59 protein-coding genes and 1 rRNA gene (1 of these 60 running past the window's edge) are annotated in these 57,671 nt (G+C 49.0%); 45 read left to right on the top strand and 15 right to left on the bottom strand.

Features of this window, described 5'->3' with window-relative positions; genetic code table 11:
• The 18 genes from H1S01_RS22045 to H1S01_RS14115 form a co-directional block, all read left to right on the top strand.
• A protein-coding gene (locus tag H1S01_RS22045; RefSeq protein ID WP_188041089.1) for an EAL domain-containing protein crosses the window boundary here: on the top strand, positions 1 to 12 show its final stretch. The gene continues 2,457 nt to the left of window position 1, outside the view; only the last 12 of its 2,469 coding nucleotides appear in the window; the start codon falls outside the window, past its left edge; its stop codon occupies positions 10 to 12.
• A 198-nt stretch (positions 13 to 210) separates the two neighbouring features.
• Complete coding sequence (locus tag H1S01_RS14195) at positions 211 to 1,587, top strand: putative DNA modification/repair radical SAM protein (protein ID WP_188041088.1); 1,377 nt, start codon at positions 211 to 213, stop codon at positions 1,585 to 1,587.
• A gap of 280 nt (positions 1,588 to 1,867) precedes the next feature.
• Positions 1,868 to 3,232, top strand: a complete 1,365-nt coding sequence (locus H1S01_RS14190; protein ID WP_188041087.1) for a deoxyribodipyrimidine photo-lyase — start codon at positions 1,868 to 1,870, stop codon at positions 3,230 to 3,232.
• Between the two features lie 165 nt (positions 3,233 to 3,397).
• Positions 3,398 to 3,850, top strand: coding sequence for an RrF2 family transcriptional regulator (locus H1S01_RS14185; protein WP_188041086.1), 453 nt, complete (start codon positions 3,398 to 3,400; stop codon positions 3,848 to 3,850).
• A gap of 85 nt (positions 3,851 to 3,935) precedes the next feature.
• Positions 3,936 to 5,123 carry a cysteine desulfurase NifS gene (gene nifS / locus H1S01_RS14180; protein WP_188041085.1) on the top strand — a complete coding sequence of 396 codons (1,188 nt, stop codon included), beginning with the start codon at positions 3,936 to 3,938 and terminating at the stop codon, positions 5,121 to 5,123.
• A complete protein-coding gene (nifU, locus tag H1S01_RS14175) occupies positions 5,105 to 5,485 on the top strand; it encodes a Fe-S cluster assembly scaffold protein NifU (RefSeq protein WP_188041084.1) in 381 nt (126 codons plus the stop codon). The genes nifS and nifU overlap by 19 nt, the downstream gene beginning before the upstream one ends.
• Positions 5,486 to 5,733: 248 nt before the next feature.
• Positions 5,734 to 6,864 (top strand): tRNA 2-thiouridine(34) synthase MnmA, encoded by a 1,131-nt coding sequence (gene mnmA / locus H1S01_RS14170; RefSeq protein ID WP_188041083.1) that lies wholly within the window; start codon positions 5,734 to 5,736, stop codon positions 6,862 to 6,864.
• A gap of 61 nt (positions 6,865 to 6,925) precedes the next feature.
• Positions 6,926 to 7,414 carry a PRC-barrel domain-containing protein gene (locus tag H1S01_RS14165; RefSeq protein WP_188041082.1) on the top strand — a complete coding sequence of 163 codons (489 nt, stop codon included), beginning with the start codon at positions 6,926 to 6,928 and terminating at the stop codon, positions 7,412 to 7,414.
• A 20-nt stretch (positions 7,415 to 7,434) separates the two neighbouring features.
• A complete protein-coding gene (locus H1S01_RS14160) occupies positions 7,435 to 7,617 on the top strand; it encodes a hypothetical protein (protein WP_188041081.1) in 183 nt (60 codons plus the stop codon).
• Between the two features lie 56 nt (positions 7,618 to 7,673).
• Positions 7,674 to 8,696 (top strand): AI-2E family transporter, encoded by a 1,023-nt coding sequence (locus H1S01_RS14155; RefSeq protein WP_188041080.1) that lies wholly within the window; start codon positions 7,674 to 7,676, stop codon positions 8,694 to 8,696.
• Between the two features lie 199 nt (positions 8,697 to 8,895).
• Entirely contained in the window at positions 8,896 to 11,547 is a 2,652-nt protein-coding gene (gene alaS, locus H1S01_RS14150) for an alanine--tRNA ligase (RefSeq protein WP_188041079.1), read from the top strand.
• Between the two features lie 403 nt (positions 11,548 to 11,950).
• Positions 11,951 to 12,223 (top strand): IreB family regulatory phosphoprotein, encoded by a 273-nt coding sequence (locus tag H1S01_RS14145; protein WP_155476829.1) that lies wholly within the window; start codon positions 11,951 to 11,953, stop codon positions 12,221 to 12,223.
• Complete coding sequence (locus H1S01_RS14140) at positions 12,214 to 13,158, top strand: aldo/keto reductase (protein WP_188041078.1); 945 nt, start codon at positions 12,214 to 12,216, stop codon at positions 13,156 to 13,158. Before H1S01_RS14145 ends, H1S01_RS14140 begins: the two co-directional genes overlap by 10 nt.
• A gap of 3 nt (positions 13,159 to 13,161) precedes the next feature.
• Positions 13,162 to 13,581, top strand: coding sequence for a Holliday junction resolvase RuvX (gene ruvX, locus H1S01_RS14135; protein WP_207732343.1), 420 nt, complete (start codon positions 13,162 to 13,164; stop codon positions 13,579 to 13,581).
• Between the two features lie 179 nt (positions 13,582 to 13,760).
• Entirely contained in the window at positions 13,761 to 14,033 is a 273-nt protein-coding gene (locus tag H1S01_RS14130; protein ID WP_170291932.1) for a DUF1292 domain-containing protein, read from the top strand.
• 143 nt (positions 14,034 to 14,176) lie between these two features.
• Positions 14,177 to 15,199 carry an endolytic transglycosylase MltG gene (gene mltG / locus H1S01_RS14125; protein WP_188041077.1) on the top strand — a complete coding sequence of 341 codons (1,023 nt, stop codon included), beginning with the start codon at positions 14,177 to 14,179 and terminating at the stop codon, positions 15,197 to 15,199.
• A 37-nt stretch (positions 15,200 to 15,236) separates the two neighbouring features.
• Positions 15,237 to 16,613, top strand: a complete 1,377-nt coding sequence (locus H1S01_RS14120) for a U32 family peptidase C-terminal domain-containing protein (RefSeq protein ID WP_279287013.1) — start codon at positions 15,237 to 15,239, stop codon at positions 16,611 to 16,613.
• A 45-nt stretch (positions 16,614 to 16,658) separates the two neighbouring features.
• Positions 16,659 to 16,865 carry a hypothetical protein gene (locus H1S01_RS14115; RefSeq protein ID WP_188041075.1) on the top strand — a complete coding sequence of 69 codons (207 nt, stop codon included), beginning with the start codon at positions 16,659 to 16,661 and terminating at the stop codon, positions 16,863 to 16,865.
• 67 nt (positions 16,866 to 16,932) lie between these two features.
• On the opposite strand, the gene H1S01_RS14110 is transcribed toward H1S01_RS14115, so the two are convergent.
• Complete coding sequence (locus H1S01_RS14110; RefSeq protein WP_155476834.1) at positions 16,933 to 17,079, bottom strand: hypothetical protein; 147 nt, start codon at positions 17,077 to 17,079, stop codon at positions 16,933 to 16,935.
• A 193-nt stretch (positions 17,080 to 17,272) separates the two neighbouring features.
• Here H1S01_RS14110 and H1S01_RS14105 point away from each other — a divergent pair, with 193 nt between their 5' ends.
• On the top strand, positions 17,273 to 17,521 hold the full coding sequence (locus tag H1S01_RS14105; RefSeq protein ID WP_188041074.1) for an AbrB/MazE/SpoVT family DNA-binding domain-containing protein: 249 nt from the start codon (positions 17,273 to 17,275) through the stop codon (positions 17,519 to 17,521).
• A 126-nt stretch (positions 17,522 to 17,647) separates the two neighbouring features.
• Here H1S01_RS14105 and H1S01_RS14100 read toward each other — a convergent pair whose 3' ends face one another.
• A complete protein-coding gene (locus H1S01_RS14100) occupies positions 17,648 to 18,181 on the bottom strand; it encodes a phosphatase PAP2 family protein (protein ID WP_188041073.1) in 534 nt (177 codons plus the stop codon).
• 271 nt (positions 18,182 to 18,452) lie between these two features.
• Between H1S01_RS14100 and lexA the strand changes: the two genes are divergently transcribed.
• Positions 18,453 to 19,085, top strand: coding sequence for a transcriptional repressor LexA (lexA, locus tag H1S01_RS14095; RefSeq protein ID WP_243237338.1), 633 nt, complete (start codon positions 18,453 to 18,455; stop codon positions 19,083 to 19,085).
• A gap of 36 nt (positions 19,086 to 19,121) precedes the next feature.
• Here lexA and H1S01_RS14090 read toward each other — a convergent pair whose 3' ends face one another.
• Positions 19,122 to 19,322 (bottom strand): hypothetical protein, encoded by a 201-nt coding sequence (locus tag H1S01_RS14090; RefSeq protein WP_188041072.1) that lies wholly within the window; start codon positions 19,320 to 19,322, stop codon positions 19,122 to 19,124.
• A 103-nt stretch (positions 19,323 to 19,425) separates the two neighbouring features.
• Here H1S01_RS14090 and H1S01_RS14085 point away from each other — a divergent pair, with 103 nt between their 5' ends.
• The 5 genes from H1S01_RS14085 (at position 19,426) to H1S01_RS14065 (ending at position 23,400) form a co-directional block, all read left to right on the top strand.
• The gene (locus tag H1S01_RS14085; protein ID WP_188041071.1) at positions 19,426 to 20,229 is read left to right on the top strand and encodes a M48 family metallopeptidase; all 804 of its coding nucleotides are present in this window, start codon (positions 19,426 to 19,428) and stop codon (positions 20,227 to 20,229) included.
• Between the two features lie 30 nt (positions 20,230 to 20,259).
• Entirely contained in the window at positions 20,260 to 20,883 is a 624-nt protein-coding gene (locus H1S01_RS14080) for an RNA polymerase sigma factor (protein ID WP_188041070.1), read from the top strand.
• Positions 20,876 to 21,079, top strand: coding sequence for a hypothetical protein (locus tag H1S01_RS14075; RefSeq protein ID WP_155476841.1), 204 nt, complete (start codon positions 20,876 to 20,878; stop codon positions 21,077 to 21,079). The genes H1S01_RS14080 and H1S01_RS14075 overlap by 8 nt, the downstream gene beginning before the upstream one ends.
• 36 nt (positions 21,080 to 21,115) lie before the next feature.
• Positions 21,116 to 22,144, top strand: coding sequence for a DUF4367 domain-containing protein (locus H1S01_RS14070; protein WP_188041069.1), 1,029 nt, complete (start codon positions 21,116 to 21,118; stop codon positions 22,142 to 22,144).
• A gap of 95 nt (positions 22,145 to 22,239) precedes the next feature.
• Complete coding sequence (locus H1S01_RS14065; RefSeq protein WP_188041068.1) at positions 22,240 to 23,400, top strand: FprA family A-type flavoprotein; 1,161 nt, start codon at positions 22,240 to 22,242, stop codon at positions 23,398 to 23,400.
• Between the two features lie 64 nt (positions 23,401 to 23,464).
• On the opposite strand, the gene H1S01_RS14060 is transcribed toward H1S01_RS14065, so the two are convergent.
• Positions 23,465 to 24,532 (bottom strand): HD-GYP domain-containing protein, encoded by a 1,068-nt coding sequence (locus H1S01_RS14060; protein ID WP_188041067.1) that lies wholly within the window; start codon positions 24,530 to 24,532, stop codon positions 23,465 to 23,467.
• A 152-nt stretch (positions 24,533 to 24,684) separates the two neighbouring features.
• Positions 24,685 to 26,337, bottom strand: a complete 1,653-nt coding sequence (locus tag H1S01_RS14055) for an MDR family MFS transporter (RefSeq protein WP_243237337.1) — start codon at positions 26,335 to 26,337, stop codon at positions 24,685 to 24,687.
• A gap of 208 nt (positions 26,338 to 26,545) precedes the next feature.
• Between H1S01_RS14055 and H1S01_RS14050 the strand changes: the two genes are divergently transcribed.
• The 9 genes from H1S01_RS14050 to H1S01_RS14010 all read left to right on the top strand — a co-directional run bounded on the left by H1S01_RS14050 (position 26,546) and on the right by H1S01_RS14010 (position 36,242).
• Positions 26,546 to 27,325, top strand: coding sequence for an ATP-binding cassette domain-containing protein (locus tag H1S01_RS14050; protein ID WP_188041066.1), 780 nt, complete (start codon positions 26,546 to 26,548; stop codon positions 27,323 to 27,325).
• A gap of 16 nt (positions 27,326 to 27,341) precedes the next feature.
• Entirely contained in the window at positions 27,342 to 28,052 is a 711-nt protein-coding gene (locus H1S01_RS14045) for a GTP-binding protein (protein ID WP_188041065.1), read from the top strand.
• A 1-nt stretch (position 28,053) separates the two neighbouring features.
• Positions 28,054 to 28,701, top strand: a complete 648-nt coding sequence (locus H1S01_RS14040; protein ID WP_188041064.1) for a (Fe-S)-binding protein — start codon at positions 28,054 to 28,056, stop codon at positions 28,699 to 28,701.
• Between the two features lie 192 nt (positions 28,702 to 28,893).
• The gene (locus H1S01_RS14035) at positions 28,894 to 29,970 is read left to right on the top strand and encodes an S-layer homology domain-containing protein (protein ID WP_188041063.1); all 1,077 of its coding nucleotides are present in this window, start codon (positions 28,894 to 28,896) and stop codon (positions 29,968 to 29,970) included.
• A gap of 145 nt (positions 29,971 to 30,115) precedes the next feature.
• The gene (locus H1S01_RS14030; RefSeq protein WP_188041062.1) at positions 30,116 to 31,159 is read left to right on the top strand and encodes a cation diffusion facilitator family transporter; all 1,044 of its coding nucleotides are present in this window, start codon (positions 30,116 to 30,118) and stop codon (positions 31,157 to 31,159) included.
• Positions 31,160 to 31,181: 22 nt separating this feature from the next.
• Positions 31,182 to 32,813: a putative manganese-dependent inorganic diphosphatase gene (locus H1S01_RS14025; RefSeq protein ID WP_188041061.1), complete on the top strand. Its 1,632-nt coding sequence runs from the start codon at positions 31,182 to 31,184 to the stop codon at positions 32,811 to 32,813.
• A gap of 170 nt (positions 32,814 to 32,983) precedes the next feature.
• Positions 32,984 to 34,792, top strand: coding sequence for an oligoendopeptidase F (pepF, locus tag H1S01_RS14020; protein WP_188041060.1), 1,809 nt, complete (start codon positions 32,984 to 32,986; stop codon positions 34,790 to 34,792).
• A gap of 200 nt (positions 34,793 to 34,992) precedes the next feature.
• A complete protein-coding gene (locus H1S01_RS14015) occupies positions 34,993 to 35,697 on the top strand; it encodes a nitrite reductase (protein ID WP_188041059.1) in 705 nt (234 codons plus the stop codon).
• Between the two features lie 95 nt (positions 35,698 to 35,792).
• Entirely contained in the window at positions 35,793 to 36,242 is a 450-nt protein-coding gene (locus tag H1S01_RS14010) for a hypothetical protein (RefSeq protein WP_188041058.1), read from the top strand.
• Between the two features lie 98 nt (positions 36,243 to 36,340).
• On the opposite strand, the gene H1S01_RS14005 is transcribed toward H1S01_RS14010, so the two are convergent.
• The 3 genes from H1S01_RS14005 to H1S01_RS13995 are packed head-to-tail and all read right to left on the bottom strand — an operon-like array spanning position 36,341 to position 41,259.
• Entirely contained in the window at positions 36,341 to 39,436 is a 3,096-nt protein-coding gene (locus tag H1S01_RS14005) for an efflux RND transporter permease subunit (RefSeq protein ID WP_188041057.1), read from the bottom strand.
• On the bottom strand, positions 39,433 to 40,701 hold the full coding sequence (locus H1S01_RS14000) for an efflux RND transporter periplasmic adaptor subunit (RefSeq protein ID WP_188041056.1): 1,269 nt from the start codon (positions 40,699 to 40,701) through the stop codon (positions 39,433 to 39,435). The genes H1S01_RS14005 and H1S01_RS14000 overlap by 4 nt, the downstream gene beginning before the upstream one ends.
• Positions 40,702 to 40,719: 18 nt before the next feature.
• Positions 40,720 to 41,259 carry a PadR family transcriptional regulator gene (locus H1S01_RS13995; protein WP_188041055.1) on the bottom strand — a complete coding sequence of 180 codons (540 nt, stop codon included), beginning with the start codon at positions 41,257 to 41,259 and terminating at the stop codon, positions 40,720 to 40,722.
• A 339-nt stretch (positions 41,260 to 41,598) separates the two neighbouring features.
• Between H1S01_RS13995 and H1S01_RS13990 the strand changes: the two genes are divergently transcribed.
• Together H1S01_RS13990 and H1S01_RS13985 are read left to right on the top strand one after the other, a co-directional pair.
• A complete protein-coding gene (locus H1S01_RS13990) occupies positions 41,599 to 42,645 on the top strand; it encodes a PocR ligand-binding domain-containing protein (protein WP_188041054.1) in 1,047 nt (348 codons plus the stop codon).
• Positions 42,646 to 42,679: 34 nt separating this feature from the next.
• Positions 42,680 to 43,135 (top strand): chemotaxis protein CheW, encoded by a 456-nt coding sequence (locus H1S01_RS13985; protein WP_188041053.1) that lies wholly within the window; start codon positions 42,680 to 42,682, stop codon positions 43,133 to 43,135.
• Between the two features lie 132 nt (positions 43,136 to 43,267).
• On the opposite strand, the gene H1S01_RS13980 is transcribed toward H1S01_RS13985, so the two are convergent.
• The 5 genes from H1S01_RS13980 to H1S01_RS13960 all read right to left on the bottom strand — a co-directional run bounded on the left by H1S01_RS13980 (position 43,268) and on the right by H1S01_RS13960 (position 48,102).
• On the bottom strand, positions 43,268 to 43,552 hold the full coding sequence (locus H1S01_RS13980; RefSeq protein ID WP_188041052.1) for a ferredoxin family protein: 285 nt from the start codon (positions 43,550 to 43,552) through the stop codon (positions 43,268 to 43,270).
• Between the two features lie 81 nt (positions 43,553 to 43,633).
• Positions 43,634 to 44,995 carry an FAD-dependent oxidoreductase gene (locus H1S01_RS13975; protein WP_188041051.1) on the bottom strand — a complete coding sequence of 454 codons (1,362 nt, stop codon included), beginning with the start codon at positions 44,993 to 44,995 and terminating at the stop codon, positions 43,634 to 43,636.
• A gap of 19 nt (positions 44,996 to 45,014) precedes the next feature.
• Positions 45,015 to 46,346, bottom strand: coding sequence for an electron transfer flavoprotein subunit alpha/FixB family protein (locus tag H1S01_RS13970; protein WP_207732341.1), 1,332 nt, complete (start codon positions 46,344 to 46,346; stop codon positions 45,015 to 45,017).
• A gap of 66 nt (positions 46,347 to 46,412) precedes the next feature.
• Entirely contained in the window at positions 46,413 to 47,231 is an 819-nt protein-coding gene (locus H1S01_RS13965) for an electron transfer flavoprotein subunit beta/FixA family protein (protein ID WP_188041050.1), read from the bottom strand.
• 139 nt (positions 47,232 to 47,370) lie between these two features.
• Positions 47,371 to 48,102: a SagB/ThcOx family dehydrogenase gene (locus H1S01_RS13960; RefSeq protein WP_188041049.1), complete on the bottom strand. Its 732-nt coding sequence runs from the start codon at positions 48,100 to 48,102 to the stop codon at positions 47,371 to 47,373.
• Between the two features lie 280 nt (positions 48,103 to 48,382).
• Here H1S01_RS13960 and H1S01_RS13955 point away from each other — a divergent pair, with 280 nt between their 5' ends.
• Together H1S01_RS13955 and H1S01_RS13950 are read left to right on the top strand one after the other, a co-directional pair.
• Positions 48,383 to 48,604, top strand: a complete 222-nt coding sequence (locus H1S01_RS13955; protein ID WP_188041048.1) for a 4Fe-4S binding protein — start codon at positions 48,383 to 48,385, stop codon at positions 48,602 to 48,604.
• Positions 48,605 to 48,697: 93 nt separating this feature from the next.
• The gene (locus tag H1S01_RS13950) at positions 48,698 to 49,219 is read left to right on the top strand and encodes a DUF2867 domain-containing protein (protein WP_188041047.1); all 522 of its coding nucleotides are present in this window, start codon (positions 48,698 to 48,700) and stop codon (positions 49,217 to 49,219) included.
• A gap of 60 nt (positions 49,220 to 49,279) precedes the next feature.
• Here the strand turns inward: H1S01_RS13950 and H1S01_RS13945 are convergent, their stop codons facing one another.
• On the bottom strand, positions 49,280 to 49,474 hold the full coding sequence (locus tag H1S01_RS13945) for a hypothetical protein (RefSeq protein WP_188041046.1): 195 nt from the start codon (positions 49,472 to 49,474) through the stop codon (positions 49,280 to 49,282).
• 236 nt (positions 49,475 to 49,710) lie between these two features.
• On the opposite strand from H1S01_RS13945, the gene H1S01_RS13940 reads away from it, so the two are divergent.
• From H1S01_RS13940 to H1S01_RS13925, 4 genes are all read left to right on the top strand, one after another.
• Positions 49,711 to 51,564: a PAS domain S-box protein gene (locus H1S01_RS13940; RefSeq protein ID WP_188041045.1), complete on the top strand. Its 1,854-nt coding sequence runs from the start codon at positions 49,711 to 49,713 to the stop codon at positions 51,562 to 51,564.
• 448 nt (positions 51,565 to 52,012) lie between these two features.
• Positions 52,013 to 52,159, top strand: a complete 147-nt coding sequence (locus tag H1S01_RS13935) for a DUF1540 domain-containing protein (RefSeq protein WP_155476864.1) — start codon at positions 52,013 to 52,015, stop codon at positions 52,157 to 52,159.
• A 431-nt stretch (positions 52,160 to 52,590) separates the two neighbouring features.
• The gene (locus tag H1S01_RS13930; RefSeq protein ID WP_188041044.1) at positions 52,591 to 52,971 is read left to right on the top strand and encodes a response regulator; all 381 of its coding nucleotides are present in this window, start codon (positions 52,591 to 52,593) and stop codon (positions 52,969 to 52,971) included.
• A 167-nt stretch (positions 52,972 to 53,138) separates the two neighbouring features.
• Positions 53,139 to 53,495 carry a response regulator gene (locus tag H1S01_RS13925; RefSeq protein ID WP_188041043.1) on the top strand — a complete coding sequence of 119 codons (357 nt, stop codon included), beginning with the start codon at positions 53,139 to 53,141 and terminating at the stop codon, positions 53,493 to 53,495.
• Between the two features lie 105 nt (positions 53,496 to 53,600).
• Here the strand turns inward: H1S01_RS13925 and H1S01_RS13920 are convergent, their stop codons facing one another.
• Positions 53,601 to 54,332, bottom strand: a complete 732-nt coding sequence (locus tag H1S01_RS13920) for an SIR2 family NAD-dependent protein deacylase (protein WP_188041042.1) — start codon at positions 54,330 to 54,332, stop codon at positions 53,601 to 53,603.
• Between the two features lie 122 nt (positions 54,333 to 54,454).
• Between H1S01_RS13920 and H1S01_RS13915 the strand changes: the two genes are divergently transcribed.
• The 3 genes from H1S01_RS13915 to H1S01_RS13905 all read left to right on the top strand — a co-directional run.
• A complete protein-coding gene (locus H1S01_RS13915; protein ID WP_188041041.1) occupies positions 54,455 to 55,906 on the top strand; it encodes an NlpC/P60 family protein in 1,452 nt (483 codons plus the stop codon).
• A gap of 110 nt (positions 55,907 to 56,016) precedes the next feature.
• Positions 56,017 to 57,285, top strand: a complete 1,269-nt coding sequence (nagA, locus tag H1S01_RS13910) for an N-acetylglucosamine-6-phosphate deacetylase (protein ID WP_188041040.1) — start codon at positions 56,017 to 56,019, stop codon at positions 57,283 to 57,285.
• Positions 57,286 to 57,595: 310 nt separating this feature from the next.
• Positions 57,596 to 57,671, top strand: a 16S ribosomal RNA gene (locus tag H1S01_RS13905); the annotation flags it as partial.

Raw genomic sequence — 57,671 nt, 5'->3', positions numbered from 1 at the left:
GTCGCTTTATAACATTGGAAAAACAGGTTTTCAATGTGCGTAAAAATGAATATAAGATGAAAAGATTATTTTGGGCAGGACTTGTTGTGAAAAGAACATGTCCTGCCTTCATTCATTGGTTGATAAAAGCAGGTTTAATCGTTTATAGTAATAATGGAACTTATGTTCGAACTAGAAGGAATTCGGTCGAGTGAAGAAGGGGATACGCCTATGGACTTGAATACAAAATTGCAAATATTGGCAGCTGCTGCCAAATACGACGTATCCTGTTCTTCCAGCGGAAGCAATCGGGGAAAAGCAAAAGGGAAACTGGGGAATACAGCATCGTCAGGCATATGTCATAGCTGGTCTGATGACGGCCGGTGTATTTCCCTGTTAAAATTGCTTTTTACCAACGATTGCTGCTACGATTGTTCCTTCTGTGTGAACCGGGTATCGAACGATATGCCTAGAGCCACCTTTACGCCGGAAGAATTGGCTGACCTAACCATCAACTTTTACCGTCGCAACTATATCGAAGGATTGTTCTTGAGTTCTGCTATCTCGGGAAATCCCGATCGCACAATGGAACAACTCGTGCAAACCGTCCGCATTCTGCGGGAGCGCTACCGCTTCAATGGTTACATTCACTTGAAAGCCATTCCTGGTGCAGACAGACGGTTGATCGAGGCGGCGGGATCGCTCGTCGATCGGCTAAGCGTAAATATAGAACTGCCTACGTCAGAGGGCTTGCGTCGCCTTGCTCCACAGAAAAAACGAGAAAACATTTTAAAACCGATGGGACAGATCACCTCGAAAATCGTGGAAAACAGGGAAGAACGACGCCAATTCCGGCGAACACCGACCTTCGTGCCGGCAGGCCAAACGACACAGCTCATCGTCGGAGCTACCCCGGAGACGGATCTGCAGATCTTCCATTTGGCTGAAGGTCTTTACCGGAAGTTTCAATTGAAACGGGTCTATTACTCTGCCTACGTCCCGGTCATGCGAGATCCGAAATTACCGGCGATCCCGGCGCCTCCGCTGCTCAGGGAGCACCGCCTGTATCAGGCTGACTGGCTGCTCCGTTTCTATGGATTTACTGCGGGAGAAATTTTGGACGGCTCTCAGCCCAATCTAGACTTGGATGTAGACCCAAAGACAGGCTGGGCCCTTCGGAACCTACACTCGTTTCCCGTTGAAATCAACCGGGCCGACTACGAGACGCTTCTCCGCGTCCCCGGTATTGGTGTCAAATCTGCCAATCGCATCATCACCGCCCGGCGGGTCCGCCGCATCGAGTTTGAACATCTGGCCAAGATGGGCATCGTGCTAAAACGAGCCCGCTACTTCATCACCTGTAACGGCAAATACTACGGCCAAGTGAGCCTCGACGCTGCCAACCTTCGCCAACGACTCATTCTCCCTCAAGCTACCAAAGGCCTCACTTCGGGATGGGAGCAAATGTCTCTCTTTACCGAAGCAAATGATCCGGCACAAGTTCCCCTTGCCTTGCCAGGTGTTTTTTCGGAGACACAAAAGGGGTTGCTTGTTCCCGTACTTCCTTCGATGGAGGATAAGCTCGCTTTAGTTACAGGAGAAATATAATCAGGAGCTTGAATCAGAGGTAAGCCATTGATGACCTGAAAGAAGAAGCAATGCTATAAAAGTTTTGTCATAGTAAACCTGGGGGTGTATTGACGGAGTGAGCGTTTTGGGCGAAGCGGCGTCAGCGAGCGAAGTCTGCGGAGCGTAAAGGGCGCCACGGTTTACATGCAGAAAAGCCTAGAGGTTTGGCGCCCTAGCGGAGCAGACAAGCGAGTAGCCGCGTAGCCCTTAGCGAACGGAGTCATTGCACCCCGGGTTAGTACACGGGAGGAGAAACAGCTTGATTCAAAACACCCGCATTCAAAACCTAAACGATGCCGAAATCCAATCGGGTGAATATGTCCTCTATTGGATGCAAGCATCGCAGCGAACCGAATACAATCATGCTCTTGAGTACGCCATCGATAGGGCGAACCGCTTGGACCAGCCGCTGCTGGTCTATTTTGGTATCACCGATTCTTTTCCCGGAGCTAACGAACGGCATTATGGGTTCATGTTGGAGGGTCTACAAGAAGTCCAAAGCAGCCTGCGTCAGCGGGGAATCGCCATGATCGCCCAACAAATCTCGCCGGAAATCGGCGTCGTCCAGTTGGCTTCCAAAGCCTCTTTGGTCGTGGTGGACCGGGGGTACTTACGAATTCAAAAAGAGTGGCGCCAATTTGCCGCGTCCCGTATCGCTTGTCCCCTCGTCCAAGTGGAAGCGGATGTGATTGTACCGGTAGAGACGGCTTCCCCGAAAGAAGAATATGCCGCAGCCACCTTCCGCCCCAAGATTAAGCGTCAGTTGCAGGAATACTTGGTCCCGCTGGAGAGGCGAACTATAGGCAAAGCGCGGCCGGACTTGGCCGAAACATGTCTTTTTTCCGACCGAGTTGACTTGGAAGATATCGAAGGTACCCTGGCCCGGTTGAACATTGACCGTTCTGTCGGGAGATTGAAATGTTGGCAGGGAGGGACAAGCACTGCCAAAAGGTTGCTCGAACGATTCATCACCACGAAGTTGGAGCATTATGGAGAACGTCGCAATGATCCTTCCCTAGATTATGTTTCTTCCTTAAGTCCTTATCTGCATTTTGGGCAGATTTCACCTCTTTACATGGCCTTCCGTGTGCAAGAATCGAACATAACAGCCAGCGTAGATGCCTACATGGAAGAACTGATCGTCCGCCGAGAATTAAGTATCAACTTTGTTCATTACAACCTGCGCTACGATGAGTTCACTGCTCTTCCGGAATGGGCGAGACAGACATTGCATACCCATCGTGTCGATTGCAGAGAATTCAACTATGGATTGTCTGAATTAGAAAATGGTCTAACGGATGATCCTTTTTTTAACGCAGCCCAAACAGAATTACGGAAACGTGGAATCATTCATGGCTACATGCGCATGTACTGGGGGAAAAAAATCTTGGAATGGAGCCCTTCTCCCGAAGAAGCTTTCCAGATCGCCCTCTGTCTCAACGACAAATACGCTTTAGACGGACGAGATCCTAACGGATACACTGGTGTTGCCTGGTGTTTTGGGAAGCACGATCGCCCCTGGGGGGAAAGGGCCATCTTTGGGAAGGTTCGTTACATGAACGCGGCTGGACTGCGTCGAAAGTTCAACGCCATGGCTTATGTGCAAAAAGTGGAGAAATTATAAGCTAATCTCCGTTAAATCCAAAAAAGTCTATTCGGAGAGGCCATAAGCCTTTGACAAATCCCGAGTGCTATGGTAAACTATGACCCAAGAAATCCTATTAAAATAGTAGGATTTATAAGTAAGATTCTTGACAAATTCAAGCGTTTCAGACCGTGAGGTGAAGCGATGAAGCTATCCACCAAAGGACAATATGGTGTGCGGGCCATGTTTGACTTGGCTCAGCATTTTGGACAAGGACCGGTATCCCTGAAGATGGTCGCCGAGCGACAGGATATCTCCGAGCACTACCTGGAACAGATCATCGCCGGTTTGCGAAAAGCCGGTTTAGTGAACAGCATCCGGGGAGCGCAAGGGGGATATATACTGTCGAAAGAACCGTCGGCCATCACCGTCGGAGATATCATTCGAGTGTTAGAGGGGCCTGTAGCGCCTGTTGACTGTGTCAACGAAGAATTGACCGAACGGTGCGCTCGGGCCGATCAGTGTATAACCAAGATGATCTGGGCCAAAGTACGCGATTCCATCGAGCAAGTCATTGACGGGATCACCTTGGCTGACATGGTGAAGGAAGCGGAGAAAATGAGATTTGCCGAAGGCAACTATATGTATCACATCTAGAACCGCTCCCAGACTCCACGAAGAGCCTTAGATAAAGGCTCTCACCTGTCTACAACAATGAATGCGGTCAGAGGAGAGAATACCAATGCGACGTGTCTATTTGGACCATGGGGCTACTACCCCCGTACATCCGGAAGTCATTGAAGCGATGGTCGCTTGCATGCGGGATCACTTTGGGAACCCATCTAGCGTCCATTCCTTCGGCCGAGAAGCGAAAAAACTCTTGGAAGATGCCCGGTCGAACGTGGCCAAATTGATTGGCGCCCGGCCCGAGGAAATCATCTTTACCAGCGGTGGTACGGAAGCCGACAACCTAGCCATCTTCGGCGTGGCCCGTGCCATGCGCAAGAAAGGCAACCATATCATCACCTCAGCGATAGAACACCATGCTGTCTTGGATGCCTGTCTAGCGCTGAAAAAAGAAGGCTTCGAAATCACCGTTTTACCGGTCGATGAATATGGCATGGTCAAGATCGAAGATCTAAAAGCGGCCTTGCGGCCAGAGACGACATTAGTCACCATCATGCATGCCAACAACGAAGTCGGGACGATTCAACCGATCCAGGAAATCACCCGTATCGTCAAAGAGCATGGCGCCATCATGCATACAGACGCCGTACAGACAGCCGGTAAAATTCCTGTCGACGTAAACGACCTAGGCGTGGATTTATTATCGGCCTCATCACATAAAATTTACGGACCGAAAGGTGTCGGGTGCCTTTACATCCGCAAAGGGACGAAGCTATTTCCCCTCACCCATGGAGGCGGACAGGAACGGAAACGACGCCCAGGAACGGAAAACCTCCCTGGTATCGTCGGATTTGGTAAAGCTGCCGAAATCATGACCCGTGACCTGCCAGAAGAAACGAGCCGCATGACCAAACTGCGCAACCGCCTCATCGAAGGGCTCACTGCCATTCCGGAAGTGAAGCTGAACGGGCATTCCACCGATCGCCTGCCCATCAATGTTAATGTATCGATTCGTTACATTGAAGGTGAATCGCTCTTGCTCATGCTGGACATGAAAGGTATCGCCGGTTCTTCCGGTTCGGCTTGCACCTCAGGATCCCTCGACCCGTCCCATGTCTTGCTGGCGATGGGCATCCCCCATGAAATCGCCCATGGTTCGCTGCGGCTCACCTTGGGACGAGATAATTCGGAAGCAGACATCGACTATGTGTTACAAGTGGTCCCGGAAATCATCGAACGGCTCCGGGCCATGTCCCCCCTATATGATCGCAAGGAGGCGCAAACATGTACACCGATAAAGTAATGGACCATTTTATGAATCCCCGCAACGTCGGGGAAATTGAAAAGCCCAGCGGCGTAGGCGAAGTGGGCAACCCCACCTGTGGCGACATTATGCGCATTTATATCGACGTAGAAGACGATATTATTAAAGACGTCAAGTTCAAAACCTTCGGCTGCGGCGCTGCTATCGCGACCAGTTCCATCTGCACTGAACTGGTCATCGGCAAAAGCATTGACGAAGCTCTCAAACTGACCAACGAAGCCGTCGCCGAAGCCCTCGACGGACTGCCCCCACAAAAAATGCACTGCAGCAACTTAGCTGCCGATGCGCTGCACAAGGCGATTGCAGACTATAAGGCGAAACGGGAAGATAGTAAAGAATAACCTTTTTTTGCTGTAGAAAAGTTAGGGGTGCATCGACGGAGCGAGCGATTTGAGCGAAGCGGCGTTAAGCGAGAGCAGTCCACGAAGCGTACAGGGCGCCATGGTTCACTCGCAGAACAGCCCAGGGGTTTTGGCGCCCTAGCGTAGTGGGCAATCGAGTAGCGCGGGGCTCTTAGCGAGTGAAGTCGATGCACCCCCGCTTTAGCATAATTTAACACTTTTACTGCAAGTGAATTGAGGTCTTCACAATGCCAGAGACAGTTGTAGTAGCCATGAGCGGCGGCGTAGATTCATCTGTGACCGCCGCTCTTTTGCTCGAAAAAGGATATAACGTCATCGGGGTGACCCTGCAGATCTGGCCGAAAGACGCGCCCGAAGGTGCTGAAGGGGGTTGTTGCTCCTTATCGGCGGTGGAAGACGCCCGCCGGGTCGCTTTCACCTTGGGGATCCCCCATTACGTGATGAACTTTCGCGACTATTTTGAAGAGGAAGTCATCAACTACTTTGGACAGGAATACCTGGCCGGTCAAACGCCCAACCCCTGTATTCGCTGTAACCGGGTCATCAAGTTTGAAGGACTGCTGCAAAAATCGTTAGCACTCGGCGCAGACAAGGTAGCCACGGGTCACTATGCTCGTATCGAATATGATGCCGATCGACAACGGTACCGACTCGGACAAGCCAAGGATGCGAAAAAAGATCAATCCTATGTCCTTTTTAATATGACTCAGGAACAACTGAGCCGGACCATGTTCCCCTTGGGCGGATTTACGAAACCGGAAATCCGTGAAATGGCCCGGGGATACAACCTGGCCGTCGCTTCCAAACCGGACAGCCAGGAGATTTGTTTTATTCCGGACAATGACTACCGACGCTTCTTGCAGGAGCGTTACCCGGAGAACCGCTTTGCCCCGGGTCCCTTCGTCGATACGAGCGGAAACGTCATCGGAACCCATCAAGGATTGCCTTTTTATACAGTCGGCCAGCGCAAGGGTCTTGGACAAGCTTTTGGCTACCCGGCTTATGTAGTCGGCCTCGATGTGGCACGTAATGCAGTCATCATCGGCAGGGATGAAGACGTGTTCAGCCGCCGGTTGCTCGCCGGAGATTTGAACTGGATCGAGGTAGAACATTTAACGGCGCCCATGGAGGTGCAGGCGAAGATTCGCTACAGCGCCCCTGTAGCCAAGGCGATCATCCGACCCACTGAGGAAGGCGATCAAGTCATCGTCGAGTTCGAAGAGAAACAGCGTGCCATCACACCGGGTCAAGCCGTCGTCTTTTATCAGGGAGATTGGGTGGTAGGCGGTGGGACGATCCTCGAAAACCTGGATTTGTCTTTACCGAGTATAAAGCCGCCGAAAATAGGTCAAAAATAGTAAGCAAAGACCAGAGTATGCGCCACGCAGGCTCTACGAACAACCTTAGGGAGATGCCCGCATGCTGAAAGGAAGAGACGTCATCCATCTGCCGATTGTCCATCCGGCATCGGGTCAGACACTGGGACGGGTAGCCGACCTGATTGTCGATCCCGAACAGGGAAGAGTGACGGAACTTCTCATCGATGCTCAGGCAGAGGGAGGGACTTCACGGATTTCCTGGTCCCAAGTTCAAGTGGACCAGGATGTGATCCGAACGGAAGCTCAACCGGAAGCAGCCTCCCAGGACACGGAAGAAAAACGACTTTGTATTTCCCGGTTTTCCGGATGTCCGGTAATGACGCAGGGGGGACGGTCGATCGGTCAGGTCGGAGACCTGCTCATCGATCCGTCACAAGGTCATGTGACCGGTGTCGAAGTGACTGATGGTCTGATGCAGGACTTATTGACCGGACGGATCCAACTTCCATGGCCGGATGTGTTACGCTGGAGTCCCGAGACCATCGTTGTTGCCGATCACTGGCAAGACGCGTGGCAGCGGTCGCTCTAGGCGGAGATGGGGGGATTTCCATGGGCTGTCCTATCTGTGGCGGAAAGCAGGTGGGCAAAGTCGGGGTGAACCAGTATTACTGCTGGAACTGCTTTATTGAGTACAACGAACGCAATGAAGTCTTTGAAGTAGCAGAAGATGGTACCTTGATGGCCATCGAACCGGAAGTCTTTTCCGACCCGATCACTCAGGCAACCGTATAAGCAAAAAAGCCCGCCCGCCTATGCCGGGCTTTTTCCATCTGGAGGTGGTGGCGGCCTTGTTGAAGGGCCGTTGGCGCATCGTATCGGTAAGCGGTTTTCTGCTTTGCGTCTTCCTTTTTGCTTATCTGACTCGTCAGACTTTGACGCCCTTCCTCGTCGCCGCCTTGCTGGCTTATTTGCTCTTTCCTGGTGTGATCTGGTTAGAGCACCATGGTATTCCCCGCACTTGGGCTATCCTGCTTTTGTTCGTCGTCGTCTTCGGCGGATTCGCCTCCATAATCGCCTACGGGCTTCCGCTGATCCTCGGCGAGCTCAATCGTTTCAGCGTTCAGTTGCCTGGCTATGTGGAACAGGTCCAAAAAGCGGCCGATGGAATTCAACAGAGCCTGATCTCTTCCGGGTTTCCACCGGCGATTCAACAGGTATGGGGAGAGACCCTGGCTCAGGGTGAGGAGACGCTGTTAAGAGCGGTGCGCTGGCTATTGAACAGCATCGTGACTTTGCTGTCCAACGCCCTCGATATCGTACTGATTCCGGTGATGGCCTTCTATTTTCTTCGGGACTGGGAAACGATCGGTGAAGGGTTCTTGCATCTGCTGCCTCAGCGATGGCGAAGTCATGTCCAGATCGTCGCTTTAGACGTCAACCGGGTCCTTAAAGCGGTCATCCGTTGCAACCTGCTCATGGCCGCTATCGTCGGTGTTCTGACTACAGTCGGTCTATGGTGGATCGGTCTCGAATACAGTGTGCTCATCGGCATCATCGCAGGTGTGGCAGACTTGATCCCCTATTTTGGACCGATCATCGGCATGGTTCCAGCAGTCATGGTAGGCCTCCTCGAATCGCCGCGATTGGCCCTCTGGGCAGTCGGGATCATGATCCTCATCCAGCAAATCGAATCAAACCTGCTCTCTCCGAAAATTCTGGGAGATTCGATCGGGCTTCATCCCCTGACGGTCATCTTTGTCCTCCTGGCCGGCGGGAATCTTTTCGGAACATTGGGAATGTTGCTTGCTGTGCCATTAACGGCCGTTGGGCGAGTGATCGGGAGATATATTCTCTTAAAAGTTTTTGTGTAAAGCCTTGCATTCGTGGAGTGGATTTACTTGACAGGGGAACGGGAAAAAAGCTATATTACAGGTTGGACAGATATCGACAGGATTTCGACCGGACGAGTCGTGTTCCAGCCCTAAAGGTACCGCGACGAGACTCGTCCCAGGTTCGACGAAACAATCGAACCCGGGAGGGGTTTTTTGTTTATTTAAGGAGGCGTTTGGTTTGCAATTCACCGGCAACCGGGTGCGACAACTGTTTTTAGAGTATTTCGAGCAAAAAGGACATACTGTTGTCGCCAGTTCTTCCTTGGTTCCCCATAATGATCCGACGCTTTTGTTCACCAACGCCGGCATGAACCAGTTTAAAGACCTGTTCCTCGGCTATGAAAAGCGTCCCTACGTCCGAGCCACGACCTCGCAAAAATGCGTGCGTGCCGGCGGCAAACATAACGACCTGGATACGGTCGGTCGTACAGCTCGTCATCACACCTTCTTTGAGATGCTAGGCAACTTCTCTTTCGGCGATTATTTCAAAAAAGACGCCATTCGTTTTGCTTGGGAGTTTTTGACCGATGTGGTCAAGCTGCCGAAAGATAAGCTCTATGCGACCATCTATCTTGACGATGAAGAAGCTCATGAACTGTGGAAAAAGGAAATCGGAGTGCCGGAAGAGCGGATTATCCGTCTCGGCGAAAAGGACAACTTCTGGTCTATGGGGGATACGGGTCCCTGCGGACCCTGTTCGGAAATCCTCATCGACCGCGGTGAACACCTCCGTTGCGGCGCTGAAGATTGTGCCATCGGAAAATGTGACTGTGACCGCTGGCTGGAGATTTGGAACCTCGTCTTTATGCAGTTTAACCGTGATGAACAGGGCGTGATGACACCGTTGCCCAAGCCGTCCATCGACACGGGCATGGGCTTAGAACGGATCACCTCTGTGCTGCAAGATGTGCCCTCCAACTATGATACGGATCTGCTCCGTCCTCTCATCACCTATGTGGAACAATTGAGCGGTAAAGAATATCACCGCGATGACCGGGGCTTTCCTTTCCGCGTCATCGCTGACCATATTCGTTCCTGCACCTTCCTGATCACTGATGGCGTCCTGCCAGGCAATGAAGGCCGCGGCTATGTGCTGCGCCGGATCCTGCGCAGGGCGGTCCGCTTCGGTAAAGTGATCGGTATCGAAAAGCCTTTCATGTATCAAATCGTTCCCGTTGTCGTTGAACTGATGGGCGAAGCCTATCCAGAGATCAAGGAAAAACAAGACTTTGTTCAAAAAGTCATCAAGATTGAGGAAGAGCGTTTCCATGAGACCCTCCATGAAGGCATGCGCATCGCCGCCGACATGGTCGCTAAGGTCAAAGAAGATGGAGGCGCTGTCCTACCGGGCCGTCAAGCCTTTACGCTCTACGACACCTACGGATTCCCTCTTGATTTGGCTGAAGATATCGCCGAAGAAAACGGCCTGACGGTGGACAAGGATGGCTTTGCCGCCGCAATGGAAGCACAGCGGGAGAGGGCACGGGCAGCCCGGCAAGACACGTCTTACGGCGCCGGAATGGAGATATGGGCAGATCTGCTGAATAAACTGGGCCCAACCGCTTTCACCGGTTATGGTCAGTTAAGCGGACAGAGTCAGATTCTGGCCATCGTCTCAGGGCCGGAACAAGTAGCGGAAGCGGCTGTCGGAACGGCTGTGCAAGTGATCTTAGCTGAAACGCCTTTTTATGCGGAATCAGGTGGTCAGATCGGCGACACCGGGTACATCCGTACCGATAAAGCATTCATTCGCATTGACGATACAAAGAAAATGGCCGGCGGCCTCTTCGTCCATGTAGGGGTTGTGGAAGAGGGGACAGTCCAAGCAGGCGAAACGGTCACGGCGGAAGTGACAGGATTGCGCCGTCAAGCGATCGCTCGTCATCACAGCGCCACCCACCTTTTGCATAGAGCATTGAAGGATGTCCTGGGTGAACACGTCAACCAGGCCGGTTCACTCGTCACCGGAGATCGACTGCGCTTCGACTTCTCCCATTTCACCCCCTTGACCCGGGAAGAATGGAAACAGATCGAAGAGTCTGTAAACCGGCAAGTCTTCTGTTCCTTACCGGTCGAAGTCTTTGAGGCAACCCTCGATGAAGCGAAAGCCATGGGCGCAACAGCGCTCTTTGGAGAAAAATACGGCGATCATGTCCGGGTCGTTCGTATGGGTGACTATTCGATGGAACTCTGCGGGGGTACACACCTGCAGAACACAGCCCAGATCGGCTTGTTCAAGCTCGTCTCAGAAGGCGGCATCGGCGCCGGACTTCGCCGTCTGGAAGCGGTCACCGGTGAAGCAGCCCTAGATTATCTGAATGAACAAGAAGAAATCGTCCGGGGACTCGCGGAAAAGCTGAAAGTTCCTCCCGTTGACGTAGCCCACCGCGTCGAAACACTGCAATCGCAAGTCCGGGAAAAGGAGCGGGAGATCGAACAACTGCTGGCTCGCCTCGCCAAATACCAAGTGGAAGATCTCTTAGCCAACCGTGAAGAGATCAGCGGCGTCCAAGTGTTGGCCGCTAAGGTACAAGCTCCCGACATGGACGCTCTGCGCCAAATGTCTGACTTGTTAAAAGAGAAGATGGGCTCTGGCGTGCTTATCCTTGGATCTGTCGTGGGAGATAAAGTTAACCTTGTCGCTTCCGCTACCAAGGACATCGTAGGTCGTGGTGTCCATGCGGGCAACTTGATCAAAGAAGCCGCCAAAACCTGCGGCGGGGGCGGCGGCGGCCGACCTGACATGGCCCAAGCCGGCGGTAAGGATCCGAGCAAGCTGGCTGAGGCGCTGGACGCGGCCAAGAAACTGCTGAAAACGCAAATTAAATAGTCGGTTAAACGTGAATTAACCAGTGACAAAACATTGTACCTTTAGAATGTAACATGAAACAAAGCTTGGGGTCTGTTGACGGAGGGAGCGATTTGAGCGGAGCGGCGTAAGCGAGCGAAGTCTGCGAAGCGTAAAGGGCGCCAAGGTTCACATGCAGAAAAGTCCAGAGGTTTTGGCGCCCTAGCGCAGCAGAAAAGCGAGCAGCCGCGAAGCTCTTAGTGACCGGAGCCAACAGACCCCCGCATTTAGCACAATGTTACTCTAGCCTGGTCTTGATTAATATAACGAACAAACACTAGGCGGACTAAGTATTTTTTACACAAAGACAGAGGAAAATAGAAACTGGCGGAGAATATATGGCTGGAAGAGATTTTTTCTGCCGTCCGTTAGGGGGTTGGGACCGATGGCCAACGAAAGTTTTGACCAAACCATGATGTTTCAGGGCAAAGTCGACGACGAACTGGCGACGAGCGACATCCTATATACTGTGCACGAGGCGCTCAAAGAAAAGGGCTATAACCCGATCAACCAGTTAGTCGGTTATTTGCTTTCTGGAGATCCGGCCTATATCACCAGCCATAAAAACGCCCGCAGTTTGATTCGCAGACTTGAACGTGACGACCTGTTGGAAGAACTGGTTCGCTACTACTTGGAGAGCCACAAGGAATGCAAATAGAGCTAGGCCAAACTGGAGTTAAGGTATCCCGTCTCTGTTTTGGAAGCCTGACCATAGGCCCGTTGCAGGCAGGGTTGCCCCTTGAAGAAGGGGCAGCCCTTTTGCGATTGGCCTTTGAGTCGGGCGTTAATTTTGTCGACACTGCACAGATCTACGGCACTTACCCTTATATCCGCAAGGCTCTTCAGGGCTATTCTGGTGACGTGGTTATTGCTAGTAAATCCTATGCCTATACGGCCTCAGCGATGGCTGAGGCACTGGAGGAAGCCCGGAGAGACTTAGATCGGGATCGGGTGGAGATCTTCCTGCTCCATGAACAGGAAAGCGAACATACCTTGCGCGGCCATTGGGAAGCCTTTGAGTACCTGCTGGAGGCAAAAGCGAAGGGATGGGTGAAGGCCGTTGGCTTATCGACCCATTCGGTGGCAGGTGTACGAGCCGCCCTCGCCGTTCCTGAGATCGATATCATCCATCCGCTCGTCAATATGGCTGGTATCGGCATCCTCGATGGAACGGTAGAGGAGATGCTGGCATCGATACAAGAGGCCCGCCAGAGGGGAAAAGGAATCTATGCCATGAAGGTCCTCGGTGGCGGTAATCTTTACGGCCAAGCTCAAGCGGCGATGAGATGGGCTCTGGGACAACCCCATATACAGGCGATTGCCGTAGGCATGCAGTCTCCGAAAGAACTGGCGTTGAACCTGCAGCTGTTTTCGGGAAACGATGGCGACGGCGAAACTTGGGCACAAGTACAGAAACGGGAGCGGCGCCTACACATTGAAGATTGGTGCCAAGGGTGCGGCAAGTGTATTCCTGCTTGCCCTCAAAAGGCTCTCCATTTGCTTGGTCCACAAGTTTACGTGGAGAAGGGCCGCTGTGTGCTCTGTGGATACTGCAGCCGTATGTGCAGGGATTTTTGCATCAAGGTGGTATGAGTGTTGCGGACGATGGGCTTAGACGTAGGAGAGAAAACCATAGGTATCGCCGTTTCCGATTTAATGGGATGGACTGCTCAAGGAGTTGAGACGATCCGCCGCACTCGCCTAGAGGCGGATCTGCAGCGTTTACAAGAACTGATGCAGCAATGGGAGGTCGATTCCGTCGTCTGCGGCCTGCCGCGAAATATGAACGGTACCTACGGACCTAAAGCGGACGAAGTGCGGAAATTCGGAAGTCTTATTGAAAAGCGTCTTAAGATTCCTGTCCACTTTTGGGATGAGCGCCTGACGACCGTTGCAGCCCATAAGACCCTTTTAGAGGGGGATATGTCCAGGGCAAAACGCAAAAAAGTGGTAGACAAATTAGCGGCAGTGCTCATATTACAGAATTATATAGATGCCAATAGTTGTAAAAAATGAACCTGATCTCATGGAAAAAGACAAAGAACTTCTTATTGATCGGGAACTCACTGTCATTAATGAACAAGATGTTTAGTTAACGGACAGTTTGGATATACTTAGGTTGAGCTTTCGTTGACAAGGGGTTTTTCCTGGTATACAATGGCTTTAGTTTGGAAGCGAATAGAGGTGATTGACCGGTGGATCAAGAACAAGAAAATATCATCGTCCTGACGGATGAAGATGGTAATGAGTTAGAATTCGAAGAACTGGATCGTGTCGAGGTCGACGGTCGTGAGTACGCTATTCTCCTGCCTCTTGACGATGAAGAAGATGAAGCGATCATCTTGCGCGTTGAGTATGAGGAAAACGGGGAAGAAGTATTCAGCCACATTGAAGACGACGAAGAATGGGAAAAAGTCGCTGATTTCTGGCAAGAGATGAGCGAAGAAGAATTGGATGATCAAGAGTAAATTACCTATTCAAAGCCATCCGGGAAACCGGGTGGCTTTTCGTTTTTTCGGGAAATATTGAGTTTGCTGTCGTATAGCGCGTATAATGGTACCGATGTCCTCCCTGAGTTAGATGGAGGATTTTTTTCAGAGGAGGAGAAACCGTGCGGAGAGAGAAGCGGGGCAGGTCGACGAAGCTTTTTTTCATGATCATTTTGATCATCGGTATCATTGCACTTCAAGTCTTTTATACCTATCAAGAAGGAATCACCCCCCTGGAACCGGGCGCAGGCCATGATATTATCGTCAATATTCCTTCGAACGTTTCGGCAAAAGAAATCGGGGGCATTCTGGAGCAACAAAAGGTCATTCGCAGCAGTTGGGCTTTTAGTCTATACACTCGTTTTCACGGTTCTGAGTCGCTTAAAGCCGGTGACTACCTCTTAAATTCAGGATCATCGGTTCCTCAAATCCTTGATCAATTGAACGATGGAAAGACGTTGCTCTACACCTTTACGATTCCTGAGGGGTATACGATTCGCCAAATTACGGACCTTTTAGTTAACAAAGGGTTAGTCGATAAAGAGGCATTTCGCAAAGCCCTCGCAACAGTGCCCTTCGATTACGACTATCTTCGAGGACTGCCATCAAATGAAAAGAGGTTGGAAGGGTTTTTATTTCCAGCCACCTATCGCATCCAGCGCGATACACCGCCTGAAGACATCATCCGCATGTTGGTCAACCGCTTTAACCAGGAACTGACACCGGAAGTTCGGGCTCGGCTCAAAGAACTCAACATGAGCGTCCACGATGCAGTCACCCTCGCTTCACTTGTTGAGCGGGAAGCAGCGAAAGAGGAAGATCGTCCAAAGATTGCCGCTGTCTTTCTGAATCGGCTGAAAAAGAACATGAAGCTGGAAGCCTGCTCGACCGTACAGTATTTACTAGACCAGCCGAAGGCCAAACTGTACTATAAAGATCTCGAAATCGAGTCCCCCTATAACACCTATAAACATGGCGGACTCCCGCCAGGACCGATCGCGTCACCAGGACAAGCCAGCCTTAAAGCAGTACTCTATCCGGAGAATGTCGACTATCTTTATTTTGTCGCTAAGGGAGATGGATACCATTACTTCAGTCGAACCTACAGTGAACACTTGCAAGCCATGGCCAAATATAACAACTGAAGTCCTAGCTCCTGCAGGCAACTTGGAGAAGCTGATTATGGCTCTCCATTACGGGGCTGATGCCGTCTATCTAGCCGGACAAGCTTATGGATTGCGCGCCTTTGCCGATAACTTTACACCAGAAGAGATGGCCGAGGGGATAAAGTACGCTCACGAACGTGGGAAAAAAGTCTATGTCACCGTGAATATCTTTGCCCATAACCGTGATTTCGCTGGGTTGGCTGAGTATTTACAGCAGGTAGAAGAGTTGGGTGCTGACGCCATTATCGTCTCCGATCCAGGTGTTTTTTCGGTCGCCCGTCAGGTTGTACCGAATCTTCCGATCCACATCAGCACGCAAGCCAACGTGACCAACGCTGAATCGGCTCGTTTCTGGGCCGACCAAGGAGCCGAGCGGATCGTCCTGGCTCGCGAGTTAACCTTGGCCGAAATTCGAGAAATCCGCCAGGCTGTCGATGTGGAACTGGAGGTATTTGTCCATGGTGCCATGTGTATGTCTTATTCGGGCCGCTGCATGATCAGCGATTACCTCACGGGACGTCAGGCGAACAAAGGCGAATGTGCCCAAGCGTGCCGGTGGAAATACGCTTTGATGGAAGAGACCCGGCCGGGCATATACCTGCCGGTGGAGGAAGATGAACGGGGCTCCTACGTATTTAACTCTCGCGATCTCTGCTTACTTCAAGACATTCCTGCCTTGTTGGAAGCAGGCGTCCATAGCCTAAAGATTGAAGGTCGGATGAAAAGCGTCCATTATGTGGCTACGGTGACCCAGATCTATCGGCGCGCCGTCGATCGCACCCTGTTGGCTTGGAGAGAGGGGAGGGAACCGCGCATCGAAACTTCCTGGTGGGAAGAACTCGGCAAGATCAGTCACCGCCCCTATACCCGTGGTTTTCTCTACGGCCCTCCTGGTCAAGAACCGGAAATCGCCTATCGCCGCGAATACGATTTTGTAGGCATCGTCCGCCAATATGATGAACAGCAACGAAAAGCCTTAATCGAGGTGCGCAATCGTATCCGTCTAGGCGACCTACTTGAAATCGCAGGTCCTTCGACAGCCCCATCGCTGATCATCGTCAATGAAATGTGGGATGAAGAAGGAAATCCTCTTGAACAAGCGCCTCGTCCCCATCAACTGATCACCCTCAAAGTTCATCGTACCCTGGCCCCCTTCGACTTGATCCGCCGCCCGAAGAGCGGCGGTGAGGAGTCCTTCTTAAAAGTACGCATCAATCCGTCCCATATCTTTTACCTGGACATCATCTTAGAAGGCTTTGGTCATCTCGGCGTTCCGACAACCGTCGACAAGGAGTCTGGCATGGTCTTAATCCGAACGACACCTGATACCAAAGAAGAGGTTATCCGGGTTCTCGAGAGCCTCCCCTGGCCAGTGCAGTGGGAGCAGGATTAATTTTAGTCATTTCCGGCAAACTAAGTTCGGAGGTGACGTCATCCGATGGAACTGAACACCCAGGACTTCTTGATGAAAACCTTGTTGAACGAGCAGGAAATGGTCCGGGACTTTCAAAAGTTTGCCCAGACCACCGATGATTCGGAAGTGGCCCAATTGTTTCAGGAATACGCAGAAACCGATGCCCTCCGGGCCAATCGACTCAAAGACATCCTGCAAAACAAGTACGGCCATCCCATTGACGAAAAATAAAAGACCAATTTACAAAGAACTAGAGACCCCGTCGCCAGAACGGGGTCTCTAGTTCTTTGCAGATAGATTAACGATACATAGGCCAAAGCAGGTGACCAAGATAAAAGGTGAGACCAATCGCGACAACATGCCATGCCCACCAACCGACATTGAGAAACTCAAAAGCCGTCCCATTTAAGACATTACCTTTGGTTCGTTCCATGTTATTATCCACGAATTACACTCCTTTCGTTGATTTATGCCTAGTATTTCCAGAACATGAGAAAGCCAAACCTATTTTCTAAATCATAGGTAAAACAGAAAAAAGTACCACCTTTATGGAAAATAAAGGTTGACAAAGAATAGTGCGGGGTTTATAGTAAAGACATCCGAAATTGTCGAAGGTTGTTGAGAAGGGGGAGAAAACCATGAAGTCGACGGGAATTGTAAGAAAAGTTGACGAATTGGGGCGAGTAGTAATACCGATGGAACTGAGAAGAGTGATGGGCATCGGTGATAAGGACGGTTTGGAGATCTATGTGGAAGACGAAAAAATTATTTTGAAAAAATATGAACCAGCTTGTGTCTTTTGCGGAAGTGCCAATGATGTCCAGAATTACCGCGGGAAAGTCGTCTGTAAGGAATGTGCCGAATCCATGGGTAAAATGGTCGGCTAAGTTTAATTACACATTACTGAGATAATCAATACGATACATATATGACCTACCGCCGATAGAGTTCTTAGACTACATCAGAGGTGCTTTGGATCGTTTGCAAATGGGCTACGAGAAGGGCAGTAGCGTTTACACGCTACTGCCCTTTTTTAATTCCCTTACTTCATCAATACGGTAGGAAGCGGGTGGCTTATCGAAGGGGCAAATAAAATGCCAATAGACCGAGGCCGCCAAGAGTGAAGCTATGACATCGCTAGGCCAGTGAACGCTGAGGTAAAGGCGGCTCATTGAGACGAGAAGGATGACAACCCCTGTGAATAGGGCACCCACCTTGCGATGGCGTTGACCTGTGAGTACAAAAACAACTGCCGGGAGCACCAACGCGATGCCGAGCGTATGTCCCGAAGGAAAAGAGGGACTTGCTTCTAGAGCCAGAGCTGGTACAACATCGGGACGAATTCGTCCAAAAAGATACTTCAAGGGAAAGTTCAATAATCCCCAAGCGACCAGACTAGACGTCAAAATTTGAAGGGAATAGGGTTCGCCTTTTTTAATCCCGTAAAGACCTGCCAGGAGCGTCGCAGGTACAAGCACTTTGGCGGAACCGAGGCAAGTGATGTAACCCATAAATTCGTTCAAATTGTCGCTTCGCCAGCGGGACATCGTAATAAGCCCCCAGGAATCGAAGTATCTGATGCCTTCTGGGAAGAACAGAATCAAGCAGCCCAAAAAAAGAAGTACGGCTGATGTCATTGTAATCGCAAATGGAAATCGAGAAATAGGCACGAGATCGCCTGCTTTCTATGTGCTCAAGATGTAAAAAACGTTTCACATTAAATTAATTTCGTCGAAATGACTCCAGATCCTCTATCCATCAACAGATGCTTGTTTTTGGCAGAACGTATGTGCTAATATGAAAGAGGAGGTGGGGATCATGAAGCTCACACCGAAAGAGCAAGCCGTCTATAACGTGATTAAAGAACATATTCGCGAAAAAGGTTATCCTCCGAGTGTACGGGAAATCGGAGAACAGATGGGATGGGCCTCTAGTTCGACCGTTCACATCTACTTAAAGCGTTTAGAGGAAAAGGGATTCCTTCGCAAGGATCCGACCAAACCACGTGCCATCGAACTGATTCCGGAACGGCAAGAGCGGCTCGCCGAGAAAGGCCAAGAAAAAGTCCGCCATGATTATGTAGAGGTTCCTCTCGTAGGCGCCGTAGCGGCAGGACAACCGATTTTGGCGACCGAGTACGTAGAAGATTATCTACCCCTTGCTCCCAATTACCTCGGTCAAGGCGATTTTTTTGGGTTAAAAGTCAGAGGAGACAGCATGATCGAAGCAGGCATTTTCCACGGCGACACGGTCATTGTCCGCCGCCAACCTGACGCAGCTAACGGACAGATCGTGGTTGCCATGATGGAAGAGGAAGCCACGGTGAAGCGCTTTTATAAAACCGCCGATCATGTTCGTCTACAACCGGAGAACAGCGCCATGGAACCGATCATCGCTCGAGACGTAACTATTTTAGGCAAAGTCGTCGCTGTCATGCGTCGATTACACTGAACAAAAGCCACCGTCGCGCCACGGTGGCTTTCAATGTTACAATAAGATACATTGAAACAGTTTGAGCAGCAAGTAGAAGAAGGAAAAACCGAAAATACCGTAAATAATTAGCATCTCCCGAAGTGATTCGTCCGCTTCGAGACACTGCCGGATCACACTGACCCATGAAGTCCGGCCTTTATTCCTCGACGAAAGGGAACGGGCGGTCGGTACCTGTACATAACCGGTTGCTTCCATAATTCTACACGCTCCTTTGGAACTCATGTTCTGATCATAGGATATGAAACATGTGTTCCAATGTCAAGTCGGTTTTTCTACAATTTTCGCAATGAGGTCTTCCATGCGCGTTAAAGAATTATTCATCCAACAAAACCGGGTTCCTGTGACCGTAGAAAAGAGCAAACGATTGCGCAGCGTGAGCTTGCGCATATCCCCTCAGGGGTTGCTCGTCCGGGGGCCGGCTAACCTTACAGAGGAAGAGATCCAACAGTTCATCCGTGAAAAAGAGCGGTGGATTAGCCGCCATTGGACCCGCTTCTCCCTGGAAGGTCATCGGCGAGCGAAAGCAATAGAAGAAAAAAGACTGTTCTTTTACGGTAAACCCTATCAACTGGCTTTTACGCTGGAAGAAAAAGCAGTGCCGGTGAAGGAGCGAGTCCATTTTTCCGGCGACCAGCTTGTCTTGCACATGGAGCGGTCAAAGGAAAAAGACTGGCAAAAAGAACTAAAAGAATGGTTCCTTTTTCAAGCGAAGATGGTCATCGGCAAACGGGTAGCAGAGATTGCTCAGCACCTTCGATGCCAATATGGCACGGTGACGATACGAGACCAAAAAACACGCTGGGGTAGTTGTTCTTCTCGAAAAAACCTATCTTTCAACTGGCGTCTTGTAGCGATGCCGACGAAGGTGCTCGACTATGTCATCGTTCACGAACTGTGTCATCTAAAAGAGATGAACCATTCCTCGAAATTCTGGTCTGCAGTTGGGCAGATCATACCGGACTATCTGGTTCATCGCCAATGGCTAAAAGAGCATGGCAAAGAGATGACCTATATCCTTGACGAGGATTTTTTGTCGGGACAGCAGGGGGAAAACCCCTTGCCATCGAAAAGAGGTAGTGGTAAAGAGAAGACGAACGATTAGGGGAGCGCGCCGGGCATGGGGGGGGACCTATTGGAAGTTGAATCCATGATTGAACGTTTCAAGTCGGGAGATATCGAAGGTCTTCGGCTCATCTACGAGCGCTGTTATAAACCAGTATATCAAGCAGCCTTCTTCATCACCCGCGATGCCGGGCTAGCAGAAGACGTAACCCATGATGTCTTCCTAAAGCTGGGAGAAAAAATCGAGCAACTTCGAGAGCCATCCAAGCTGGAAGCCTGGTTGTGTCAGATGGCTGCCAATACAGCCCGGGATTTGCTTCGCCGTCGTGTGCGCAGTGTTCTTTGTGCGGAAGTCAGAGAAAATGCTACGGAAATGACAGGAGATTCACCGGAAGCGGCCGCCATGGAGGAGGAGGAACGAGCACTTATCCGCCGCTGTGTCAGCGATTTGCCTCAGGAATACCGCAGTGTCATCTATCTCAAATATTACCGAGATCAGACGATAGAGCAGATCAGTTCTGCGTTGGACATCCCCTCCGGGAGTGTGAAGTCACGTCTCAGCCGGGCAAAACAAAGAATTAAAAAATGGCTGGAACGGGATGGACAAATCAAACGTCATAGTGTAGAAGATATAAATAATAAAACTATTGGCAGAACCGCCGAATTTGGAAAGGAGAATACATACCATGAGTGACGTTACTGAAAAGTGCCCCATTTACGCCTATATCGAAGTCAAATTTGCCGAGGATGTGTCTTTTTTAGAGAACTACCACGGAATGCCTCAATGGGAAGCCATCTGCACCACCATCTGCCCGGAAGTACTCGGCCATTACGAAGCTTTGGCCGACGGACGCTGCGCTGTTCGTGCACGCATGCTGCGCATCCAATAAGCCGTTGTCCACACAGGACGGAGGGGTCGATGCATAATGAATAAATGGTCAGAGCCTTTTCTAGACAAGCGAATTGAAGAGGCTGTCCGTGAAATGGTAGAAAATAGCCCCACTCCGGACCTGGAAGCGTCATGGTCGAAATTCGAACAGAAACTGCAGGAGCGTTCATTGCCGACAAAGCCCTCCGTAAAGGTGCCAGCAAAACATTGGAAATGGGCTGTCGCGGCCGCTGCTGCTTTAGTAATAGGAAGCTCTCTAGCAGTTGGTTTGCCTGGACGCCACGGTGATGAACAAAAAGTGGCCAGCCTCTCCAGCAACGTTGTGGCCGGATCAGCGAATACGGCTAAAACAGAAGCGGCGAAAACAACACCGGAACCGTCTAGTGACACCTCCAGCACCGCATCCCCAGTCATCCAAAACAACCAGAGTCCGGTGGAGACTTTCCCATTAACGACGCAACCAGCCCCGGAAGCTGAAAAAACACCTGCGATCATCGCTGAAACCACGAAAGCGACAGAACCGATCGCAAAGAACAAAACCAGCGTATCCCCTAAGGCAGAAGATTCTACGTTGACGTCAACGGAGATCCAGAAGGACATACCCTTACTTGCCTCTGCCTCGGTCGATAAACCAGAGGTAGACGAGAAGAGCAGCCTACGGATGGGGATTATGGCCATGGCGGAACAACCGCTGGCAAAAAGTGCCCCTCCGCCGGTGAAGACGATAAGCCTCGAACCTACGTATATTCCTGCGGGCTATCAATTGGCATCGACGTCTGAATCAAACAATACGGGTGAAAACGAAAAAGAGTTACGATATACCGGAACGGGTTCAACGTATTTTCGATTGTCTGCCACAATAAATCCGTCTGTTGAATCACCGTCGACGATACCCGAAAAAAACCGTTATGTAGAGAATCGGACGACCCAAAGCTCTCCTGGTAAACTTATTCTCGGGAAAGACGGTTTTGTCCAGATCGACTGGGAACGGGAAGGCGTATACTACCGGTTGGAAGGGAACTTACCCAAAGAAGAAGCAGAAAAAGTAGCACAGTCGATTAAATAGTAACTATTACTAGTTGACAAGGAATGCATTATCGTACACAATAAACTCAGATCAATATTTTGGGTTGAACACCCCGACAACTTGAGGAGGGTACCATGCGTCCGACCAAAATCAAAGACGACATCTATTGGGTGGGTGCAATTGATTGGGATTTGCGTGATTTTCACGGTTACCTAACCCAACGCGGTTCAAGTTATAATGCCTATTTGATCATCGATGAAAAAATCACCCTCGTTGATACGGTGAAACATTACCTCGTCGATGAGATGATCGACCGGATTCGCCACATCATCGATCCAGCCAAGATCGATTATATCGTCTGTAACCACGTAGAAATGGATCACTCCGGCGGGATCCCGCGGATTATGGAACTGGCTCCGAATGCCACCATCGTCACATCGCCGAATGGACAACGCGGCCTCAATAGCCATTACAAAAAGGATTGGAATTACAAAATCGTCAAATCCGGCGATACACTCAACTTAGGTAAGCGGAATTTATCCTTTGTGCTGACACAGATGGTGCATTGGCCTGATAACATGGTCAGCTATTTGGCAGAAGATAAAATCCTCTTTTCGAACGATGCTTTTGGCCAGCACATCGCCTCGACGGAACGCTTTGACGATCAACTGTCGCTCCATTTGGTCATGGACGAAGCCAAGAAATATTACGCCAACATCGTCCTGCCTTACGGGGCTCAGGTTCAAAATGCCCTGAAAGCCGTCGATGGTCTGGAAATGGATGTGATCGCCACCAGCCATGGCGTCATCTGGCGTACCCATATTGCAGAGATCCTCGAAGAGTACCACAAATGGTCACTCAACGAAACAGAACCGAAAGCGCTGATCGTCTTTGACACGATGTGGGAATCGACCCGGAAAATCGCTCACGCTATCAACCGGGCTTTTGAACACAAAGGCATCGATACGAAGATCTTGAACCTAAAACACAACCACATCTCCGACATCATGACAGAACTGATCACGGCTAAGTACGTCTGTGTCGGTTCACCCACTTTGAACAACAACATGCTTCCCAGTGTGGCCGCTTTTCTCACCTACATGAGAGGCTTGGCACCGAAGCACCGTGTCGGCCTTGCCTTCGGTTCCTATGGCTGGGGCGGACAGAGTGTAGGTCAAGTGGAAGAATCCATGAAAACGGCTGGCTTTGACATGCTCGAACAAGTCAAAGTGCAATATATTCCCGACGAAAAAGCCCTTGACGAGATCACGGCTCGCGTAGAAGCCCTTTTGTAAATAGGAAAGAAAAGCACCCCTTACCGTACGGTGAGGGGTGCTTTTTTTCGAGTAAAGGGTTAGGTCAGCTTACGTACTGCATGTCCGTCAGTAAGACATCTTTGCTGTCGAGATCGACGGCCAGCATCGTCGGTAAACATTCCTTCTCTTGTAAGGGAGGGAGCAGTCTAATTTTAGGCCGGAAAGGATAGGAAGATTCCGTATCAACGACGACCCCTACTTTCCCATCGGGAAACTGGATCCGGGAACCGATCGGGTAAACGGCGATATTCTCACTTAAAGCGGTAACCACTTTCGGGTTAAAACAGATACCAGACAAAGCATGAATCTGTTTTAAGGCCTGACAGGGCTGCATGCGGGACCGATAGGGACGCTCGTTCGTCAAGGCGTCATAAACATCGACAACGCAAAGGATCTGGGCGAACTCGTGGATATCTTCACCTTTCAACCTGCGAGGATAGCCATTGCCATCCCATCGTTCGTGATGTTGAAATGCGCAGTGAGCGACAGTGATGTTCAAAAAGCCATTTTTACGAATCCATTCAAAACCGTTTTCCGGGTGTGTTTCCACCAGGTGACGTTGTCCCGGAGAAAGGGGATCGCGATGACTCAATTCCAATTCGGGAATGAATAAGTATCCGATATCATGGAGCAGTGCACCCAAAGCTAAATCTTTTAAGCGCATCGGTTTAACACCCAGGGCAATTGCTGTGCGAAGAGCCAGCACGGCTACATTGAAGGTATGGGCGGCTAGGTACGTTTCCGGCAGGCGAACATCCATATGATGAACGGGGGAGTGATAGCCCTGCACTTCATTGACGATGCTGCTGGCTAGCGTATCCAACTGCCGGATATCCAATGTTCCCTTTTTCTTCTGAACTTGTTCGAACTGCTGATGAAGAAAAAATACGCTGTCGACGCGCATCTTTTCCGGAACAGCCCGCGGAAGAGGCAGGGAACCGATAAGGGGATCCTCTACATAGATGAAAGGGAGATTCAAGCTTTGAATACGCCGGATCGTCGTCTCAGTTAGCGTTACCCCCTCGACGAGCAGAACCCGTCCATCGGGGGTGTACAAGGTTTGACCAAGAGTCAGCCCAGGAATTACTTTATGGGTCTCTACCGGTAGCATGTGGGGCCACCTTCTTTCCTTATGACACAAGTAACCTATCATCTATCAATCTATCTAGTAACTCAATTATACAAAATAATGGATAAGTCTTGTAGTAGTATTTAATATTCAAAGAATCTTACGTCTAATCACTGTCCTTTCTTACATGGTTTTTATCGAGGAGATTTTTCGAGGGTCAGCTTGTCCACATCGATACTTTTTTCCCGCTCACTTTTTTGACCTGCTTTGGAAGCTCGTTGTGTGATTCGGATCGTCGGAAGGGTAAGAGCGATGACGATGCTGGCCGCCGTAGCAAAGGCAGATACCCAAAAGACCTTATGAATCGATAGGGCCAATGAGGATTTGATCACCGGTTCAATGGCTGACCGGAATGCCGCCGGCAGCCGGGCCATGGCATCACTCTGCAAGAGCATGGAAAACAAGGATTGAGGATTGCTGTTCAGCAAGGCCCGAATCGGTTCAACGAGAGCGGAAGGGGCTTGATCTAAGAGCGGCAGCAAGTCCTGCCTGAGCAGATTCCCTGAATAATAGTTCATCACAGCTCCAAAGAGAGCTACACCAAAGGTTCCCCCGATGGAACGAAAAAGCTGCCCCGATGAGGTGACTACACCGAGCATAGTTCGCGGAAAAATTTCCTGCAAGGCGATGGTCAGTACCGGCATGACCAATCCGAGGCCAAAGCCGATGATGATCAAGATGAGGGAGGCATTCCAGCGGGTTGTCTGGACGCCTAACGTCGTGACGAGAATTGAGCCGGCTGTTAGAATCAAAAGTCCTGCTAGGATTTGCGGCTTCACACCAAAGCGGCGAAGAGAAAAACCTCCGGCTGTACTGGATAGAACCATCGAGAGCATCATCGGTGTCATCGATGTCCCGGCTTGAGAAGCAGATACTCCGATCACCCCTTGCATGAATAAGGGCATAAACATGATGGCACCAAACATGCCCATGGACATGAGAAACCCGATCGAGTTGAGTGTCACATAAGCGCGGTTTGAGAACAGGGAAAGCGGCAAAATCGGCTCTTCAGCCCTGTTTTCAGACCGTAGGAACAAGGCTAAAAACAGAGCAAAGATACCTAAAAGACTGATGATCTGCCAGGAAAACCAGGGATACTTAGTTCCCCCGAAAGAAAGGGCTAGCAGTAGACTGACCATGCTGATGGTGAAGGTGACAATACCGGCATAGTCAATTCGGGCTTGTCCTTTAACTGTTTCATGGCGAAGCCCGAGCCAGATAAATAGAGCGGCGAGCAAGCCGAAAGGGAGATTGATATAAAAGACCCATTGCCAGGCCAAGTGGTCCACAAACCATCCGCCTATTTGAGGCCCGATAATCGACGATAAGCCGAAAATACCTCCAAAGACACCCTGAAACTTGGCCCGCTCTTCACCGGTGAAGATGTCTCCAATGATGATCATTGCCATGGGCATCATGATACCGCCGCCGATCCCTTGCAAAGCCCGGTAGAGAATCAACTGTTCCATCGTGCCGGCTAGTCCACAAAGGGCAGAACTAAACATGAAGATCGCCAGCCCCGTTAGATATATCGGTTTTCGTCCGTAAAGATCGGCCAGCTTGCCGGCGATGGGAACGACGATAGTGGAACTAAGCATATAAGAGGTTGCCAGCCAAGCCATGAGTTGAAAACCGCCGAGTTGGGCGATGATGGTGGGCATGGCCGTAGAGGTAACGGTCTGGTCGAGGGCACCGAAGAACATAGCTAGGAAGAGTCCCGTAAGGAGGAGCCTGCGGTTCTTTTGCATGACGACAATCCTTTCTAAAAGAAATGTGCTTTTATACATACGATATCCATCGATAGGTTCAGCGTAAGATGAACCGTCTCCTTAATGTATCCTATAATAATTTCTGTAAAAATGTACCTTTCTCGACGCTGTCGCGCTTTAACCGACCTGGGCATAAAGTGAACGGTGTAAGGGCGAACACCACACCCGGCATCCCAACAAAGCTATATAACAGCCGGGTGGCAAGAACCCGTAGAGGAGAGACGCTATGATACGAGAAATTACGGTACTTCCGGGAAAAGACAAGACGGGAAGTTTGGAGAATTTTTCAGAGATCACCTTAAAAGCCGGTGAGACCATATCCATCGTGGGACCGACAGGCAGTGGCAAAACGGCCTTCATCTCCGACGTCGAACTACTGGCCCAAGGGGACACATCGACAGGCCGCCATGTGTTGATCAACGGCCAACCGCCTTCGGACGAATTGCGTTACGACCCTGCTATGAAACCCATCGCCATGATCACGCAGAATACAAAATGCTTTGCCGATCTCACCGCAGAAGAGTTCTTGCGGATTCACGCCCGGGCGAGAAAAATGCACGACAAAGAAATCGTTTACGAAACGATTGATCTCGCCAACAAATTTACCGGTGAACGAATCCGCAAGGATATGAAAGTGACCGTTCTCTCGGGCGGACAGACTCGTTCTTTGATGATCGCCGATGCCATCATGATTGGGGCAGCCCCGATCATTCTCCTTGATGAGATCGAGAATGCCGGCATCTTCAAGCAGGAAGTTATCGGATTGATTCAAAACACCGGCAAAATCGTCGTTTTTGTCACCCATGATCCGGTCATCGCGCTGCTGACCCAAAAACGGATCATCATGGGCAACGGGGCGGTACGTAAAGTCCTCAGCCAAGACGAATCAGAAGTCCGGGCCGCTCAGAACCTGATTGAACTGGATAAGCGGGTGGGCATCATCCGAGAAAAACTGCGGGCCGGTCATGTGATCACCAAGGAAATGATCAGCGTCAATTTTGGCTAAAAGGGCGGTGTAAAGAATGAAATTGCTCGTGATTGCAGGTCCGCCTTCGGCGGGAAAAACGGCGCTGACCAAACAGATCGTCCGCCGGTTCAAAGATGAGATGAAGATCGCATATCTGAAAATCGACGTAGTCAAAGCCTTTGAAGATGTAGAACTGAGCCGTGAGTTTGACATCCTGACAAAAAAAGTCTATTCTGGGGACCTTTGCCCTGACCACGCCGGGGTTATGGTCTTAGGGGATGCCGTGGAATGGGCCGATCGGAACAAGGCGGACTTGTTCATCGTCGAGAGCGCAGGATTGTGCCTGCGCTGCTCACCCTACCTAAACCAGGGGCTCGGGATTATTGTCTTAAGTTCCATCTCCGGTATTCATGCGCCGGAAAAAATGGGCGCCATGGTGGCCTTGGCCGATATCGCCGTGGTGACGAAAATCGATTTGGTCAGCCAAGCGGAGCGGGAAGTATTCATCCAAAAGATCAAAGAAGTCCATCCCCATATCGGTCTCATGGAGACGAACGCCCTGCAAGGGACATCGCTGCAACGGCTTTACCAGTTCATCGAGAAATCGGAAGACATCGACAAAAATCATCTGGTCCTCAAAGGGAGCCCACCTATCGGCACATGCACCATCTGCATCGGTAAGAAAGAGATCGGCTGGGATCATCACTTTGGCGTAATTAAGAAACTGGACGGCCAGATCGCAGACTACCTGTACCGAGGTGAGTGACATGAATACAAACCAACCTTGGCTCCCTCCCGGTAAGAACTGCGGCCTCTGTGGCGAAGATACGTGCAAGAGTTTTCTTCGAGCCGTCAACACGACCCAAAAAAGCTACGACGACTGTCCCTTTTACCGAAACAGTGAAGGATGCTGTACCGAATCGGAATCAAAGTGCAGTTACGGCCCTGTCGATGTACTTGGAAATGATTACGATTTTATCTTAAAGCCCTTGCCTGGCGAGATATCGGCCCGAAAAATCGTCTTGCCCTTCCGGGGCGATATGGTAGATAAGCTAGAGATTAAAGCAGGCGATATCGTTGTCGGTCGTCCCATGGGTGCCGGATGCCCGATTCCCCACGTGTTACAAGTGATCAAAGCAGACCCGGTGACAGGACTCTTATACACATGGGTCGTCGGACCGAAGTACTCTCGCGATCGAGACGTAAAAGATGTCGTCGCTTACCATATGGTCGGGTTCGAAGGTATCGCCGGCCATATCCGTAAAGAGCCTACGCTAGGTTTTCGACATACATTCCTTCCAGGGTTCTGCATGATGAATCTCAATCATACAGGCTTGGTGAATATGGTCCTACAGAAAGAGGAAGGACCTCACATCCGGATCGAGAACATTTTAATCCTGGCGAGCAAGGAGTAAGGGAAAACCCTTACTCTTTTTTATTCTAGATCATCAATTTAGGTGAGTTAAAATATGACATTATTGTATGGTTTTAATATAATGTCAAAAGTTTTGCTGTTTGATAAGAAAAAAGCTAATCTGTTGCTTGAGTTCGACCGTTAGGTGCAACCTTTTTTCTGTGGCCTGCGTCTATAGGACGGAGGGATATATGTGCAAAAACAGAAAAACCAAAAAAGTGCATGGAAAATCGTCTGTTCTATAGCGATATCTGGTACAATACTTCTGCAGGGTGCTGTGACGGCTGCTTGGGCGAGCGATAGTGATTACGGCAATCACTGGGCGAAAGAGGAAATCGGCAAGATGGTTGCCTTACGTCTATACCAGGGTGATGAACAGGGTTTAATCAGGCCCGATCGCGTCATGACCCGGGCTGAGTTTATGACCTTGCTCGTCCGAGCTTTTGATTTTCAGGTAAACTTTATAAAAGCTCCTGACATAAAGGATATCGTCGATGATGTTCCTTCGAACGCCTGGTATACAGATGATCTGATCCGTGCGGCCCATACCTTTCTACCGATTGAACATCGAATCTTTCATCCTGACGAAGGGATGACCCGGGAGGTCATGGCCCAGTGGATCATGGCTGCCTATACCCATAAGAGCAATCAAACGATTACAATCGCTGAGGAGAACCTTAATTTTACCGATGCAGGTGAGATAGATCCTCTTTATACGGAAGCTGTAAAAGAAGCGGCCTCGCTCAAATGGCTAACCGGTTATGACGACGGAACTTTTCAACCGAAAGCGCAAGTTACTCGTGCGCAGGCTGCCGTCATCGTCGCAAGGATGCTTCAAACTCTCCCGGAAAATCAACGCAAAGAGATCATCCCCTTTCAATATCACAGCCGAGCCGACCAAGGGAAATGGGACGCTCCCCAACAAGGTATGATCCTCCGTTCCAAAGAAGATATCCGCACCTTTGAAGAGAAATGGCGCGATCCATCGAGCAGCCTTTCCCTGCTCGACCCGGCCCAGATCGATTTCGAAAAACAAGCGGTGGTGGCCCTCATCGGCTATCCTAGCTCCAGTTCGAATCCTCCTCTCGTTACCTCAATGGTTCGACAAGATGACCAGTTGACGATCCATCTCGAGAAGAAAACCGGTGTTATCGAGACGGCTGATATTACAGGTATCTACCGGTTCTATAAGGTTTCCAAAGAAAAGGTTTATGGGATTAAAGAAGTGCGGACCGATCTGCATACCATCACCGTAAGCCCCGAAAAATAGAAAAGCGATACAGAGTGAAAGCGATCAGCGAAAAAGGCTGATCGCTTCCTTGTCACAATGAAATACTGGAATCTATCCCGTGAATACGTTAAAATACCTTTGACGATCCTTCGGCAACAATCGACGGAATAAGGAGAAAGCCTTCGTGCCCAGACGAGTAATTACCCTCCTAAAACAGGCAAACTATACGGCTTTGCAGAGCGCCATGGGGAATTACTTTCTAGCGGCCGTCAAGTACTTCGCCTTCCAAATGTCCGGATCGACGGCGATGCAGGCGGAAGCGGTACACAGCTTTAACGACGGCTGTGCCCAAGCGGCCGTTTTTACTGGCTCCATCTTCGCATCCCGCAAGCCGACACCGTCTTTCCCCAACGGCTTCGGGCGGTTGTCCAACTTAATCGTCCTTTTCGTGGCCATCTTCATGGCCTTTAACTCCTGGAAAGCGATCAAGGCTGGCTATGGGGCGATCTTTCACCCCCATGGGATAAACGATCTGTCCGCCTACCTCTGGAGCGTGGCCACACTGATCAGCGGATTTCTCGTCGATGGCTATGTCTTATACCAAGCGATGAAAGATATTGCCCGTGAGGCCGATGTGGAAGCCAAAGGTTTTGCTCTGGTTCGGGTAGCCATGAACAAATATCAGTTGGCCTCGCCAGAGACCCGTTTAGTCTTCTTCGAAGACCTGTTAGCGACAACGGCCATTTTCATCGCTCTCGCAGGGATCACGGCCTCCTTCGTAGGCATTGCTCCCTGGGGAGACGGTTTAGCCGGTCTGGTCATTGGGCTCTTGTTGTTGGCCATTGCCGTCAACGTAGCTTGGGAAAATGTGAAAGGACTGATCGGATACACGGCTCCAGAAGAAGTGGTCGATGAAATCGCCGAAACCATCATGGACGTACAGGGGGTAGAAGACTTGTACGAACTGGATGTGGTCCGGGAAGGATCCTACTTAGATGTGGACGGGACCATCGAACTGCCGGAGACGTGGTCGGTTGGACAAGCGGAAGACGTAAAAGAAGAAATCCAGCGCCGATTAAAGGTGATTTATCCCAATATACACAATGTCACCCTGAGCATCCATGAGGATGACGAGTTGAGCCGCTGGGGCTCCCGGGACTATGTCCGGCTGAAAAGAAAGAAAGTGGCCGATCGACTAGTCAAGACGGGAAACAGAACACGCAAATGACATAGGGAGGACGATTCAATCCATGGCAGTTTTCGTCATCGGACATCGCAATCCGGACACGGATTCGATCTGTTCGGCGATCAGCTATGCCTTTTTAAAAAGGCAACTGACTGGTCGTGAGTACATACCGGCCCGCTGCGGCAAAGTAAAACCAGAGACCCAATTCGTACTGGACTATTTTAAGGTAGATGCACCTCAACTGATCACTGATGTGCGCGCCCGTGTTTCCGATTTGCTCAACGGGCAAGCTCCCGTATCCATCTGCAAGGACACACCGATTCGAGAAGTGGGCATCCTGTCCCGGAACAAGAACACGAAGTCCCTGCCGGTCGTCGATGAGAACAACCGGCTCCAGGGGATTATCTCTTTAGGCGATATCGCCCAACTCTACTTAAACCTAGACGAATTGAACAACTTAGAAAAAATGGGCCTGACCCTCGGGGGAGTCCTGCGGACCATGGGTGGCCGCTTCTTAGTCGCGGCGCCTCCGGAGACGGTTCTCCGCGGCAAAGCGATCATCGGTGCCATGCATGAGGAGACCATGGTGCAACGGATCAGTGAAGGCGACGTAGTCATCATCGGTGACCGGGAAGGCTCCCAACTGGCTGCCCTAGATGCAGGGGCAGGCTGCCTGATCGTCACTGGCGGTTTTGCCATCACCGAGCGGGTGGAGAAAAAAGCCCGTCAAAAAGGTGTCCCCGTCCTATCGGTGCCTTATGATACCTTTAACACAGGCCGGCTCATCGGCCTCAGCGCTCCCGTCTATTCGATCATGCATCAGGAAATGGTCACCTTCCAACCGGATGACTTTGTCGATGAAACCCGCAAGGTCATGCTGGAGACCCGTTTTCGTAACTACCCCGTTGTAGACGATGAAAACCGCCTTCTGGGCGTCATCTCCCGATATCACCTGCTGGCGGCGCAGCGCAAAAAGATCATCTTAGTCGATCACAATGAAAAAAGCCAAGCCGTTGCCGGGATCGACCAAGCCCAGGTCCTCGAAGTAATTGACCATCACCGCGTCGGGGACGTTCAGACTGGGGAACCGATCTACTTCCGCGGCGAGCCTGTCGGCTGCACAAGCACGATCATCTTCTCCATGTTTGAAGAAAACGAAATCGAACCGCCGAAAGAGATTGCGGGACTGATGTTATCGGCGATTCTGTCCGATACGGTCCTGTTTAAAAGTCCCACCTGTACGGCTCGAGATAAGAAAGCCGCCGAAAAGTTGGCCAAGATCGCTGGCATTGACATCGAAGAATACGGGTTGAAGATGTTTACGGCAGGCTCCTCTTTAGAAGGCCGCACGCCTGAAGAGATCATCTACCAGGACTTTAAGGAATTCCATCTGGGCGCCATGCATCTAGGCATCGGTCAAGTGGAAACGATGGATCACGCTGGGATCGCCCGCATGCAAGAGACTCTCATGGAAGCACTGGACACGATTCGCCAGAGCAAAAACCTCGACCTGGTGTTGCTGATGCTCACGGACATCATCAAAGAGGGCACGCTGTTGCTCCTGTCCGGTGAGAAGACTGAACCGATCGAGAAAGCCTTTAATGTCGCCGTAAAAGACGGTGTGGCTCACCTGCCGGGCGTCCTTTCCCGGAAAAAACAAGTTGTCCCGCCGCTGTCGTCCTACCTGGGTACATAAAACCTAACAGAGTATAGACTTCATCGTTAAGAAAAAGCGAAATCTCGACATAGGGAAAAGCGGCCTGGATAAAACCAGTCCGCTTTTCTATTTCTTGCTTTTCGTGGATATGTTTTCGTAAGTCAGTCATAATAGATTGAAAAGATACTAAATAAGTGGAGAGTGAATCGATGGAAAAGGAAAAAGCTTTGCCGACACGCCAGCAAGTCCAAGACCAGTTCAAATGGAAGCTGGAAGATATCTACGGCAGTGACGGCGATTGGGAAAAAGACTATCAGGAAGCACCGAAACTGGTGGAACAGTTGAGCGGGTTAAAAGGAAAACTGCAGGAAAATGCCCTTAATCTGCTCAAAGCATTACAACTGCAAGACCAGATCGGGCAAGTGATGGAGAAACTCTTTACCTATGCGCGCATGCGCCGGGATGAAGACAACACGAACGCGACCTATCAAGCGCTGACCGATCGGGCTGTTGCCTTGAACACGCAGATAGCGAGTGCAACGTCCTTTCTAACTCCGGAGATCCTGGCGATCCCTGAAGAGGTGCTGAAGCGCTTTCAGCAGGAAGAGCAGGGGTTGAACTTGTATCGGTTCTTCTTAGACGACCTGAAGCGGCAGAAAGCCCATGTTCTGTCAGAAGGGGAAGAGACCATCTTAGCGCAAGCGGGTGAGATGGCCCAAGCCCCCGGTCAGATTTTTACGATGCTCAACAATGCCGACCTGACCTTTCCGACGATCAAGGACGAAGAAGGCAAAGAGATCGAAATTACCCATGGCCGCTTTTCCCGCCTCATGGAGAACCGCGACCGACGGGTCCGGAAAGATACCTTCCACGGCCTTTACAGTTCCTATAAAAAGCTGGAGAACACACTCGCATCGACCTTAAACTCTGTCGTCAAGCGAGACATCTTTTTTGCCCGAGTCCGGAAGTTCCCCTCGGCTTTGGAAGGATCTCTCTTCGGAGATAATGTACCTGTACAAGTCTATGACAACCTCATTCGCACCGTCCGGGCACAAAACAGCGCCATGCACCGCTATGTACGACTACGGAAAAAACTCCTCGGCTTAGACCAGTTGCACATGTACGACATATACGCCCCGATGGTCAGCGATGTGGAATGGAAAGTCCCTTACGCAGAATCGGTGGAAATGGTCAAGAAAGCTTTGGCACCGCTCGGGGCCGATTATGAGCGGGTACTGGCCGACGGATTCCAACAGGGATGGATAGACGTATACGAAAACAAGGGGAAAACGAGCGGTGCCTATTCCTGGGGTCCCTTCGGTACACACCCTTATGTGCTCCTGAACTATCAAGACCAGCTCAACGATGTCTTCACCTTGGCCCACGAGATGGGCCATGCGATGCATTCCTACTACTCCCATAAAGAGCAGCCTTACATCTACTCCCAGTACACCATCTTTGTAGCCGAGGTAGCCTCTACCGTCAACGAGACACTGCTCACCAACTACCTGCTTGATAAAGAACAAGACCGGGCAAAACGCATGTATCTCATCAACCACTACCTGGAGCAATTCCGGGGCACCGTCTTCCGCCAGACCATGTTTGCCGAGTTTGAAAAGGCTATCCACGGCAAAATCGAGGTAGGAGAAGCGTTGACCTTGCAGTCGCTAAAAGAAGTCTATCATAAACTGAATGTGGACTATTACGGGCCTGACATGATTGTCGATGAAGACATCGACATCGAATGGGCCAGGATCCCCCATTTCTATAACAATTTCTATGTCTACAAATATGCCACCGGTTTTTCCGCGGCCACTGCCCTGGTTCAGAAAATCCAGTCAGAAGGACAGCCGGCCGTCGACCGCTACCTAACATTCTTACAAAGTGGCGGTTCGGACTATCCTTTAGAACTGCTGAAAAAAGCCGGTGTCGACATGACCTCGCCCCAGCCGATTGAGCAGGCGCTGACCGTATTTAATAAATTGTTAGATGAGATGGAGACGTTGGTGGCTGGGTAAAAAGGTCCAAAGTTAGGGCACTCATGAACTAAGTGGTTTAGGCTAACCCAGAACTGATCGCAAACAGTTCTGGGTTTTTTATCAAAGGACTATTCGAAAAAGTCAAAAAAAGAGGATTAACAACATATATGTAGAAGAAATAGGTAGTGTTTTTATAGAGAAAGAGTGATTGATTTCAGGCATAGAAAGGAGTTCCAACTGTGGGAAAGGCCATATTTAAGCAACGAAATGGTGTGTTAGGTGTCGGGATTGTGACGCCCTGCGGGTTTATCACGCCAGAGCAACTTTGCGGATTGGGAAAATTGCTCCCCGAGGTAGGAGCCTTAGGGAGCAAACTGACGACCCGGCAAACGATGGTCGTATTGATCCCAGAGGAAGCTTTTGACCGTTTTGTTGCCGGCATACGAAACCTGGGGCTAGATGTCGGTGTTTTTGGAGATGTGGTGCGGAACGTGAAAGGTTGCCCAGGAAATGGCGAACTCTGTCATCGCAGTCTAGGCAACGTCTTTGAACTAGCCGTAGAAATTCAACAGCAGTATATGAACCAGCCAACGCCCCATGATTTCAAAATCAGTGTGGCCGGTTGCCACCGGGGATGCACCGATCCTCATTGTGCCGATTTCGGCGTCATCGCTACGGGGCCAAAGACTGTCGAAGTATTTCTAGGCGGCCGCGGCGGCAGCCGTCGTCCTCAACATGGACAAAAGGCTTACGTGAATATTCCCAAAGAGTCCATCTTCGTCGTCTTAGATCATGTGCTTGATACATACCGGAAACTAGCCGAAGATCATGAACGCCTATGTAATACCATCGGTAGAGTGGGCCTGGATCCCTTCATAATACAGGCAGAGAAATTGCCGGGGACGGTCGAAGAAGACGAATTTGCCGATTTTCTGAACAGCTAATTCTCGGATTTTTACTGGTTTCTTCTGAACTGGAACCTGTCTTCTGTTCCAATAGTCTGCTCGTTCATGAATCCGATGTAAGGAGCGATATGGAGATGATAGCGGAGAACGAAATCAATTTGCAGGAGATCCACGAGAAGCTAAATAACCTCTGTTTAGATGGAGAAGTATGTTCGAACTGTGAAAAGAATAAATGCCTGATTTTTTTCGCCAAAAAAGTTGCCAGCTATGTCTTGACCAAGAAAGTGACGACGATCCGCCAAGGTATGGCCATGATCCCCAACCACGATTTAAAAACATATTCTGAAGACGATATGATCGAGACGTTGGCTATGGTACTACAGCAATGCAAGGACTGCCGAGATAACCATGATGACGATTGTACGATCAACTTGATCCGGACATGCATGGAATATGCTTTGTTTGGCGACAAGCTCCCCTATCAGGGAAGTGTCACCTTATATCTACTGGAGGCACAGAAATCGAACGGCCGCGTGGGGGATACCTTGAAGGCAAAATATTTGAACCGAAAGAAAACGAAATAACCCATAAAGGAACTCTTACGGGAGCTTTCTGTTCAGGGATATAAAAAACCTACTGCCATTTTAAGGGCAGTAGGTTTTTTCATTGATAAAAGAAATGACTAGGAGGAGACTTTGCCCAAACGATTCTTTTTAAACGAGGCCAAAACCGTGTAGAAGCAGGGGACGATGACTAAGGTGAGCATCGTCGAAAAGAACAGGCCAGAGATAATCGTCACGGCCATAGGCTGAAAGAGCACGTCGCCCGATACAGCGAGAGGAAGCAAGCCGGCGATGGCCGTCCCGGAGGTGAGCAAAATAGGCCGCAGCCGTGCTTCGCCTGCCGAGATCACCGCGGGGATTAGCTCTTGTCCGCCGTGCCGGGCTTCTTCGATAAACTCGACGAGGATGATGCCGTTTCGAACGACGATACCAGCGAGGCAGATGGCGCCCATCATAGTCATAAATCCGAGCGGTGTCCGCGTAATGAACAACCCGATCAGGCTACCAGCAAAAGCGAGGAAGATGGTGCTCAAGACCAAGAAGGGAATCGAGAGGGAATAGAACTGCATGGCAATCAAAGTAATGATTAGGAAGACAACGACGATAGACAGTCGGCCCATATCGACGAAGACATCGCTTTGATCGGAAGTCTCTCCGCCGATCTCATAGCGGTATCCGTCGGGAAGGTGAAGGGACTCCAGCTTGGGCTTCAATTCCTTGATCGCCTCTGTGGCTGTTCGGCCTTTTAAGTCCGATGAGACGGTAACAACGCGGGAGAGGTCACGGTGGGGAATCGAAGAGATGGAAAAGCCAGGCTTGATATCAGCCAATTGATAGAGGGGGATCTGTTCGCCTCGGGAGTTAGGGACGGTTAAGCGATGAATGGCCGTCAAGGGATCTACCTGTTGAGCTTCGCTGTAGAGAGTGATATCGATCAGATCGCGTCCCGTATCATACTTACTGACCGATAAACCTTCGCTGACGAGGCGAAGTGTTCGTGATAAATCGGCCTCGTTTACCTGCAGGGCATCCATCATGTCCTTGCGAATTTGAATGTTGAGGGCGTACTTGTCTACCCCGAAAGAGTCATTAATGTCAAAGGTGCCTGGCATATCTTTGATGATGTCCTGGACTTGCTGGGAAAGGCCGCGCAGTTTTTCCACGTCGCTCCCGAAGATACGGACGACGATCGGACTTCCCACCGGGGGGCCGCCTTGCAACTCTTTGGGGATGATCGTCGCTTGGGGAAAACGCTGGGCCAATTCCTTATCCCATAAGGCGACGGCTTTCTCTGTAGGCAATTTCTTCTTATCGACTTTGACGACGATTTGGCCGATATTGTCGGCCGATCCTAAGCCCGTATCGCCGCTGAACATTTTTGGCGCGAACTGCCCAGCATAACCTGCTGTCATGGTCACTCCAGGCTGTTCATTGAGCCATTTACACACTTCGTTGACGGTATGGGCTGTTTCCGTAATGCTCGTACCGACAGGTGTGCGCACATTGACGAGCATTTCTGCTCGGTCAGCCGTTGGGAACAGTTGGATCGGCGTCAGGGGGATTAAGGCATAGCCGACAAGGGCGATAGCGACTCCGATCATGCCGGTGCGAAGTGGATGCCGAAGCATCTTCGGCATCAACGTGCCTGCATAATAAGCGGTCAACCGCTGGATTTGCGGTCCCAGTAAACCAGCCGGTTTCCGATAGAAGTTCTCTTCAGAGTCGCGTTGGGGAGCATGGCTGCTTTGACGACGGCTTTCCCGCCATTCCCGAAAGATGGGGATGACCGATAGGGACATGACCATGGAAGCCAGCATGGATAGGGTGATAATGATGGGGATGGGCTTAATGAAAGAGCCGACGTTTCCGTCCAGTAAGGCAAGCGGCGCGAAGGCGCAAATCGTGGCTAAGGTGGCCGTTAAGATCGAAATGGCGACTTCCTTGCTGCCTCGAACGGCAGCTTCCGTTGGCGTTTCGCCGAGGACGGTGAGACGGCGCTCGATGTTGTCATTGACGACGACAGCATCATCGACGAGAATACCGAGAACGATGATCAAAGCGATGACGGAGATTTGATTCAAGGTGACGCCGAAGCTGCTCAAGGGAATCAAACCGACAGCGAGAGAGATGGGCAGTGCCATCATCACCACGAAGGAAGTGGTCAGGTTTAAGCCTAAAGTGCAGACGAGAACGACGGCGGCGATGGCAATCAATGTTTCCCGGGTAAGGTCGGAAAAGAGTTCGTCGATGCGTTCATTTTGTTCATAGACCAGATCGATGCTGGCCCAGTTGGGCAAGGTTGTTTTCAGATAAGCCATGGTCTTGTTGATATTTTTTTGCACCGAAGGGATGTCGCTGCCGGTTTCCGGACTGACGCTGATGCTGATAGCCGGGCGGCCGTTGTGATAGGCGTATACCTCCACCGGTTTGGTCGTCAGTTCCACCTTGCCGAGGTCATTTAAATATACGGGAGTTCCCTCTGGAGTTCGTGCGATGAGAGAACGTCCGAACTCAGCTACATCGTTGACCTCTCGCAAGGATAATTCATAGGTTCGTTCGTTGCCTTGAATATCGCCGAGGGGGGCTTTTTCGTTTAATTGCTTGACTGCGTTTAACACCTGTCCCCAGGACAAGCCAAAGTTGCGCAGTTTTTGGCTGTCTACAGTCACCCGAACTTCCTCATCTGGCAACCCGGTGACAGTCACATTGGACACGTTCGGAATCGTTCGAAGTTGGTCTTTCCAGTTTTGAATCATCTCGCGCAGGGAATAGAGGTCTTCATGCCGGTCGGCGGAGATATTGAAGGTCATGATAAAAGTTCGGTTTAGGTTATCGTTGATGACCGGTTGTTTACAGTCCTCAGGCAAATCTTTTTCGGCATCTTTTACTTTTTTCCGCAGCTCTTCCCAGCGACTTTCCGGTTCTACGTCATCTTTACATTCCACGATGATGGAAGAGACGCCTAGGCTAGATGTAGAGGTGATCGATTTCAGTCCCTGAATCTCTTTGATTTGCTCCTCGATCTTTCGGGTGACCGCCTGTTCCACCTTGGAGGGCATAGCCCCAGGATAAATGGTCGTGACGGAAGCTGTGCGGACTACGATATCGGGCTGTTCTTGTTTCGGCAATCCCCAAAAGCTAAAGAGCCCGAGCAGGGTGATCATGACGAAAAAAAGCAAGGTGATTTTGCGTTTCTTTACGACGTATTCGATCATCCTTCTTGGCCTCCGCCGCTGGAGGGGGTGGATTCGGAGGAAGGTTGATCGAGTGGGGTGACGGCATCGCCATCGAAAAGGCGCTCAACACTACTGGTGATGATCTGTTCACCCGGTTGAAGCCCTGACTTAATCTCCAACTGGTCGTTGATCAGGTCACCGATATCGACGAGGCGTTTGACCGCATGGCCTTCATGGAGGACAAAAAGATAGGGTTTCTCCGCACCGCGACGAACGACGGAACGAACGGGAGCCCAAAGGGCTTCTTTTTCTTTGGCCTTATGGTAGACGTGGACGACCTGACCGGACAACCAGTCGTGGTTTGGATTATCCATCCAAATTTCGACGCCTACAGTTCCTGTGCTTTGGCTGGCTGAGGGGTATATGTACTTGATTTGACCATCTCGTTTTTGACCGTACAGGTCAACGGTGACGGTGTCTCCCTTTTGCCAATTAGCGATTTCCCGATCAGGAACGGGGATGACGACTTTTAAGGTACCGATGGAGGCGATCTTGTAAACGGCTGTTCCCGCGTTAACCAGTTGACCGGCATTAGTTAGTTTGGCGATAACCGTACCAGAAAAGGGGGCTTTCAGTCGTGTCTTGTCTAAGGTCAAAGCAGCTTTTTTCTGGCGGGAGAGGGACTGCTCATAGACCGCTTGTGTCTGGTCCCGCACTTCGTCACGAGCGCCATGGAGGACGTTCTGATAGACCTGTTCGGCATAGGTAAAATCGTTTTCAGCGACGGTCAACTGGGTTTGGGCACTCTCAAAGTCTTTTTTCGATAGGGCACTGCTCTCGTAGAGGACCTTGTAACGATCAAAATCAGTTTTGACCCGATCCAAGTTGGCCCTGGCTTTTTCCATGGTGGCTTGAGCCTGATTGATTTCATAGCTCGTCGCCCCGTTTTCGATTTGCCGCAAGTTGGCGCTTGATTGGGACGCCGCAGCTGATGCAGCGTCTAAATCTAGGGCGTAATCGGAGGGATCGATCTGCGCCAAGACGGTTCCTGTGGAAAGGCTGTCACCTTCTTTGACCAGGGTGGACGCAATACGGCCGCCTACCTCAAAGGACAATGTGGCTTCTTCGAGGCCTTGCAGCGTTCCGGAAAATTCGCTGTTTAAATGCTGTGTGTTCATGGCCGCCGTAATCACTTCGACACTGCGGGCATTGTTTTCAGAAGCCTTGTCTTTCCCGCAAGCTGTCAAAAGCATTGAGAACGAAAGAATGAGGGCGGCTTTTCGAAGCGTATGTTGATTCGCCATGATGTCTCCTTCCTAGGGTTAAAATGCCGTTTCCTTTTGACCGAAGTTTTCGAACTCATCGATGATGTTCTCCAATTCCGTGACACCAGCTTGTTGAATCGCTATCCCGAATCGGAGGGCAAGCTTTTGACAGTCGCAGTAACAGTCACAGGGATCTTCGTCTTGGCTTCGCAGTTTTACCAAGTCTTCTTTTAATTGGTGTAATTCTTGCTTAAGCCACTCGAGGAGTTGCTGTTGAGATACGTATCTGCCGAAGACCAGCCGCATCATAAAATCATACTTGATGGTTTTCGGTTCAATGGGACTCTGTATGTAGGCATGAAAGGCTTCTTTACCTATCTCGGTGATATGGTAGATGTTCTTGTTTGGTTTCCCCTCCTGGAGGACGATCTCTTTTTCGATCAAACCTTCTTTCTCCATACGGTTTAATGTGGGATAAATCGTGCCAAAGGAAGCAACGAACATATCCGGAAAGTGCTTCTCAAAATAGTGTTTGATGTCATATCCGGACATAGGGGCTTCCAAGAGAACACCAAGGATCACATCTTGACCTTTCAAGGGCCAACCTCCTTAATTGGATAGGGATGTAAGATTCGCGATATTCCCAATGTTTATATTCATGATGTTAATATAGTATTGGGAGTATCTTTGGTCAAGGGGTAAATATGATTCGACATCGTATTCATGAAAAGGACCAACCGTCCCCAATTCACTGTCGAACGATTGGTCTTATTTCATTGCTTTACATATAAAGGGTTTGCTAAGCTAGATATACATAAAAAAATTATACTTCAAAAGGAATTAAACATAAATTGTCGAACTATAGACCATGTTGCTTGTGTTATCATGAACAAGGTTGTATTTATCTGAAATATTAAACTTGAGAGGGGCAAGGAAATGGACGCAAGGAAATATGCAGCCGAGGATCTTCTCGATTTAAGCAAGGTAAAACTGACCGATGTGATCAATATCGAGTTTTTACAAAAATTTCAGGATGATTTTGCTATTGGACTCGGTTTAGCGAGTGTCACTGTCGATTTAGACGGTAACCCGGTAACAAATCCGAGTAGATACACTAAGTTTTGTATGGATTTTACGCATTCCACTGAGATCGGTGATCGACGATGTGCTGAATCTCACCGAAAAGGGGGGGAAGAGGCGGCGAGAACAGGAAAACCTTATATCTATGAATGCCACGCAGGATTAATCGATTTTGCCGTTCCGATCATGCTGGAAGGACGGCAAATTGGAACGATCCTCGGCGGACAGATTTTAACCCATACGCCAGAATTGGATAAGTACGATAGAATCGCAAAGGAAATCGGTGTCAATTCTCAAGAGTACATAGGTGCAGTTAAAGACGTAAAAACATTGGAGATGGAAAGAATCGAAGCGGCGGCGAACGTGCTATGGACTGTGGCCAATAACATCACTAGATCCTGGTACGACCAGCATAAGCTCGGTGGAGTAGCGAGGATCCTCAATGAGAATATCACTCAGATGTCAGCTACCATGGAGCAAATGGCTGCCTCTGCAAATGAAGTGAACGAGAATCAAAACAAACTCAACAACGAGATTCAAAATGTAAGCACTTTGACGGGAAAAATTAATGATGTTATCGATTTCATTAAAGAAATTGCAGACGAAACGAGACTTTTAGGTTTAAACGCTGCCATCGAAGCGGCCAAAGCGGGAGATGCAGGTCTTGGTTTCGGCGTCGTCGCCCAAGAGATTCGTAAACTTTCGAGCGACTCAAAACAAACTGTAAACAAGATTAAAGAGTTTACCCAAGAAATCAAAAATTCCGTCGCCCATACGGTTAAGATGGGAGATTCGACGACCACTGCGACCCAACAGCAAGCTTCAGCAATAGAAGAGGTCAGTGCCAGTCTTCAAGATATCGCAGGACTTTCGGATACCTTAGAAAATCTAGCTTCTAAATGATGCAAGAAAGATGTTCGAGAAGGGGTGAAAGGATATGGCGATTGTTCAGTTAGTTACTTTTGAATTATGTGGAGAAGAATATGCGATAGATATCACGATGGTTAATGGGATCGTAAAATTCAAAAATTTCAATGTCGTTAAAATCCCGAACGCAACCAGAGGGTTAGAAGGCTTTATCAATTTACGGGGAAAGGCGATCCCTCTATTTAGTTTAAAGAAGAAATTCCAGTATGATCACGAGAGTATCGATGAAGATAGCAAAATTATTGTTCTAAATCATAACGGGACCATCGTCGGGTTTATCGTTGATGAGGTTACCGACATATTTAAGCTTAAGGACGAGGAGATTGAGCCCGTACCCAACAGTATAAGTAGCAATTGTGACAAATACATAAAAGGAATTGGAAAAACATCTGACAAAATGGTCGTGATACTCGATCTAATCAAGGTATTAACGGATAACGAGATCAGACAATCCCAGGCTATTTGACGACCACGAATACAAAAGCCCGCTGCGTGAACTTTATGCAGCGGGCTTTCGTCTAAGCCGAAACATAATTTTTAGTCGGAGTCCCCTTTAACTGTGTATAGACTTTTGAATATGTGGACAGAAATTGATTGATCATCCAAACTTGTACATCACTCCAAAGCCACCTCGCGGATTAACCCAGTGGATGTTATCGCGCGGGCATCCATAACGGCAAGTGCCGCATTCCAGGCAACCTTCATAGCCTACGTTGATCGCTTTGACTTCCTCGTTCCACTCATACACTTTCGCCGGACAGATATAAGTGCAAGGCTTATCGGGACAATCATGCTGGCATAGCTCTTTGTTATTGATATGGATATGGCTGTGATCATCCGGTTGAAAGCGAACGAGAAAGAGCTTGTCTTCTAAGGTATGCATCGTTCTTGTGTACCTCAATCAAGATCATTAGGGTTACGACGGATTCGGAGCTTTAATCGAACCTTTCCTCTCATTTTTTCTTTACCCCAGGGTTCGCCATAATCGATACATGTCACCGGCGATATTCCATATTCCCCGCCGAGAAGTAACCTCGTGCCAGATTTTTTTCTGCTTATCCTTCTTGGACACGTTATCGACGGTGAAAAGTTCTCTCGCCGAGTACCGGGCGAGCTTCGGGTACAGGGTAAAGAAATGAGGATTTGACTGGAACAGTGCAGAGGCGTTTTCGTACTTCTTCAAGTCTTTTAGAACGAAACTGTCTTGGAGTCGATCGTGGTAGGCTTTTAGGGTGACTGAGGAAAAGTCGCCCTTTTTTTTCGCTTCGATGACGGTTTCAGCAGCCAGCTTGCCTGAGGTCATCGCTAAATTGGAACCCTCCCGGTGTACACCGTTGACCAGCATAGCGGCGTCACCGCAGATCAAGACCCCGTGATCATAGAGCTTGGGTACCTGATGATAGCCGCCTTCGGGAATGATTTTGGCGAGATACTCCTTGGTTTCGCCACCGGTCAGCAAGGGGCGAACGGCGGGATGTTGTTTCATTTTTTCTAACACCGTGTTTGGATTCATGCCCGAACGGGACAATTGATTGATCATGACACCTACACCGATGGACAAGGTATCCTTGTTGGTGTAGATCCATCCCATGCCGAACATGCCCTGTGTTGACTCACCGATCAACTCGATGGTTACCCCTTGCCCTTTTTCTACGTTGAACCGGTCTTCGATTGCGCCTTTCGGTAAGGCGATGACTTCTTTCACCCCTACGGCTAAGTCACCGGGAGACAAATCCTCTTGTAGTCCAAGACGCTGAGTGAGGATACTGTTAGCGCCTTCGCAGATTAAGACTACCTGGGCGCGGATCTCTCCGTGGTCCCGGTTCGTGACGACCCCGGCAACCTTCCGCCGGTCCGCACGTTCCTCAAACAAAAAGTCGGTGACTACTGTTTCCGTGATCAAAGTCGCTCCGGCCTCGACGGTTTTATTAGCCATCCAACGGTCGAAACGGGAGCGAAAGACACTAAAGTTGTTGTAGGGTTCTTCGTAAAAGCCGGGGTCTTTAAAACCGATGGTGACGACTGATTCTTCGGCTAACAACCAAGCCCGTTGTTCCACGATGGGGCGTTCCAAGGGGGCTTCCTTCCAAAAGTCTGAGATGACTTGATGGGTGGGATAGCTGTAGAGAATGCCGCCCATGACGTTTTTGCTGCCGGGAAAATCTCCCCGTTCGATGAGCAGGGTTTTGACGCCGCCTTTGGCCAAGGTATACGCCGCGGCTAATCCGGCGGGTCCAGCCCCGACAACGATCGCTTCGAATTCTAAAGGGACATCCCGCCAGCGTTCCTGATTCAGTTGTTGTTGAGTCGGCTCTTGAACCGTCATGAACGATTCCTCCCGGTTCTTAAAGCTGGCGTTCATTCCCCAAAGGGCCACCGTGCATGCGTGCTCCTAGTTCCAGAGTTAGCGCAGGCAGGATAGTTGCGGCGTCACCGACAATACCGTAAGTGGCGACTCGAAAAATCGGTGCATCGGGATCTTTGTTAATAGCCACGATGACGTCGGAGTTCTGCATGCCGACCAGGTGCTGTATGGCTCCTGAAATCCCGGCGGCGATGTACAGTTTGGGACGAACTGTGAAGCCTGTTTGTCCAACCTGATGGGAGTAGGGAGCCCAACCCGATTCGACAGCAGGGCGGCTGGCACCGATCATACCACCAATCGCCTGGGCGAGTTCTTCCACGTAGCGGAAATTTTCCTTGCTGCCGATTCCCCTGCCGCCGGCGATGATGATATCGGCCTCATCGAGGTAGCCTTCAGTGCGCTCGTCAAGGATGCGATCGACCACTTCCATGACTGTCCTCGACGGGTCAAGACCCAAGTCGCTCCATACCAGGGCTCCTCTGCGATGTGGCTGCTTCTCCGGCTCAGGAAAAACGCGCGGTCGAACCGTCGCCATCTGAGGCCAGCGATCGCGGCATAAGATCGTCGCTAGGATGTTGCCGCCAAAAGCTGGTCGAGTCTGTAGGAGTTTACGGTTGTCTACGTCTACATCCAATTGGGTGCAGTCCGCTGTCAGCCCGGTCCGCAGGGCCGTAGCCACAGAACCGGAGAGATCTCGACCGGTGGTGGTGGCGCCGATGAGCAGAATTTCCGGATGGTGGGCTTGGCATAATTGGACCAGGGCAATGCTATGGCACTCGTTTGTGTAAGGTTCAAGCATAGGGTCGTCGATGGCATAGAGGGTATCAGCGCCGTATTGGAAGGCTAGCTCGGTCAGGGGTTGAATGTCATGACCGAGGAGTACGCCTGATAGAGGACAGTTTAGCTTATCGGCCAGTTGTCGCCCGACCCCCATGAGCTCCCATGAAACGGGGGCGACTTCGCCTTGCAGTTGTTCGATATAGACCCAGACGCCATGGGCGGGGAGGTTTTTGGGTGCTTCGATCGACTCGATCGGGATTTGTTCGTGAGCTTTTGCGATAGGGGAAGATTCCGGGGCAGTGGCTGGGCCTCTGTCCGAGACGGAATTTTTGGACCCGTCTGTGGGATTTGAGGAATCTTTGAAAGCTTTGGTACTCCTATTATCCGGCATTGTCGAATTATCTGTGGTGTTTTCAGAATATAAAGCCGTTGGGGTATCTGAACTTTCCGGATTATCGGTGATACTTTGAACCGTTTTTTCGGTGAACGCTGATGGCGGTGCCTTGGGTTGCTTCTTTTTCTTTGCTGTCAATATTCATCCCCCGATGAACAAAAACCTATAATCTTCCTATCGGTGCGTAACACCCATGCTTATCGCTTAGCGGTTCGGTACGACGATATGGGGAATCAGCTTGTCTGCAAGGATTCGTGCTGCTTCGGTGGGAGCCACATCGCTGCCAGCCAGGACTTCCCCCTTTTCCCGTAAGGGAGGCGTACCGATCTTATTAACCCAGGTCGGCGAACCTTTAAGGCCCAACTGGGAAGCATCCAAGCCTAATTCGGCATTCGTCCAGACTTCTACAGGGTAATGAGCGGCGCGGATTAGGTCGGGAAGCGGCGCGTAGCGGATTTCGTTGATCTCCTTTACCACCGTGATCAACGCGGGCAATTGACAGCGGACTACTTCCCGGCCCACTTCGATTTTACGTTGCACCTGAATAACATGGTTAGTAGGCTCGATTCCATCAACTTTAGTTACATAAGTGAGCAGAGGCCAGCCCAAACGACTGGCGATCCCCGGTCCCACCTGTGCCGTATCACCGTCGATGGCTTGTTTACCACATAAGATCAGATCCAGGGGCTCTCGGTTCATCAACTGGTTTAATGCGCCTGCAAGGATGTAGCTGGTCGCTAAGGTGTCGCTGCCGGCGAAAGCGCGATCAGTAAGCAATATGGCGTGATCGGCGCCGTAGGAGATGGCTTTTCGTAGGGAATCAGTCGCTTGCGGAGGTCCCATGGTCAGTACCGTCACTCGACCGCCCAATCTGTCCCGGATCGTCAAGGCTTCTTCCAGGGCATGCACATCATAAGGATTAATGATAGACGGAATTCCCTCCCGCATGAGCGTATTTGTCTTCGGGTTGATGCGCACCTCACTGGTGTCGGGGACTTGTTTTAAACAGACGGCGATGTTCACGGAAGCACCTCCAGTTGAGCATAATGTGCCAAAAATACGGATGAAACATACAAGCTAGGTTCAATTTGAAAAATGAGCCTGTAATCACGCAAAGCCAGCTTTCCTGTCGTAAAGAGGCTGGCTTTTGTATATCAGCGATTTAATCGGGGTTCCCGACAGAAGCCATATAAATGGTCGTTTCCGACTTACCATCTACGCCGATAAGTTGGTTTACTTCGTCGTCAAAAAATGCGCCTATCGTGCAGCAGCCGAGACCGAGAGCGGTCGCTACCAAGTACGTATTTTGGCCCACATGACCCGCGTCGAGATAGATATAACGGATGCCTCTTTCTCCATATTTCCAGAAGGTACGCGGCAGAACAGCCGTCCAGATCAGATTTACGGCTGATTTTTTCAGCATCCCTTGACTTAGGGACGCCTCGGCTAATTCTTTCCCAAAGTTGCCTTCTTTGAGCAGAGTAAGGCCATGGCGTGGTACACTATAGTGGTATAAGCCCGATTCAATGCTAGCGACGCGGTGGACAGAGACATACATTTCCACTGGGAAAAGACCTCCCGCAGAAGGGGCCGTGCGGAAAAAGAAAGATTTTTCGCGAGCAACTCTTGTCGCTCCATAAGTGCCCCAGAGGAGCTGACCGAAAATCTCCAGGCTTAGAGGTGCCCCTGAAAAGCGCCTAATCGACATACGTTTGGCTAAGGTATCCCAAAGAGATAGGCTTTCTTGAATATTTGGTTTAGGCAGGGGAATGTGGGGACCGTCATATTCACGATAACTATCAGGCATGGTCGACATATCGAGTTGACGGGAAGGCATAGCATCCCGTTGGTATTTGGTCGCTTGCTGATATTCGTAGCCCAGATGGGTTTCCAAAGCACGGATCTCCTTATTGAGCAGATTGTTTTAGAAGAGAATTTATTCTGAAGAGATACCCTGTTCCGGAGTGGTCCATTCTGGGGACGGGGTAATCAGATTTCCCGAATTATTATTTCTGAATAGAAAAAAAACAATCGAGCATAGGGGTGGTGAGATCTAATGAGATCCTTCCCTTATAAAGGATATTGAGCGACGGATATCGAAAAAAATCCTGTAAAGCTAGTGCAAAGGTATTTTTCGGGTCGACATTATTTTTCCGTAAGGAGATGGATTACATATGGAAAGTGAAACATCCAATTCGTCCAGGGAAACAGAGGATACCCAGATTGCCTATTACAGAATCAACGATGCGTGCATTAATTGTGGCAACTGTCTGGAAGCTTGCTATGTTGAGGCGATCGAAAAGGGACGTAATCACTACGTCATCACCGATGAATGTATTGCCTGCGGTGTATGCTCAGAAGTTTGCCCGAAATCGGCGATTGTAGAAAACTTTTAAGAGAAAGACTGGAGCGTCACAATTTTGTTGGCGCGAGCCCGGAAACCGAGTTAAGAACCCTAGGATATCAGTGTTCAAGGGTGTGTCACAAGGATGAATGAAGCGAAGGTGGAAGAAATTCCAGTTCCTCCACAGGCACTGATTGCTCAAGCCTTACCGCGTGTCGATTATAGAGATGCTTATCGGATCCCTTGGCCCCAGGAGCTTGATCTGGATATCATCGCTTTTGTTCGCCTAATATTTACATCGGCTCCTTCCTGGGTGACGAAGCTTACCCTTTGGCGCAACCGGATAGTAAAACTTTTCGGCATTAAAGTACCGGATAACCTTTCGGTGAATACTCCCCTAAATTTCTCCTTCGAACCGGGTACGAGCGCCAGCTTTTTTCGGGTTTATGAACGCAGGACAAATGAACTCCTGCTCGGGGAAGATGACCGGCATCTGGACTTTCGACTTTCCTTTTTGATGGAAGAGCGGGACGGCGTACACTATGCAGTGGTGGCTACGGTAGTTCAATTTCACGGCCGGGCAGGACGAGTTTACTTTTTGCCGGTCAGGCCCTTTCACCGTCTGATGGTTCCGGCGATGTTGAGGAGCGCTGTGAGGAATTTTTGAATTTAGAAATGAAAACCCGCCTATTGAGTGCTTGGCTCAAAATAGGCGGGTTTTTTACTTTTAGAAAATAACTGATCTTTGTGTACATTCTTCCTTGAGTGCCCAAATCCGAACGATATCTTCTTCCACGCCCAATCTAAGGAGCTCTTTACCCAGTGCTACGGCGTAACCCTCGTAATCATCACAACCTAGTTGAACTTTAGAGATTGCTTGATAAAACATATTGAGAAGACGTTCAGTCGCCAGTTCCCCCACCTCCACTGGACATTCTTTAGCTCTCACTATCGTACTCAAGAAAGTACCGAGTGATACCAATTTTAAGAAGTCCCGTTATTACCTGGCGGTATAGCAACCGATATGCAACGTTGTCTGAACGAAGTCTCTTGGGGTAAAACCGAGAAGATCCATTAAAATGGATAAAGTTTTTCTTGCTTAGCATGGAAATCCATTGGATAATGGTTACAAAAATCGCATTTTAGGGGGTGCGTTACTTGGAGCGCGTACAAAAACATCAAAGCCATTCGCTGGAGGGAAAAAAAGACAACCAACTCCTCAAATCGATGAAAATGTCCGAACTGGAACGTTTTCTGAATCTATCATTAGACATATTTATTGTTTTTGATTTCGATTGGAAGATTATTACCGTCAATCCGTCCGTTGAAAGAATTTTTGGATATAGCACGGAAGAGGTTATCGGTAAAGACGGCAAAGATTTCATACACACGGATGATAAAGATACGGCCATTACTACTCTAGAATCGAATATAAACCAATCCAGACAAATTTATAGTTCGAACCGTATACTGTGCAAAGACGGCAGCTATAAGTGGGTCGAGTGGAATAGTATCCCTTTCGTAAACGAAAATCGAGTTTTTGCCGTAGGAAGAGACGTTACCGATAAGGTTCTATTACAACAAAAACTGAAAGACTCTTTGGGAAAAACAAAACAAATACTTGAAGGAATATCGGAGACCTATTATTCCATTGATGAGAAATGGCATTTTGAATATGTCAATCAAAATTTTGTAGATAAATATTTCAATCATCGTTTTAAATCACAGAACGATGTCATCGGGCTTTCCTTATTGGACGTCTTTCCGGAGAACCTATATCCAGACGTTTATGCAAAAGTTGAAGAAGCGATTAGAGAACAAAAAGCGGCAAAGTTTATACGGAAATCAACTTATCGAGATAAATGGTATGAAATGCATCTGGTTCCATCAAAAAACGGGCTAACCGTATTCTCGCAAGATATCACCGAGCATATTCAGTTAACAGAGCAGTTACGCCAATCTGAAGAAAGCTTCATTAAGGCTTTTCATTATAGTCCTACGATGGTTTCCTTAGCGGAAATGCCCGAACGAAAATTTATGGACGTAAATCAAAAATGGATAGAGCTCTTAGGGTATACACCTAAAGAACTAAAAGGACGTACACCATTAGAATTGAACCTATATGTAAACCCGAAGGAATATGAAGAAGTAACCAACAAAATCAATAAAAATGGACATATAAGTAACGAAAGAGTCCTTTTGCGAAGCAAGAAGGGAAAGGAAATCATTTGTTTGTTTTCAGGCGTAACGATAGATGTAAAAGGGAAGAAGTGCTTTCTAGCTAACTTTGTCGATATAACAGATTATTACAAACTAGAAACGGAATTATTGCGTCTGGAGCGGATGAATTTAATTGGGCAACTTGCTGCAGGTCTAGGTCATGAGATTCGCAATCCCTTACAAACGGTAAGGGGGTTCTTACAACTGCTAGAAACCAAGTATCAGACGGAACGAGAATATTTTGACCTAATGATTGCTGAGTTGGATAGAGCAAACTATATCATTACTGAATTTTTGTCCCTCTCAAAAAGTAAATCAAATAATTTAAAATCGCTGCTCCTTGACGATATCGTTACAAATCTCTTTCCTTTAATACAGTCAAAAGCCTTTCTCGAGGAGAAGGATATAAAGTTAGAGTTAAACAATTCGACGAAAATCTTCGGCGATGAGAAAGAACTTAAGCAATTAATAATAAACTTAGTACGAAATGGTATTGAAGCGATGGAACCAGGAAAAACTCTCACCATCAAAACATTCATAAAAAACGAACATGTCGTGTTAGCCGTCCTAGATCAGGGAACAGGCATTGATCCCGAGATTTTTTCCAAACTTGGTACGCCTTTTGTTACCAGTCGGGCTGACGGTACGGGTCTAGGTTTGGCTGTATGTTACAGTATAGCGGAACGGCATAACGCAAAAATCGAGGTGGACACAAGCCCTGAGGGGACGACTTTTTTAGTCCGGTTCCCCCATCGTGAATTGAGCGTTGGTAATGCCAGAGATGGTAAGTAAAACAACCCTGAAGTCAGGGCTGCTGTCAATTCAGCAGCCCTGAAACTCGATAATTTTGGTAATTAAGGAAGCCGTCTGCAACGGAATAGTCCGGTAGTAACCAAGCGATTATTACGAGTTACCCGGAAGCAGATGCAGAATCCACGAGGGACACGTACCCGAGGAGTTATCCGAGCCATTTCATTTCCCCCCTTATATCGCTATATATTGAACCCTAAAACCCTTTTGGTTTATGGCTCAATATAACCTATGCACTGAGGGAAAAAATGGAAACCACTCAAGCTTCCCGCTCAGGCGCTTTCTAATAATACCCTCAAGGGGGGAAGTAGTCTAAGTAGTGGATTAGAGGCTTCGTAAGAAGCAAACATTAAAAACTGCTTATTAATCAGAAAATCATATCTGAATAGGAAGTAACAGATCCACCCATATTAACGCGGGAGGTGATAATATGGGTGAGATTCATTGCCAAGTCGAAGAATGTGTCCATAATGCTTCTAAAATGTGTAAGGCGAGCGCGATTAATGTTAAATCCAGAGGTACACAAAGACCAAAAACAACTGATGAGACCGCTTGTGAAACCTTCAAATCTCGGTAATTTCCTGGGCAGGGCCAAACCCTGCCTTGTTTTTTGCGATTATGATTTTAATGAAAGAGTAAGATTATTTTAAGGACGAAGAATTAAAGCGTCATTGACAATCTATATTATTTTACTCTTCATACATTCGACATATTGTGACTTTAGTCGACACTAGGTATAATCAGGGTAGTTAGACTAGTTCTTATGGCGATTAAAGATTGCATTGCCGGTTTTTATGATATAATAATCAAATCAAAGATATTACCAGCGGATTTCTTAAAAGCGTAACTCAAAAAGTCCCTCAGAACATAAAGTGGGTTTACACCTGTGACGAGCGGGGAGACCAACGAACTCCGAATTATTCTTAGAGTACTAAGTACGATTAAGTCAGCTTCACTTTAACTAAAAAATTGCTGAATTATTAAATTATTCAGCCGGGTGGTTGAATCATGAAAAAGAAAATTCTTATCGTTGATGATGCACTATTTATTCGAACCCTACTAAAAAAAATGCTAGAAGAAGCTGGGTATCAAGTTTTTGAAGCTGTGAATGGTGCGGAAGCCGCGAAAACATGGTCTACTGTCCGTCCAGACCTGGCAACGATGGATATTACCATGCCAGAGATGGACGGGATTAGTGCTATTAGAGCGATAAAAGTTATAGATCCAAAAGCTAAAATCGTTGTTTGCAGCGCCATGGGTCAACAAACGATGGTAAAAGAGGCTATATCCGCAGGTGCCATGGATTTTATCATCAAACCTTTTGAAAAAATACGAGTACTCTCAACCATAACAAAATGTATTTATACACAAAAGCAAAAGTTTTTATAAATCGTTTTTTATCATCGGTCTTATCTCAAAGACCGATTTTTTGATCTTGTCGTAGTTGAATTTGTTGACTTTAGTACAATTGCCATCTAGTGCGTTATAACTTATAATGGAAAATAATCAACCACAAAAATATTCAGTACTGTACGTAGCAGTGAGGTGATAGTCTTATGCCTAAAAAGGTTCTTATCGTTGACAACTCCCAATTTATGAGGCTTTTACTTAAAAAAATGCTGAACGGAACTGAGTATACCCTGTTTGAAGCGTCAAGCGGTACAGAAGCAATAAATCTCTGGAAAAGCACACAGCCTGATATAGCTACCGTAGATATCTCTATGCCGGATATGGACGGGTTTGAGACTATTAAGGCAATTAAGGTTTTATACCCCGGGGCAAAAATTATAGTCTGCAGTGCTCGAAATCATGAAAGCACGATCGACGATGCCCTTCGAGCGGGGGCGATTGACTACCTCGTTAAACCAATCACGAAGGAAAAATTACTTGCGATGCTCAATAAGTTATTGTGATTTACTTGTGCATTAACGTGGAGCCGGCTTGAAAAATTGAACTTATGACCTGAAAAAATCGCAGTCCGAAGAGGGAAACTGCGATTTTTTTATGTTCGCGACCCATCAGCCAATCAGTTTCGGTAACAGCGTTCCTGCCATACCGTGAAAAATGAAATCAGCCAGATGATCATACATCGTTGGTTCTTTGTTGATGATGATTAAGGTGCTATCTGAGCGGCGGCGTAAAATCAAGGAGTTGGCTGGTGTCACGGTTAGCGATGTACCAACACATAAGACTACGTCGGCCTTCATCATCCAGGCTTGTGCTGCTTTCCAGTCGTCCATGTCGAGTGGGTCTCCAAAAAGAACTACATCAGGCTTCAAAATCGTACCGCAGGAACACTTTGGTAGTTCGCTTCGTTTAAGCAAAGCTTTGACCGTTTCCATGGATTCTTTCGCTTTGCATTTTGGGCAAGTGGCGGTACGCAAATGGCCATGCAGTTCAATCACCTGAGAAGAACCGGCAGACTGATGGAGTCCATCGATATTTTGTGTCGCAATCCCTACCACTTTTCCCATCTGTTCTAATTTTGATAAGGCAAGGTGGCCTGTATTGGGAGAAACTTCTCGCCACTCTAAAAATAATTCTTTGAAATACCTATAGAAATGTTGGGGTCGGATAAAGAAGGTATCCCGGGTGATGGCTGCTTGCACCTCGGGGTTACGCCAGAGTCCACTGGGACTTCGAAAGTCGGGAATCCCCGACTCTGTGCTGATTCCCGCTCCGGTCAGAACGGCGATTCGCTGTGCCTCTTGAACTCGTTGGGTACAGCTAGATAAGCCCTTTTCTTTCATTCAAATCACTCCTGTGTTTCGCTTCTGAGTGGTACGAAAATCACGGCTTTTTCATATCTCGGAAGGAATTGTTAGCCAAAAGAAAAAGTATTATAAATCCAACTATTTAAGGAGAGAAGCCGATGAAAAAGCTTATCACCTCTGTCATGGCTGCCCTAACGATGGCCTTAGCCGTAGTGCCTGTTACTCAAGTTCGAGCTGAATCAAACAATGCCCTTTCCGCTAATGTAAGAAACTTTACTCTACCGAATGTTCTTCCCGAGATGCAGCAAGCTGACTTCTGGGTTGCCAAGACCTTCGACCCGGACCGAGTCTTAATGACATCCGTTCAAATCCAAGCCTTCAATGGCAAAATTCAAGCGGCGCTTCCAAATACCGTCTTTGATCTAACGACCTTTCCCACAAGCCTATCCCGAGAAGAACTACATAAAAAAATTACCCCCGTACCGCTGCCTGAAGATACACTATATGTTGAAGGGAAAGCAATTAATAAGGCATACTTCCAAAAGGCGACGAAACGGATGAGTTTAGAAAGCATGAAGAAAAACAATCCTGTCGCCTACGCCTTCACGATAAAACGCTCGAGCCTTGGTGCCTATCCAACAACAGATCGAATTACAGATGAACAAGAAGACAAAATCTATGATTGGAATCTACAGACGACCATCGGACCAGCCGAACCGATCTTAGTTCTATACCAGAACCAGGCAAAGGACTGGGCTTTTGTCCAATATTACAATTACGCTGGATGGATGCCGACGGCGAATTTGGCCATTGCCTCAAACAGGGATGAATGGCTTGAATATATCAAGGCGGATCGCTTTCTGGTTGTTACTGGCGGCAAACTCTCCTTAGGACCGAACCCTCTTTGGCCGGAGCGCTCAGACTATGAGTTGGTTATGGGAACGAAACTACCCCTGGTGGATGCTGAGAAGGCGACTGCAATAGTGGATTATCAATCGGCGGCCGGTAATTACCAGGTCTCCATTCCTGTTCGGGACAAAGCGGGAAAGCTGTCCTTTCGAATAGCACTGATTCCCTTTAGCGCTGATGTTTCTGAAGGCTATCCTCCTTATACCCGCGCAAACATTCTCCGGCAGGTTTTCAAATTGCAAGGGGAACGGTACGGCTGGGGCGGACTCTTTCATTCATGGGACTGTTCCTCTCTGGTTATGGATGTGTTTCGGAGTTTTGGATTCAACCTACCCCGCAACACTGATGAACAGGAAAAAGTGCCCGGGAAAACATTACAACTGACCCAAGTTCAGAAGACTAAACGAAACAACCTTTTAGCAACGTTGAATCCTGGGACATTGCTTTATCTACCTGGGCATACCATGATCTATCTAGGAACTTTTCAGGGTCGTCCCTATGTAATTTCAGCAGTGGGCTCTGTTGGAGATCCTACCCGGCCGAACCCCGATGGGGTCACACTTCCGAAAATACCCATCTACGGTATCGTAGTTTCTGATCTTACCCTATCCAGAAAAAAGGTAGATTTAGACTGGCTTACTGCGCTCACATCAGCCAACGAGATTACAGATACAGAAGGAGTGAACAGGAAGTTAAAGTAGAAATCTTCCCGTTGGTGGACAGGATCGGTTTGAGGGGCCAGTGAAAAATTAGACACTTAAGCCCCTTTATCTAAAAGGGGCTTAGGTTTTATAAAAAGGAAGCGAATTATGTGACCACTAAACCGATGACGTATGCGCTGACGAATTGCACAGTCTATACGGGGGAAGAAGCGCATCCCGGTGCCGCGATCATCATTCGTGGAAAAAAGATTGATACTATCGTAAATGCCTCTGAAATTCCGCCCAACATACCCAGCTACGACCTTATGGGGTTGTCCGCTGCGCCGGGGTTTATCGACATCCAAGTTAACGGCGGTGGTGGTTATTTATTTAACGATGATATATCACTCCAGGCCGTAAGAAAAATCGCCGAAGCCCACAGGCGTCATGGAACAACGAGGATGTTGGTCACATTGCTTACCACGTCTTTTGAGAAGATGAACAAAGCTGTGGATGTAATGGAAGAGTGTGTATGTAAAGGAGTGAACAGCATCCTAGGGGTCCATTTTGAAGGGCCCTATATTCACCCTCAAAAAGCCGGGGTTCACGACAAGCAGTACATTCGACGTCCCGATGAAGAGGAGTTATACAGGCTTATAGAAAGGGACTCCTTACAAACGATTCGTATGATGACCATTGCTCCAGAGATGATTGAAGACCGTCATTTGGCTCTTTTGGTAAAGCACGGCGTGATTTTATCGGCCGGTCACTCACTGGCGACTTACGAACAAGCCGTTCGTGCCTTTTCCAAGGGAATTCGATGCATTACCCATTTGTTTAATGCCATGTCTCAACTCGGAAGCCGTGAACCCGGGTTAGTCGGTGCCTGGCTTACTCATGGAAGAGAAATTTACGCGGGGATCATTGCGGACGGCTATCATGTTCACCCGACTGCTATTCGTATAGCCAAGCAGTTGAGTAATCGTAAATTGTTTTTAGTCACCGATGGGATGCCTCCGGTAGGTGCGAAACAGCGAACCTTTCATTTAGGTATCTACACGGTGATAAGCGAAAAGGGTAAATGTGTTACCGAAGACGGCACCCTTGCCGGTAGTGCCCTCGATATGGCCAGTGCCGTCAGATATTGTGTAACAGAATTGGGGATTTCAATGGATGAGGCGTTGCGAATGGCTTCAACATATGTGTCAGAACTTCTTGGGCTCGATGATCGACTTGGAAAAATTAAATCAAGCTATGATGCGAACATCGTCATTTTTGACGATACCATCGATGTAAAAGCAGTTGTGCTTGACGGGGAGCTCCAGATTTTTAAAGAAGAACCTAAAACGCCAATTACTAAAGAATGTCCCTATTGTCTATCCATTATTCCTGCCAAAGCCGTTCGCTGCTCTGCTTGTACATCGCAATTAAATCTTTAGCTGTTGAAACACAGTTTATAAACGAAGAGTTACTGCTAAACCGAATTGGAACTAAATACCAGTTGAAAAAACGAATTGATTGTGTGATAATAATCAAGTTCGCCGCTGCGATAACGAAATGTAAAGCAGAGGCGTGGTCCTTGAAAATCAAACAGTTGTAAGCAAAAGCGTGCGAAACCAAAGTCAATTCGGCCCGCGCAAGCGGGAAGGATGGACAACTTCTTAAGAGCTGATAACTTCTTTTATAAAGAGGCATTAACTCGATAAGAAATTTTATCAATAAGAGCTTGACTCAAGCTTATCTACATTTTTTGTGGAGAGTTTGATCCTGGCTCAGGACGAACGCTGGCGGCATGCCTAACACATGCAAGTCGAACGGAGAGCGG

The organism is Heliobacterium chlorum (genome assembly GCF_014502795.1).
Taxonomy (GTDB): Bacteria; Bacillota; Desulfitobacteriia; order Heliobacteriales; family Heliobacteriaceae; genus Heliobacterium; species Heliobacterium chlorum.
Note: the sequence above shows the minus strand (reverse complement) of the source record. Positions and strands in the feature narration are given on the sequence as shown.

Coding starts and splice junctions, on each gene's coding strand:
- H1S01_RS14070 (WP_188041069.1), top strand. CDS start 21,116: ATGAATAAATGGTCAGAGCCTTTTCTAGACAAGCGAATTGAAGAGGCT.
- H1S01_RS13955 (WP_188041048.1), top strand. CDS start 48,383: ATGGAAAGTGAAACATCCAATTCGTCCAGGGAAACAGAGGATACCCAG.
- H1S01_RS14090 (WP_188041072.1), bottom strand. CDS start 19,322: ATGGAAGCAACCGGTTATGTACAGGTACCGACCGCCCGTTCCCTTTCG.
- H1S01_RS14140 (WP_188041078.1), top strand. CDS start 12,214: ATGCAAATAGAGCTAGGCCAAACTGGAGTTAAGGTATCCCGTCTCTGT.
- H1S01_RS13950 (WP_188041047.1), top strand. CDS start 48,698: ATGAATGAAGCGAAGGTGGAAGAAATTCCAGTTCCTCCACAGGCACTG.
- H1S01_RS13990 (WP_188041054.1), top strand. CDS start 41,599: ATGGACGCAAGGAAATATGCAGCCGAGGATCTTCTCGATTTAAGCAAG.
- mnmA (WP_188041083.1), top strand. CDS start 5,734: ATGCCAGAGACAGTTGTAGTAGCCATGAGCGGCGGCGTAGATTCATCT.
- H1S01_RS13980 (WP_188041052.1), bottom strand. CDS start 43,552: ATGCATACCTTAGAAGACAAGCTCTTTCTCGTTCGCTTTCAACCGGAT.
- H1S01_RS14085 (WP_188041071.1), top strand. CDS start 19,426: ATGCGCGTTAAAGAATTATTCATCCAACAAAACCGGGTTCCTGTGACC.
- H1S01_RS14120 (WP_279287013.1), top strand. CDS start 15,237: ATGGCTCTCCATTACGGGGCTGATGCCGTCTATCTAGCCGGACAAGCT.
- H1S01_RS14185 (WP_188041086.1), top strand. CDS start 3,398: ATGAAGCTATCCACCAAAGGACAATATGGTGTGCGGGCCATGTTTGAC.
- nifU (WP_188041084.1), top strand. CDS start 5,105: ATGTACACCGATAAAGTAATGGACCATTTTATGAATCCCCGCAACGTC.
- H1S01_RS14060 (WP_188041067.1), bottom strand. CDS start 24,532: ATGCTACCGGTAGAGACCCATAAAGTAATTCCTGGGCTGACTCTTGGT.
- H1S01_RS14025 (WP_188041061.1), top strand. CDS start 31,182: ATGGCAGTTTTCGTCATCGGACATCGCAATCCGGACACGGATTCGATC.
- H1S01_RS14050 (WP_188041066.1), top strand. CDS start 26,546: ATGATACGAGAAATTACGGTACTTCCGGGAAAAGACAAGACGGGAAGT.
- H1S01_RS14045 (WP_188041065.1), top strand. CDS start 27,342: ATGAAATTGCTCGTGATTGCAGGTCCGCCTTCGGCGGGAAAAACGGCG.
- H1S01_RS14065 (WP_188041068.1), top strand. CDS start 22,240: ATGCGTCCGACCAAAATCAAAGACGACATCTATTGGGTGGGTGCAATT.
- H1S01_RS14115 (WP_188041075.1), top strand. CDS start 16,659: ATGGAACTGAACACCCAGGACTTCTTGATGAAAACCTTGTTGAACGAG.
- H1S01_RS14000 (WP_188041056.1), bottom strand. CDS start 40,701: ATGGCGAATCAACATACGCTTCGAAAAGCCGCCCTCATTCTTTCGTTC.
- H1S01_RS13930 (WP_188041044.1), top strand. CDS start 52,591: ATGAAAAAGAAAATTCTTATCGTTGATGATGCACTATTTATTCGAACC.
- nifS (WP_188041085.1), top strand. CDS start 3,936: ATGCGACGTGTCTATTTGGACCATGGGGCTACTACCCCCGTACATCCG.
- H1S01_RS13935 (WP_155476864.1), top strand. CDS start 52,013: ATGGGTGAGATTCATTGCCAAGTCGAAGAATGTGTCCATAATGCTTCT.
- H1S01_RS14075 (WP_155476841.1), top strand. CDS start 20,876: ATGAGTGACGTTACTGAAAAGTGCCCCATTTACGCCTATATCGAAGTC.
- H1S01_RS13915 (WP_188041041.1), top strand. CDS start 54,455: ATGAAAAAGCTTATCACCTCTGTCATGGCTGCCCTAACGATGGCCTTA.
- H1S01_RS14105 (WP_188041074.1), top strand. CDS start 17,273: ATGAAGTCGACGGGAATTGTAAGAAAAGTTGACGAATTGGGGCGAGTA.
- H1S01_RS14195 (WP_188041088.1), top strand. CDS start 211: ATGGACTTGAATACAAAATTGCAAATATTGGCAGCTGCTGCCAAATAC.
- H1S01_RS14100 (WP_188041073.1), bottom strand. CDS start 18,181: ATGTCCCGCTGGCGAAGCGACAATTTGAACGAATTTATGGGTTACATC.
- H1S01_RS13975 (WP_188041051.1), bottom strand. CDS start 44,995: ATGACGGTTCAAGAGCCGACTCAACAACAACTGAATCAGGAACGCTGG.
- pepF (WP_188041060.1), top strand. CDS start 32,984: ATGGAAAAGGAAAAAGCTTTGCCGACACGCCAGCAAGTCCAAGACCAG.
- H1S01_RS13920 (WP_188041042.1), bottom strand. CDS start 54,332: ATGAAAGAAAAGGGCTTATCTAGCTGTACCCAACGAGTTCAAGAGGCA.
- H1S01_RS13925 (WP_188041043.1), top strand. CDS start 53,139: ATGCCTAAAAAGGTTCTTATCGTTGACAACTCCCAATTTATGAGGCTT.
- H1S01_RS14160 (WP_188041081.1), top strand. CDS start 7,435: ATGGGCTGTCCTATCTGTGGCGGAAAGCAGGTGGGCAAAGTCGGGGTG.
- H1S01_RS14145 (WP_155476829.1), top strand. CDS start 11,951: ATGGCCAACGAAAGTTTTGACCAAACCATGATGTTTCAGGGCAAAGTC.
- H1S01_RS14040 (WP_188041064.1), top strand. CDS start 28,054: ATGAATACAAACCAACCTTGGCTCCCTCCCGGTAAGAACTGCGGCCTC.
- H1S01_RS13985 (WP_188041053.1), top strand. CDS start 42,680: ATGGCGATTGTTCAGTTAGTTACTTTTGAATTATGTGGAGAAGAATAT.
- H1S01_RS14165 (WP_188041082.1), top strand. CDS start 6,926: ATGCTGAAAGGAAGAGACGTCATCCATCTGCCGATTGTCCATCCGGCA.
- lexA (WP_243237338.1), top strand. CDS start 18,453: ATGAAGCTCACACCGAAAGAGCAAGCCGTCTATAACGTGATTAAAGAA.
- H1S01_RS14005 (WP_188041057.1), bottom strand. CDS start 39,436: ATGATCGAATACGTCGTAAAGAAACGCAAAATCACCTTGCTTTTTTTC.
- H1S01_RS14010 (WP_188041058.1), top strand. CDS start 35,793: ATGATAGCGGAGAACGAAATCAATTTGCAGGAGATCCACGAGAAGCTA.
- H1S01_RS14055 (WP_243237337.1), bottom strand. CDS start 26,337: ATGTATAAAAGCACATTTCTTTTAGAAAGGATTGTCGTCATGCAAAAG.